The organism is Bacillus bruguierae, assembly GCF_037104725.1.
Taxonomy (GTDB): Bacteria; Bacillota; Bacilli; order Bacillales; family Bacillaceae_G; genus Bacillus_A; species Bacillus_A bruguierae.
In genome coordinates, this window is the sequence record NZ_JBAWSX010000019.1 from 1 (window position 1) to 57671 (window position 57671).

Here is a 57671-nt window from a genome sequence, read left to right on the forward strand (position 1 = left end):
CCTTCGCTGTCTACATACAATTCGCTTTGACTGTAATCTAGTCCAATTACTTCGTCAGCAGTCACTAATTCTACTTGTTTTTCATTTGGACAAAAATAATCAACAGAAAGAGAAACAACATATTTTGATCCTTCTCGCTTAATTGTTGCTTTTTTAATGATTCCATCAATCGGTAACTCTCGATGTAGATGAATAGAAATCCCTTCTTGAAACTTTGAAATACATAAAAAATAAGAACCATTTTCTTGTGTAACTTTTATGTTTCCGTTAGTTTGATTCGTAGTATAGCTTAATTTCCCCTGTTTTTTACTATGGAATTTAGGCATACCTTTTATGTCTTGCAACGTAGGAACATAACCGATTGTTTGCATCTTTTTACGAACCGACTTTTTATATTGAATAGGTTGTTTCGCGTAGGTTTCATTATATTTTTTAATGGCTGCCTGGAATCTCATTTTTGCGTCATTATAAACGAAAGAATCATTACTTTTATCTAAGTAATCATATTTGGCCGTGATCGTTGTATAATTTGGAACTTTATAACGAATACATCCACTTTCAAAACCGATAGATTCTAAATATTCATACAAACCAGAGACATATTCGTTATACACTTTTCGTTCACATCCAAACGATTTTTCTAATTTCGTTACTTGTTCAGGTGTGGGAAAAATAGCGTATCGAAATGCATAGGTAGACCATCCATCCGGTAACGACTTTTTTGTTCCTTTTATATGCACACCCTCTTTTGTGGTTGCCATATACCTTCTCCTTTCTTTCGTATTTTCATATTTATTATATCGCATAGTCTCAAAAGTACATACAAAGAACATATATAGGCTGTCGCCTATCGAAAATTCATCCCCCACCTACTCGCTGGGCTACGCCCTTCTCGCTCCTTGAGGAAGGGGACTTCTTTTCGGTAAATATGTTAAAAGAAAAAACCGCCTGTTTTAACAGGCGGTTTCTCTTCACGTAATGGAGCTCAACTCTTCTTACAACTTTCCATTTCCTCAAAAATTCACTTAATATCCGCAATATAATTATATTGAATCACTTCAAAGAAAGGAGTTCAACCCATAACCTTGTTTAGACCGGATATCCGCCTGTTGGCGGTGGCCAAGCACTAAATAATCTACGAATCAGTACGATTTCTCCTAAATGGTAGGAATTGTGAGATGCAATATTGCGTAGCACACCGCCCGGGGTTTCACCAGGCCAGCTCTCCAATGGTTTGTCCAATTGAACATTTTGGGCAACCGTGCATGCCTGTTCAATCCCCTGAAGAAAATACTGAATAGTCTGTTTCCACTCTTCCTCACTGCCAGGGCATTCTTCTTCAGGCCAGCTCTCTCTCACATGGACAGGCAGTACAGGTTTTTCGTCCTGAGCGGCTAATAAGAGAAAATCTTGCCAGTAGGTCATGTGTTTCACTAATTGATAAATAGAATAAGGCAGTTCCTCTCTGCGTTTCCCTGCAAGAGCCACGTCTATATCCGACAAAGCATTCTTGATGGGAAGATGTCCTCGTTCTCCTTTTAACGATTTTACTAATGCCTCGCTAAACGCTGTATTTGATTGCTCCATAATAACCGACTCCCATGCTGTTTTATTTTTTTAATTTGCGGATTTTATTGTTCCGCTCCCTTTATTCGCGCTAAATATATTATTATAGAAGATTTATGACCATTACGGGAAAATAAAACGAGAAAAAAATAACAAGAATCATCGACTTCTTAACGTACAATTTTCTTGTTTTGTTCGGATCAAGACTATATTTTAAATTATTCTACTATTTGAAATGGCTTTGTTTGAGTTACTTTCATCATTTTCATACGAGCAAATCTCTCATCTAAATTATTTTCAAGTACCCATTCATGATGCGTTTCTGCGACCATCGGCTTATTATCAACAGAAATACCTTCCCATTCAAAATCTACGGAAACACTTATTGTATTATCTGCATTTTCTGTAACTGAGAGATTTTTCGGATAATGTCCGCTTTCCTTCACTTGACTCGGAGCGGTTGATAACCATTCGTTAAATCCTTTTAATGTATCGATTTTAGAAGCTGTACTTAAATTCAATTCAAATGGTTCTGCTAGTAGTTCTTTGAATTTGTCACCGTTCACAGATGCTGTTTCCATTAAATATAACCAATAATGCATAAATGATTTTGCTCTATTGTCTGCATAGGCAGGTGTAAATTCTGGATTTTCTACAGTACCGATTGGCTCTAAATGGACCTTTGTAAAAAGAGGCAAGTCGTTCTCTCTAAGTTTCAGGATTGTTGAATAATGAATTCTATAGCTGTATCTACTATCATCTGGGCGTATATTTTGATAAAGAATATCTGCTTCTAATGAAAGCTCCTCATCGTTCAACTGTTTGATTGATGCGTTTTCAACATGATGCGCATTTTGCCATCCTTCAAACATTCTTAATCTATCTGCTAAACCCATTTTACCTTTCGTCGTTCCAGCTTGCGATGAAATTTCGACTTCATCCGCTAAAATATCTAACTGATTATCAATACGTGCTTTGTTAAATGGGACTTCATATACTTGATACCAACGATAGTATTGTATTAATGCTAAATGATTATTTTGAATGTCTGTAAATTTCCCCATGTTTTTTACGCTCCTTTAGGATTTAAATTGATTATGATTTAAAACTTCAAATTGGGTACACTAAATTATTTTCTTATTCTTGTCACATGCGGAAAAATCGGGTCTCTTAATTGAAACTCGTACGTTTCTCCATTCACAATACCAATAATCTTGTCGCTATCATAAAGTTCTAACATAAATCCAGCCATTTCTTTTACAGTATGAAATTTAGGAATTACACCTTCATATTGGAATTCATCTGCACCCAAAGAACGTTTAGCAAATCCCGTTTCATACCCAATTCCTGAACTAGCACACGGAATAACTGTATATTTCATATAAATCCCTCCTAGATTCTATTTAATTGACTTTATTGTGAAAGAACTATGAATTGATAATCAATCTTAATATCGATTACCAATCGTACTACCAATTGGCGCAATTGTATTTAAATATGCTAGTTCTTCTTTTGTTAAAGTAATTTCAAGAGCTGCCACATTTTGTTCCAAATACTTCACTCGCTTTGTACCTGGAATTGGTACGATTCCTTCGCCTTGTGCAACAACCCAAGCAAGTGCTAATTGTGCAGGCGTGCATTCTTTCTTTAGCGCAAGCCGTTTAATTCCTTCGACAATTTTCATATTAGAAGCAAACGCTTCTTCTGAAAAACGCGGATTATAATATCTCCAATCATCAGGTGTTAATTGATCACGACTTGTTATATTGCCCGTTAAAAACCCACGACCAAGTGGACTATACGGAACAAATCCAACGCCTAATTCACGACAAGCCTGCAAAATACCTTTCTCTGGTTCGCGAGACCAAAGGGAATATTCTGTTTGAACAGCGGAAATTGGATGAATTGTATGAGCTGTTTTTAATTGTTCAACCGTTACTTCAGATAGTCCAATATAACGCACTTTTCCTTCTTGCACTAACTCTGCCATCGCCCCTACAGTTTCTTCAATTGGTGTATTTGGATCAACGCGATGTAAATAATATAAGTCAATGTAGTTTGTTCCTAATCTTCTTAAACTTGCTTCACATGCTTCCTTCACATATTGAGGAGAACCGTTGTATCCTAGTGATTTTGTTTCATTTCGCAGCGCTCCAAACTTCGTTGCAATGGTCACATCATGCCGAACTCCTTGTAACGCTTTCCCTACTAGTTTTTCATTTGTTCCCATTCCCTCTTCATCATATCCATAAATGTCCGCTGTATCGAACATTGTAATTCCAAATTCAAGAGCGCGATGAATTGTTTTTGTCGCCTCTATCTCATCTGTTTGACCATAAAATTCAGACATCCCCATACAACCTAATCCGATTTCCGCTACTTCTAAACCTTGTGAACCTAGTTGCTTCTTTTTCATAAATTCGCCTTCTTTCAAAAAGTTGGTGTAAAAAGAGAGTAACACACGCCTAAAAATAAGTAAACTATTTTAGTGTTTTTAGTTCAATTGGTTTAAGAGGTTTAATGAGTTTAATTTGTGTAAATTCATAAATTAATTTATAATAAAATGAATCGCAAGGAGGGTTGTTATGTTAAATAACAATATTGATAATCAAACAGAAATGAGAAAAAAGCTCATTTTTAAATTATTACCGATTGTAAAAAAACAAGGTATAAGCCTATTACGAACAGATGATATTGCTCGTTACATGGATATTAGCAAAGCAACTATGTACAAATATTTCTCATCAAAAGATGAGATTATCCAATACATCGTCAAGGTTTATGCCGAATATATTACTAGTATTGATCAAACCATTTTTGAAGAATCTGTCCCGTTCGGAGAGCGTTTTCAAAAAACATTTGAGCAGTCATTACTCATTGCCTTTTATATATCTGATACTTTTATATTAGATTTAAAACATAATGCTCCTGTGCTATATGAGCAAATCATACAAGCCCAAAACGAACGAAATAATAAATTAAAAAAATTCTATGAAGAACATATAAAAAAAGAAGTGTTCAACGCTATAAACCCTGCACTCATCCTTATCCAAGATAATGTACTACTGCGGAAGCTCTTTGAACCTACAATTTTAATTCAAAACAATATGACTTTATATCAAGCACTTTTTGATTATTACATTCTTAAAAAGCAACAAGTCATTCATCATAAATATAAGGACGAGATAGATGATTCGAAAATGGAATCCACAATACAGTATATTGTTCAAAAAGTATCGAATTATATATAGACAGAATGCCAACTAACACTTTTTTTACATCCATTTCTTTCAACATTTAAAGACCTTATAGGGAACTATCAAGCTAATACAACAAATTACCCCCTAAAATGAAAAATGCGCTATTCTTTCTATAAGAATCATAAGAAAGGATAGCGTTTTTGTATGGGAGGAACTATATGAAATTTGGATATATGCGAGTATCTACAGTTGACCAAAATGTAGATCGCCAAGAACAACAGTTAAACGAAACCGCCCCGAGTTAAATCGTATGACGATCGAAGAAATGATGGGTTATGAGCACTTTATCCCGCTATTCGTGGGCAGTAATACTCCCACCTCAAAATTCAGCGAAAGCATTGTCCAGCTCCAGTGGCTAGAATGTTCGGTGGGAGATAAACTGCTGGCATGCGCCCGATTGGTGAGGGCTAATAATCAGTGGGGGATGAAGAAAACCCCCACTGATTAAAGTTTCACTTTATTTTATTACTTTGTTACGTTATATGTATGCTTAAACCATATATGATAAAAGTTAATCCAGCCCTGGGAGTTAATTGCTACATTTTGTATAGTCTCATGCGTATGTATCGTCATATAATTTCGATACAAAGGAATGATATGAATATTCTCTAGCAGCTCCTGTTCTGTTTCCCCTAACAATTGCATACGCACACTCCGGTTCTGTTCCTTAAATACACGTTTCAACTTTTCATTTAAATTGAAAGAACTATGCTGATGAAGAAAACTATTGGTCGTTAGTAGTAAATATAGATAACTTAATTCAGCGTGCTCGCTTATTGTAGCACTATCATGAATCAAATCAGCTTCTTGTATTGTTCGAAATGTAAGAAGTTCGTGTGCATCTAAAAAAGATAATTCTATTTTAATTCCATACTTAGCACATTCCCTTTGAATCCAATGTGAATCCTCAACATGATCTTGCTCTTGAAAGGTACATAAATATAATGTTTCTCCGTTATATCCACTATTTCCTAATAACTCTTTGATTGAACTTTCTTTACTTATTTCATTGGTTTTTCCTAATAACAGATTCGTCGCTGCTTCTTTGCGTTCACCTTTTAAATCGTTTAATATTTGCATGCCATTGATAATCTGTTTTAATGCTTGTCGAAAAACCATATGTTGCATAGGACCTTGTTTTTTTGTATTGAGTGTTATATATGTTACGTTTGCTTCTAATTGAGACATTTCTTTTTGAACGTTCTTTCTATCATGCTGTAAGGGATCTAATAAAACTTCATAGCCGCTATGACTACTTATATCTTGTGAATACCAAAGCTCAATACGATCAAGAAATGGGCGCTCACGAAAATACAAAGGATTTACTTCTAAAATAAGTAGTGCATCATTATTTTTAACGAGTTTGAATGGACCTGTTCCATTTAATATGTATTGATTATTCTCCTTTGCATGCGATTCGGAAATAATAGAACAATGTTCTCCACCTAAAATATGTAAAAATAATTCGTTTTCTCTTTGTAAATGAATTTCAATCGTATATTCATCTACAATATGTATTCTTTCAATATCTTGTAGCATCCAACGATAAGGATTGTCTTTTGTACTTAAAAAACGAGTGAAAGTATACTTGACATCGCGAGCAGTAAACAATTTTTGATTATGAAAATGAACGCCTTTGCGGAGATAAAATGTCCATATTTTATGTGTATGATTGTATTCCCAATAAAAAGCGAGGCGCGGTTCAACTTCATTCGTTATTTCATTATAATGAACAAGCGTATCACAAACATGCTTAACAATGTGACACTCAGAACGAAGAGTTACATACATAGGATCTAGACATGTAATTGGTTGTATGCGCATGTTTAAACGTAAAACATCGATTCTTCCTTGCGGTGAATGTTCAATGTGGTATCCAAAAAGTGTATCAATCCAAATTTGAAATTGTTCTATTATGTAGGGAAAATGCTCTGCATATGTTTGAATGAAATTTTTTCCACTTTTAATTTCGCCTTGCTTTACAAGTTCTTTTCCTTTTTCAAAAATAAGCGTTGCCGGATCTTGTAAAAAAGCGATTTTCGAGCGATTTCCTCTTCCGCGTCCTGGAAACCAACTAATCCATTGTATTTCTTCTAGTTTTTTTATTGTGAATTTGCTATTTCGATCTGTACAATATAATGATTTTGAAATGTCTTGCAGCGATATTTCTATGTTTTCACTAAGTTCTTTCCCCTTTGCATAATGCAACCAAAGTTGTATGTAATGGTCCAAAATGATCATGCATATCCCCCTAAAAGATGAAAAATTTCTTTGCTTCATTCTACTCTTTTTCCTCTTTCCTTTCCATCATAAAATTTCCATATAGAAAGGAGAGAATGAAATGATGACATTTGCAAAACGTTACAGTAAACCTATATGGATCCGGTTATTTGGAGAGCTATTAACAAGTATAACAGGAGCAATGCTCGCACTAATTTTTATCATATATGTAAACAAAGCATTAAATGGAAACGCCTTGTTTACAATGTTACTTTTTGGGCTGCAACCGCTTAGTGAAATTATCTTTACACTTTTTGGCGGTAGCATTACAGATCGATATGGACGAAAAAAAATTATTCTAACTGGACTATTATTACAAGCATGCGCTATGACTGGTTTTATTTTTGCCGAATCCGTTATACTATTTGCTCTCTTTTACATTATGAATGGTCTAGGGCGTTCTCTTTATATTCCTGCACAACGAGCACAAATTGCTGATGTAACAGAGAAAGAAAAGCAAGCCGAAGTATTTGCTCTCATTCAAACAGTTGGAGCAGTCGGAGCAATCATTGGTCCTGCACTTGGATATCTATTCTACAATGATAATCCAATTATTCTTTTTATCTTAGAAGCTACTGCTTTATTTCTCTATTCTATTCTTGTGTGGGCACAACTTCCAGAAACTGCTCCCCTATTACAACATGATGAACAAAAAACTACACCTACGAATTGGAGAAATTTTTTATCACAACATTTTAGTGTGTTTGGACTTATGATCTTTATGTTGCCAATTAGTTTTTTCTACGCTCAAATAGAAACAAACTATCGAATATATGCCGAAAAAGAATTATTCACAAATTTTATGTTTGTTTTTACTTTCATGGCTTCATGTAAAGGAATCATGGAAATTGTTTTGCAAGTAGGAGTCGTAAAATGGGCAGAGAAATTTTCTATGCAAAAAATTATTGTTATCTCTTATGTTTGTTATACGATTGCTGCGATAGGCTACGGCTACTCTCATACATTATGGTTACTATTTTTCACAATACTTATTTTAACAATTGGAGAAAGTATAGCTTTAAATCATCTGTTACGTTTCGTTTCCGAATTAGCCCCGGAACATATGCGAGGGATTTATTTCTCTATTTACGGTACGCACTGGGATATTTCACGAATGCTTGGTCCAGCAGCTGGAGCGTTATTATTACAACACTTTAGCGGGAGTTTCTTATTTAATATTTGTGCCGTTTTTCTTATTATTGGCGGCACCTGCCAATATCTCTTTATAACTTATATTCTTAAACAAGACAAAGCAAAAAGGCTGTCCGCATAAGGAGCAGCCTTTCTTATGTAATTAATCTTCAATCTCTTTACCGTCTTCTACGATGTGATATTATATGGAGAACGAATTAACTATTTAACATTCGTTTTATCTATTTGTAATATCACATTTTTATCAATGACATATCAGTAAGAACGCATATGATCCATCCAATAATCCTCTCCTCTAATTATTTATAAAAAACACTTCCGATAATGTTATGTTAACTTTACATGTATACAATATGCAAAAAGAAAACATCATAAGGATCGAAATTCTCCCTGATGTGAAATCATTCCCTTACTTACTTTCCACTAGTAACATATTCATAATGATAAAAAATGATTGACCTTATAACATCTCCCCTCTTTTACACCAAAATAGACTCCTACCTCTGGGGATTTATCCGTTACCAACATTCGCCTGTCTGAATTAACTATAATGTAAAAATAAAAACAAGGGAGACCCATGTATGGAATCAGAGGATTCGATGGTTCCCTAGAAAGGATGAATGCATCTTGTCTTTTCCAAATATCCCTAATATTACACCTACCATTTCTATTTCTACTGCACAGACGATTCCATTGCTTTTAAGCTCCATTGCCCTAGAAGAATTAGCTTTGGCTCACATTATCAATGCGGAGGCTGAGAAGCTTCAATTTGTTTTAGGAACATTACCACCGGGAAGAACTACACTTTCTCCTCCAGTAGTTACGATATCTAATCTTCTTACTGTCAACTCAAGTGTACAAAGAACCCTTCGCGATGTCATCAAAAAGGAAATGCTGCTTGAGTTCAAATTTGAAAATGTTCTGGATCTATTAGCAACTGTATCTCCTCTCCCTCCTCCATCCACAACAACGATTACCCTGAACGCTAATCCAACTACTATTAATATAATAGCGCCTATTCCCTCAACTCTTTCTGGTCAAGTGTTGGTGAATGGAAGTCCTCCTCCAACAGGTACACCGGTTTCCTTTACAGTAAGTGATCCTATTCTTGGTACTATATCTTCTAACCCTGCTCTTACAGATCCATCTGGCTTTTTTACGGCAACTTTCTCATCTAGTTTTTTACCTGGGACAGTAAACATTACCGCTTCTGCTTTGGGAGGAGTCAGTGCCCCCGTCACTATTACTATTTCTTGATGAATGCTTACAACTCTTTCTAGTCAAGTGTTAATTGATGGAAGCGTCCCTATTGTCAGTATTCCTGTTGCTACTACTGCTGCTTCAGGTAATTTTACCGCTACTTTTATAGTCATTGACGGGCCTGAATTAGTAATTGTTACTGCTATACTTCTTACCTTAGGAACAAGGACCATTAATATCAGCATTACCATTATTGACTGCGATTAACTATTATTTTATCTACTGCTGGATATGTAGTGAATGATTCCATAAAAGAATTTAATACTACTTTTTCTAGACGGGCATTGATTGATGATAGAAACAAAAACGAGCTGAATGAATATTAGCTCGTTTTTATATATATAACAGAGATTTTACTAGCAAGATACATATTTTATATGTTAAAAAGATGACAGAATCTTGAACCTTGTTTGAACGCGACTTCATTTGGATAACTAATGTTTGCAAATACCATAAAATGCGGTTTCCAAAATGTTAGAAACCGCATTTTATCAAGGTTTTAAGCTTCAATCTCTTTACCATCTTCTACGATGTGATAAAGTAAATGAGCTAAATGATGAATTGGACCATATTCTTCCTCTTCTTCATCAGTTTCACCTTGGAATTCAAGATCATTTAAATACAGGGCTACAAATTGATAAAATAGTTTTAAATCAAAACCGTAGCACGCGCTTGGTTCTTCTTGATCCCCTTCATATTGAAGCATTAAATATTGCTCATTACCTTCAGCATCTTCTGCATCAAAGAAGACAAAAAACCCTACATTTGTATCTAAATCAAACAGATGACGTGTACCGCCTTCTGTTGCTTTATTAAAGTCATCTTCATTTAATTTATAAACAGTCGTTGCTTTTGCGTTATCTTCTTGATGAAAATTAACTGTAAAATTTTTCATGTTGACACCTCCAAATGTTATGTCACTAGCATAACAGATTTATCAATATAACACAAAATGAAAAAAGGACTGTTTACTCAAGTAAACAGTCCTCATACTTTACTTTTTCATCATGCGAAGCAAAAAGCTAACAATAAAAATAAGAATAACGGAACCAATTAAAGCTGGGACAATAGAAAAACCACCAATCACAGGGCCGAATTTGCCAAGAAGTGATGTACCTATCCAAGATCCAATAATCCCCGCAATAATATTACCAATTACACCACCAGGAACATCTTTTCCAATAATCAAGCTAGCAAACCATCCTAAAATGCCGCCAATAATTAATGACCATAAAAATGCCATGCGCTGTTTCCTCCTTAAAATTGTAAACATATCAAACGTGTAATTACTTATCTTTAGTTATGCTACATTTTTATGGAAAAATACGCTAAAATGTTCATATAATATTGTTATTTTTTAAAATTAATAACAATGTCTTCTAAAACAAAATTCTTCTCTTCACCAGATTTTTCTGGCACTGAAATCTTCTTTTCTTTCCCTCCTGCCATTTCTACTCCACCATGATTACTAGGGGTGTGAATTCGCAAATTAACATGGGGCGTTATAATTAGTTTTGTTGCATTTTTATCAAGCTTTTGAAAAGTTTTACTCCAGCTAATATTATATGGATCTTTCCCTGTCCCTCCGTTTCCTTCCCCCGAATATTGATTTCCTAAGTCATCTTTAATTTCTAACTCTACATCCACATCATCCCATTTCTTTCTAACTTCCTTAGTAACCTCTTGGTTGTAGTAAACAATGAATGACATTGGTGTTATTGCTAACTTTTCCATATTTACTTTCACACCATCTTTTTCTGTACTACCACTAATTGATTTTTCATTACTATCGATTGCTTTTAAATGAAAAGCGAAATTCCAGTTGCCTTTAATTTCTTTCTTTTGATCCGGAATTGTTATGCCTTCTACATTCCATCTTACATTTATAGAATCCTTTTTATTTGGATTATGATGAGTAGTTGTCATTAAGCCTACATACTTATTTTCGCCAACTTTTGAAATTTGAGAACTTCCTGTCATTCCGTTTGCATCCATTAAATCCAAATTACCTAATACATTAGGTTTATCTCCTAAGTCTTGCTCACTTTCAATAGAATACGTTACTGTTGTTGTTTTTCCATCAAAAATCGCATCATTAATCGTAACTTTAATGCCTTTACTTTCTTTTGTCATATTCATTTCAGTGGAAAACTCTTTATAACGATCATAAAGACCTGTTCTCCCATTATCTAAAAATCGAAAAATGTCACCTATTATAGGTAAACTCCCCGCATAAGTAGGAAACGCTAATCCGAAAGTAGTAGCTGATAAACCAACAATAACTGTAGCTGCAGCGATTTTTACTTTCCAACTTTTTGTATGTTTCTTCCTATGTATGGATTGTTTTAAAGTACGTTTCATGTTTGCCTTTTCAAATTCTGTTGCTTCCATCTCCTCAAACTCTGTTTCGTCTATATTTATATCATTTAATAATTCATAAATATCCTTCATACCACACTACCTCCCAAATTAAGATTTGTAGCAGTTTTATGGAGCTTCTTTTTCCCCCGATAAATCCGATTATCTACAGCTGCTCTAGTTAAACCAAATTTTTGTGCTATATCTTCCGTCTTTAAACCTAGAAGAAACTTCATAATAAAAATCTCTCTATCCATCGGTTCTAACTGATTCATTAACTTTATGAGTTCATTTCGATCTTCTACTAAAATTAGTTCATCTTCTGGTGACTTTTCGCCATTTAAATCCATATAATTTTGAGGAAGTTCTATATTTTTAGCAGCCTTTCGGTAATAATCAATTGCTTTAAACTTCGCAATCGCACAAATCCATTTCTTAAAATCGGTTTGATCTCCATGAAACTTTTTCGAATTGTTCCATATGGACAAAAAAACATCATTTATACATTCTTCTATGACACCTTTGTTTTCAAGTGGAGCAAGAATTTTATAAGTAATTCCTTTTATTAGTGGCAAATACATATCGACTATGAATTCGAGCGCGTCTTCTTTTTGTCGCTGTAATCGCCGAATAAAATTTGTATGAGTAGACTTCATGTGACAACTCTCCTTACATTTTTGTAAAAGCTTTTACACTCTATATAACGTGTGAAAAAATTTTTTCTCTCACAATAACTGTAAAAAATCCCTTTTATTTCGGATGTGAATTTTGTAGCTTATCAATTTCAGATACTTCTTTTTTCATTTTGATTATAAATTTAAAGGAAACTATAAAAAAATATGTGGAAGAAAAGAATACGGTATTTTGTTGTTGTTGATTTTTTTTCGTAAAATGTATGATTAAAGAAAAAGACCGCTTACAATAAATGTTAAGCGGTCTCTGTATATTTTTCACATTGTACAAAGGAGTACATGGCGATTATTTATTAAAAAATATCTCTCTTTCCCCAGAAATCCAAGGTTGTAAATTTTCCTTACTTTCTTGCATCAATCGATTCACTAATACATCATGCCATATGTAATTTTCTAATAGAGACACATGTACAGGATCATCTGTATAAAAGGTATTTCCATTTTGTTCTACAGGATGGCCATAAATCATTTCCTTGCCGTCAATAGATATAATAAACCACTTCTTTTCTCCGATGTTATCTACGTAATCGGTTTTACGATGAATAACTAAATTTGGTAATGGATTCTCAACTTGAAAAACAATGCCCTTTAGACTACAAGTTTTTTGCATCTTTTGTAAATCTTCTTCAAGTTTTTCATACATCATATCCCACATAGAAATTATAATTCTGCTTTGAGCACGGCGAAGGAGAATACGACAAAATGAAAGTATTGTTTCTTCTCCCTTTATAGTAGTAACACGCGGATCAGCTTTTGGCCTTTGATTCTCAACTGCTTTTAATTCTTGTTGTACAGATGTATATGTATCTTCCCATTTTTGTTTAATTGATTCTAGAAATACCTCAACAGGCAGAGGAGAATATTGTGCAGCCTCATTTACTTCTTCTTTCATCACTACACCCATTTTTTCCAGTCCTTCTAACACTTCATATATCCGAGCGCGAGGAACACCAGATTGTTTACTTACTTGATAAGCGCTTGATGCTCCTAAATATACGAGGGCTACATACGCTTTCGCTTCGTATTGATTAAAACCTAGCGACTGAATTTTTTGTAAGATTTTTTCCATAATAACCTTCCTATATAAGCGTTTAAAATAACAGTAAACATTTAGCTACTAAAACTAATAGTATCGTTAAACAACCGTTTAGTAAATGATTTCTATGGTGTTATCAATTATATTCATACAAGTTGAAACACTGACATAAAAACCTTTTCTTTTAAGATGGGCGAGAGCATCTGGCCATGCATAGGAGCAGTCAGTGCCTTTTCCTGTTCCTGCCACGGGCAAAGGTTAAAACAAAGGGGGAAAGCAAGTGCAGAGCACTTGTTTTCTCCCTGCCAGCGACTTATATGTTAAAAAATCAAGATGGGTTTAAATAATTTAATTCATCAACTTTCCTCATCAGTCATTATTTTTAAATTTTTCATTCACAAATACTTATGATTTTGCTAACATATATTTAGTCACTACTTCAATAGTGACTAAATATCAAATCCTTTCGCTAAAAACAAATTTATATTATAGGGAGTAGTTATTATGGAAGATATAAACTTATACACATTAGCTTTTTTAGTACTATCTGGTTTTTTAGCTGCATTCATTGATTCAGTAGTTGGAGGCGGTGGTTTGATTTCTATCCCGGCCTTACTGTTTACAGGATTGCCACCTTCAACAGCAATTGCTACAAATAAATTGGCAAGTTCAATGGGAGCTTTAACAAGCACTATATCGTTTATGAAATCAGGAAAAGTAAATTTTCGACTTGTATCTAAATTATTCCCTTTGACTGTTCTTGGCTCGTTTTTTGGTGCATATGTGGTAAAACATATTTCCTCACAAGTATTAAAACCGTTAGTGTTAGTATTATTAATTGCAGTTGCTATCTATACAATTCTAAAAAAGGATTGGGGAAAAGATTCCAAATATGAAGGAATGAGCCGGAAAAGAGGAGCGGTCTTTGCGATAGCAGTATTTATGATTGGATTTTATGATGGATTCTTTGGAGCTGGAACTGGTTCGTTTTTGCTATTTTCCTTTTTAATGATTGGCTTTGATTTTATTCAATCAGCCGGCAATGCAAAAGTTCTTAATTTTGGTAGTAACATTGCCGCTCTCATCATGTTTTTATACTTAGATATCGTGAATTTTTCATATGGAATTCCGATGGGGATTGCGATGATTTTAGGAGCTCTTGTAGGCTCCAACTTCGCGATTAAAAAAGGTGTATCGTATGTCAGAATATTATTTATCGCAGTAACTCTCTTTTTAATTGGAAAAAACATTTTAGATTATCTACATCTTATTTAATTCATGAAACAATAAAAGTCACTCTCTCTTTAAAATAGAAATAGCGACTTTTATTGTTGCATTTAAAATCCTTTCGCGTACTTCTTGTGCTGAGCAATATTGTTCTTTATCAGCTCCATACGATCTTGTCCAAACTGTTCTACTAATGCATCAGCAGCTCCCAAGCTACAACAGCTTCCGCTACTACACTTGCTGCTAATACAGCGCAGCTATTTGAACGTTCAATACTTGCTTGAAACATTTCCTTCCATTGCTTTTTGCTGCATCAATTGCTTCCATCATCGCTCTTTCTGCTTCTCAATCTAAACAACGAACGGGCGAATGTTCTGTAATGATTTGTATCTCTGCTAATGATACATTCAAAACTTGTTTCGCATTTACATAATTTTCGTTAGAGGAAGTGAAATGAGCTTACACATCCAAACTGTTGATGATAGCTAATATTTGATGATCTGTCCATTTACCATTAATCTTTACATTTTCTTTAGCTATACCTTCTTTTTTAAACCCTACTTTTTCTAATACACGAATAGATGCTATATTGTCAGGCATAGCTCCTGCTTCAATTCTATGTAGTTTTAATTCTCTAAAAGCAAAGTCTACAACAAGTTGAAGAGCTTCTGTTGTATAGCCCTTTGTATTATGCTCCTTATCTAAAGTAAATCCCGTATAACAGCTTTGGACATCTCCCCTAGCAATTTGAGTTAATGAAATGTCTCCGATAAGTTTATCAGTTACTTTTAAAAAGATTCCAAAAGCATATATTTGCCCTTCATCTTTCTTTTTTAATGACCGTTCAATGCGTATTTTTTGGTGTTCTTCTGTATAAAAGACTTCTGGGAGTAATGGGCAAACTCGTTGAAAAAATTCGCGATTTCTAGTATGTAACTTAGCTAACTCGCTGGCGTCAGAAATCTTGTAAAGTCGAAGATATATTTGTTGTCCTACTAGTTTCATAAAACCCCTCCGATATCCCTTTCATACAATTTTATCATGGTTCATGAAAGGAAAAATTGATAAATATCGTATTCATTTCAAGTTACCATAACATATTATTATTGGTAGCCCCCAAAAAGACTCACTCCTTATATAAAAATAGATAAGGAGTGAATCTTTTTTTATTATTAAATTCTAATTTATTTACCAAATAGACGACTCCAAAGTGATTTCTTCTGTTCTGAAGCTGCTATTAGGCGCTTACTATCTTGTATTTCTCTTAATACTTGCATTAATTGAATATCTCTTTGTTCTTCTCTTATTATTCTTTGAGCATCACTTTCCTGTAAAAGTTTACTTTGTTGGTCCAATCTTTGAATTAACTCTAAATTAAGTTGTTCTAATCGTTCTATACGTTCTGTTAATGCTTTTATGTGTTCTGTATCTGCTACGCTATCTGTAGCAACAGTTGCTATCTCATTTTTCCCAACACTTGTCATTGCTAGATTTATAGCCTGTTCTAGTGTTACGTTCTTTTTGTTCATAGCTGTTACTAATCGTTCTATAGTTGCTACGTTTTTATGATAAACGCAGAGAAGGGATAGCTTAATCGCTATCCCTTCATCTTAATTTCACTATCTAATCCCATTGGTTGAAGAAAGTTGTTGTCTGTTTTTATTGAGTGTCTTCGTCGCTTTTGTACTCCAAAATATCACCTGGTTGACAATCCAAAGTCTTACATATCGCTTCTAATGTTGAAAAACGAACCGCTTTTGCTTTCCCATTTTTCAGAATGGAAAGATTCGCCATCGTAATCCCAACCCTCTCCGAAAGCTCCGTTACGCTCATTTTTCGTTTTGCTAACATCACATCAATATTAATAATAATTGCCATATCCTCCACCTCAGACCGTTAAATCATTTTCTGATTTTATATTAATAGCTTCTTGTAAAAGTCTTTGGAGAACAGCAGCAAAAACGGCGATCACCATAGAGGCGAAAATAATGACCAATCCGATTGGTATGATACTTGGAGGGTCAACTTTTTCCGCCATGAGATAGTAGAGTGGCATACCTAGCAAGTACAAGGTACTGATCGTGATGGCACAGTATTTTATATTCTTTAAAGCCTTTACCGATAATTCCGAGAACGCTCGGTTCTTATCAATATAGCTTAAAAGTTTAAAAGCTTGATACAGAGCAAAGTAAAAAGGTATCGCTGCCGCATACATATCGATTAAAACGAGAGATTTCATATAAGCAATATCTGGATACAATTCTCCAGCAAAATTCCCGATCTTAGGCACCAAAAATATGCACAATGCAAGAACTGGGATTCCTATAAAAATAACAGCTAGCTTTAAAAAGAGTGTCGTAACTTGTTTCATAAAAAGCACCTCGCTTATTTAATGACAACATGATCTTATCATATTATTTATCGTTTTACAATAAATTTGTATTGTTTTTTATTATATTATTATTGTTATTGAAATATCCTTTTAATTTTGACAAAAATAAAAAGCATTTCTCATTACAAAGAACTGCTCTTACTTTAAATTGAATCAATCGATAAAGTCTATAAGAAATTTATTGAAGAATTTAAGGCGATTCCTGAAAAGTTGAGAGATAAACATATCTCCGAAGTGGACAAATCTCCTTCTGAAATACTTTCTTATCAATTGAGGGGGATTAATTTGTTGTTATCATGGGAAAAAGACGAACAAGGTGGACTTTATCAATCTTTTTATGAGCAATACGAGATTTTAACCTTAAAACAACAGGAGGAAGAATTGACAAAGTTAGTCCGAATACACCTCTTTTATAAAGTGAAACTTTAATCAGTGGGGGTTTTCTTCATCCCCCACTGATTATCAGCCCTCACCAATCGGGCGCATGCCAGCAGTTTATCTCCCACCTAACTTCTTAAGAAAAGCGGAAGTGGCTCGTTCAGAATGTGAGGGGGATGGAGCTTCTGACGTAGAAGTTTTTTTACCTCGTAGGAAGAAGCGAAGCCACCGAACATTCTAGCCACTGGAGCTGGACAATGCTTTCACTGAATTTTGAAATGGGAGTATTACTGCTCACGAATAGCGGGATAAGTAATGAAATAATAGTTACCCGAACCAACTTATTCTAGTAGGATACAGTCATGTTCGGCTTTTTATCTAAAAGTCGCTTTGCATGAAACTGTCTAATTTCTTTTACCTCTTTACTTAGTATAGAAAGAGCTGCGACATAATTGGCTTCTGGATACAAATCTATCATAGAAGTAATTTCCACAAGTTCTGGTTTGTTCTTAAATAAAAGTAACTGAGGAGAAGAGGCTGGACTAGACACACTAAGATTAGAAGGCTGAATACTAAGCCCCTCTCCTGTTGCTTTTAAAAGTGACTCTTTCCTTGTCCAATATGTTAAAAAACCTTTTACTTGCTCTTCTGTTGTTAATTTTTTAATCTGAGCAAATTCTTGATCCGTTAGTACTCCTTCAGACATTGTCATCACGTCAATCTTTGGTCTCAATTGTTCCACATCAATCCCCACAGGTGTTGACGCAGTAAATGCAACTCCTACTATTTCGCCTGAATGCGATACAGAAAAATGCGGCATTCCATTAGGTAATTGTGGCCGTCCATGTGGTAGTTTGCAATTAGAACAGGTACGGTCTATTGGGACTTGATAAGGAAACATCTTAAGCTGCCCACCTAATACTAATCTACTAATCACACATCCAATAATAAACCTTGCTTGATCGTGGGAATGATGAAATACATTTGCTCTTTCTCGTTCTGTTTCATTTAGTAAGTCATAATGCCATGGTTGTATGTCTGTAATTCGCGCCCACCATATTTGACAACTATCTCTAGTAAGTAGTGGTACGGAATCAACAACCTCCCAATCTTTCATAAAAAATCACTCACTTTCACATTCTCTATATTTTATAAAGGAAACTTCCGTATTATTTTCTCGTACAACACTTGAGTGGAAATATTACCAGATTTTCCGTTTAGTCTAGGTAATATTTTTTTACAATGCAATTCATTGTTACTTCCCTGATGGAGTGCATGCAAGCGAGCGAAGATGATTTGGCTGCATATCATTCCAATGTAATTCAATATATGCTAGACAAGCTTGTCTACTATCTTGTTCGTGAACAACATCCCAACCAGATGGTACATCAAGAAAGGATGGCCAGACAGAATACTGGCCTTCCCCATTTACTAGCACTTTATACATGAAATTATCATTTTCAAATGGATTCGTCATACTTTACTTACCCCTCTCATTCCTTGTAATCTACTAGCTAATACTTGTCCAATTTCTGTAAGCGGTCCTGGCTGACATAAATCTTTATGCCGACAATCAATTTCATACAATTCAATCTCTCCATCTATATAACTATGCCATGTGTCTGGAGAAATTGGATCAAACCATTCTGGTATGATTGTTGATCTAAAGAATAAAAGGTTACCATAAAATGTTTTAGGAACGTACTTCCCTAAAAGACCGACAGAATTTACATATGTTTCTTTTAAATTCAAAATCGTCTCCTCTTCAAGACTAGCTAGCGCACTTCCATCCCTGCGAAGTATATCGATAGCGTTCGCCATATCAAGAGGTTTTCCATCCATGTTATCTGGGTCATATCCACCTAATGCCAGCAATGCAATGAGCGCTTCTGCCTCACTAGGTGCATCTGTATTCGGTAAGAAGTGACCTGGATAAGAATCAAGCATAACAAGCAGTTCAACTTCTTCTCCCTGATTTTGTAATTGGGTCGCCATCGCGTGAACAACATTCCCTCCGAGAGACCAACCTAATAATCGATACGGACCGTACGGCTGAACCTCACGAACATGTTCAATATAATCTGCAGCCATCTCTTCTAATGTTTTTGGTAGTTCTTCATTTTTTGCAATACCACGCGCTTGCACACCATAAATTGGATAATTCGTTCCTAAAGACTTCATTAACCCTGCATAACACCAGCTTAGTCCACCTGCTGGATGCACGCAGAACATAGGTAATTGTTCTCCACTTGTTCTTAATGGCAAAATTACATCTAGCGCACTTTGGCTTGTTCCCATCTTAAGTCTTTCGGTAAGCCCAGCAACTGTTGGTGCTGTAAACAAGGTCCCAATACTCAACTCTACTCCAAGTGCTGCCCTAATTCGGCTCATTAACTGAACAGCAAGTAATGAATGACCACCAATATCAAAGAAACCATCATCAATACCAATTCGCGGTAAATTCAGAATGTCTGTAAATAAATCACATAAAATTTCCTCTTGTGGTGTTCGTGGTCCTCTACTTATTGTAGATATAGTGAACTCTGGTGCCGGTAATGCTTTGCGATCTAACTTACCATTTGGAGTTAGAGGTAATTCACTGATCATAACAAAAGCGTATGGAATCATATAATCAGGTAAACTATATCCTACATACTGGCGCATTGCAGTTGTATCAAGAACATGATGTTCTGAAGAAACAATATAGGCCACTAAACGCTTATCACCAGGTTGATCTTCACGTACAATAACAGCCACTTGTTCAACATGAGGGTGCTGCATAATAACTGTTTCAATTTCACCTAGTTCAATTCGGAAACCCCTAATTTTAATTTGATGGTCTGCACGTCCTATATAATCTAATGTTCCATCTTGATGCCAACGTGCCAAATCTCCTGTACGGTACATGCGGGTACCCGGTTTTCCATATGGATCTGCTATAAATCGTTCGGCAGTTAATCCTGCACGTCCTAAATAACCACGGGCAAGCCCTGCTCCTGCAACATACATTTCTCCTACTACTCCTGGTGGTACCGGCTGTAAATAGTTATCTAATACATACACTTTAAGATCTGGTATACTACATCCAATTAAACTATTTGCTCGTAAAGATACAATATTTTGATTGAGTTCAATATAACTCACATGTACAGTTGTTTCTGTAATACCATACATATTGATAAGTTTAGGTGAATTTTCTGGATGACGACTATACCAATCTTCTAAACGACTAAGTTCCAGTGCCTCACCGCCAAAGATAATATAGCGTAAAGAAAGTTTTTGCCCCGCTTCAATATTTTCACGATCTGCTTGCATAAGTTGATAAAATGCTGATGGTGTCTGATTTAAAACTGTTACCTTTTCACAAACAAGTAGATTTAAAAATTCTTTAGGTGAACGGGTCACACTGTGTGGTACAACAACAAGACGTCCCCCATACAATAGTGGTCCCCAAATCTCCCAAACCGAGAAATCAAAAGCATAAGAATGGAACATTGTCCAAACATCTTCTGAATTAAATTGGAACCAATGATTTGTTGCTTCAAATAGTCTAAAGACATTTTGATGAGGAATCATTACACCTTTTGGTCTACCTGTCGAACCTGATGTGTAAATAACATAGGCGATATGTAAAGGTGATAGCGGTTGTATTCGTTCTATATCTCCTATATTCTCTTCGCTATGCTTACTTAATTCTCCAATTATTTCCGAATCATCAACTACAATTTTGGGTGTCTTGCCACAATCAATTACTACTTGTGTATTTGTAATGACACAAGTAGGTTTTGCATCATTTAGCATAAACGCGATGCGATCGGATGGATAGTCAGGATCTAACGGTAAATATCCACCTCCAGCTTTCAGAACTGCTAATAAGCTGACAACCATTTCTAACGATCTTGGCATTGCTAAAGCAACCATTTTTTCTGGTCCAACACCTTTCGCAATCAATAGGCGTGCGAGCTGATTTGCTTTCTTATTTAGCTCTGCATAACTTATTGTAGTATTTTCAAATACTACTGCAGTAGCTTCTGGAGTACATTGAACCTGCTTTTCGAATAATTCTGGTAAAGTCATTTCAGATATAAGCTGAACATCACTATTCCATTTTTGTAGTACTGTTTGACGCTCTTCTTGTGTTAAGATCTCTAAATGTCCAATCGGTTGATCTGGATTTTCCACAGCATTTTCTAATAATCGCAATAGACGTGCAGCGAGTTTTTCTATTGTTTCGCGTTTAAATAAATCTGTACTGTATTCAACTAAGCCGTGTAAGCCATTTGGTGTGCCTTCAGCAGTGTTACGTTCACTTAATTCAATAGTAAGATCAAATTTTGATGACCCAACACTTTCAATCTCAATGCTTGCTTCTAAATTTGGCACATCTAGTGTAGCTTCTGGTGTATTTTGAAAAGCTAACATAATTTGAAATAGTGGATGACTATTTCTCGAACGGATGGGATTCAATACTTCAACAAGTCTTTCAAATGGGACATCTTGATGTTCATATGCTGCAAGATTGACCTTACGCACACGACTTAAAAGTTCACTAAAGTTAGGATCTCCAGATGTATCTGTACGTAAAACGAGTGTATTTACGAACAATCCAACAATATCTCCGAGAGCATCATCATTACGTCCGGCAATTGGACTTCCTATCGGAATATCAGTTCCGGCGCCTAACCGTGTAAGTAATGCTACAAGGCCAGATTGTAAGACCATAAATAAGCTAACACTATTTTTACGAGCAAGCTCTAATAATCGTTCATGTAACTCAGAATTCACATGGAAATGTATCGTTTCTCCGCGGTAACTCGTTTCCGCTGGGCGCTGAAAATCTGTAGGTAATTCCAGTTGCTCTGGCAAATCTTTCAACTCTTCTTTCCAAAAATCAATTTGTTGTGAAATGAGCCCACCTTGTGTACTCTCACTTCCTAACAACTCTTGCTGCCAAAGAGCGTAATCCGCATACTGCACCGGAAGTGACTTCCACTGAACTGATTCACCTTGACAACGTGCCCGATAAGCAGCAGCAAGATCTCTTAATAACGGATTTAAAGACCAGCCATCGCCAACAATATGATGTAATAATACAAGTAGTACATGCTCATTTGGCTTTATTTCAAAAAGTTGGATTCGAATAGCGGACTCTTCTGCCAGTTTAAAGCTATATCGTACCGTTTCAGCAAGTAACTCAGGTAATTCTGATTCAGTTGTATGTGTGATTATTAGATTCGGTATAGCATCAGTAGTCTCCAAAATCTGCTGGTGTGATGTACCAAACGCATCTGGAAAAATTGTTCGCAGCGTCTCATGCCGATTGATAACATCATAGAATGCACCTTGCAAAGCCTCATGATTTAATTCTCCGGACATCCGAATCACTACCGGAATATTGTAAGTTGGGCTTGGACCTTCTAAGCAGTTTAAGAACCATAAACGACGCTGCGCAAAAGAAAGTGGTACTTCCTTGGAACGTTCCATTTTTTGAACGGCTGGTCTTGCACTTTGAGCACTATCTAGCTGTTTAGCGAGTTTAGCAACAGTTGGCGATTCAAATAGTTTTCCAATTCTTAATTCCACACCTAATGTTTCACGAATACGGCTCATTAAACGAGCAGCTAATAAAGAATGACCACCTACTTCAAAGAAGTTATCATCTATTCCAACCCTCGCTAGGTTTAGTACTTCTGCAAACAAATCGCATAGAATTTCTTCTTTTGGATTTCTAGCTACGCGTTCACTAACAAATAAATTAAAATTAGGTGCCGGCAGTGCTTGACGATTAATTTTTCCGTTCAGTGTTAACGGCAATTCAGATAAAATCATAATCGCAGATGGTATCATATAACTTGGCAAGCTTTCTGCTGCATATGTCCGAAACCCTGCAGAGTCAAAGCTTCCTTCAGCATGAGGTACAATATAAGCAACTAAGCGCTTCTCACCAGGTTGATCTTCACGAACAATTACAACGACTTGTTCCACATGAGGATGCTTTTGTAATACAGCTTCCACTTCAGCTAACTCAATGCGGAATCCATGAATCTTAATTTGATGATCTGCACGACTAACATAATCTAGCGAACCATCTATGTGCCATTTGACAAGGTCACCTGTACGGTACATGCGTGTACCAGGTGATCCATATGGGTTAGCAACAAAGCGTTCAGCTGTTAATTCAGGTCTTCCTAAATATCCATTTGCCAGTCCAGTACCAGCAATATACAATTCACCAATTACTCCAGGTGGAACAGGTTGTAGACCTGCACCTAGTACAAATACTTGCGTATTCCAAATCGGTCTTCCAATAGAAGGTGTACTGTTCTCCTCTTCATCCATATTCATTAAAGTTGACCAAATGGTTGTTTCAGTTGGTCCATAAAGGTTGGTAACATGACAATTTAATTCTTTTAACTTACATGCTAGATTAGAAGGAAGCGCTTCACCACCAACAAGAACTTTAAGCCCTCTTAACCTTTCTGGATAATCCGTTACAAGCGCATGCCAAAGTGTCGGTGTAGCCTGCATAATTGTGATATTTTCTTTTTGAATAATCTCTGTTAATACAGTCGAATCTTGGACTGCTTCTTTCTGAGCAATTCGAACACTCGATCCACTAATAAGTGGTAAATAGATTTCTAAAGCGGAAATATCAAACGCAAAAGTTGTAACTGCTAACAAACAATCATTTGCACGTAGTGAGAATTCATCTTGCATTGCCAATAAAAAGTTGCTTAAGCTTTGCATTGGCACAACTACACCTTTTGGCTTACCTGTTGACCCCGAAGTATAAATTGTATATGCAGGATTTAAAAGTGATACGCTATCAAATGAATCTAGATTTCTTTTCGGATATCCTCTTAACTCCTCTTTTGTATCCTTGTTATCAAGTACAACTATTGTTGTGTGACTCTCATTCGGTAAATTAGCCAAAACAGAAGAATGTGTTAGGGTACAAGCAGGCTGAGCATCGCTTAGTATATACGTAATTCTATCCTCTGGATATTCTGGGTCGATTGGTAAATACGCTGCACCTGTCTTAAGAACTGCTAGCATCCCGATAACCATCTCTACAGATCTTGGAAATGCTAACGCTACGAATTGTTTAGATTGAACGCCCTGTTCTAGCAAGAAATGAGCAAGTTGATTTGCCTGTTCATTTAATTCTTTATAGGTAAGCTCCATCCCATTACATACTACAGCAGTAGAATCAGGAGATTTACTTACTTGTTTTTCAATGAGAGCAGGTACACTTACGAATGAATCTTCCTTCGTATTTTGATTCCATTCGACCAAAACTTGCTTACGTTCTTCATGAAGTAAGAGTTCTAGTTTTCCAATCGGTGAATTTACTTGAAGATTCGAGATGTTTTCCAGAAGATTCACAAATCTTTTTTTATGAGTTAGTAGCTCTTCCACGTTATACACCTCAGGATTTGCATCAAAATGAATCTTCAAACCATTTCCACCAAACTCATTTGACACATTTATTGAAAGATCATCAACTGGTCCTGCTGAAAGGTTATGTTTCATTCCACGATTTCCTGCAAAGTTTAGACCATACTCAAATGGCATTATATTAATCATTGGACCAAATAATCTTTGATTTTCTCCTAATAATTTCAGATCTCGTCGTAATTCCTCATGACGATACTTATGATGAAGGCGTATATTACGGATCTCATGAGAAACATTTTGAACAACCTCAGCAAAACTCAAATCGGAGCTTATAGATAAGCGGAACGGGACTACATTCATAACCATACCAGGAACATTAATAGATGCAGATCCTAATCGTCCCATTATCGGTAAACCTAGAATTACATCCTTTGCACTTGTTAGTTTGTAAATATAGATGGCAGTTGCGGCTATAACAAGCTCTGGCCAACTTGCACTGCACTTATGTGCAACCTTTTGCAAAGATTCTGTACTTAAACGAGACAAATGAGCTGTTTGACGCAGAAATGATTTTGATGTTCTAGAAGCACGTTCTGCCAGGCTTACTACTTCTGGTTGATCTTGGAAGCGTTCTAACCAAAAATTACGATCTTTCTCAAATTGTTCTGATGCACGATATGTTGCGTCCTCCTCTAACATAGTATGTAAGAGTCCAAATGAACGCTCATCATACGATTGATTACCCATTAATGCCGTATACACTTTTGCTACTCGCTCTGCAAGTAACGAAAAACCGTAGCCATCCATCACAATGTGGTGGATGCGCTGATACCAAAAGAAACGATTAGAAGCAACTTTAAAGAGCGCCTCTGTATACAGCTTGTCCTTTTTCAAGTTAATCGGCTTAGATAAATCTAATTTCATCCAAGCTTCAGCGGCTTTTGTCGGATTCTCCTCTGCACTAACATCGATAATATGCATATAAAATTCAGGAGAATTATCAATAACTTGCCATGGTCCGTTTTCATCTTCTTCAAAATAGACATGTAAAGATTCGGTTTCCGTTACAACTTTACGCACTGCTAACTCAAATATTTTTGCATCTACTACACCATGTATTTCTATATATTCGCCAGTATTATAAATTGGATTTTCTGGATCAAGTTGCTGCGCAAACCACATACCTATTTGCGCACCTGACAATGAATAGCGAACCTCTTGATAATTAGACATTCATATTTACTCCTTTATCATGTTATCCGTATTTGACAGCACCTTTTCTGTTTGGGAGGACAACAAATTAAACCATTCAGAAATTGTTGGACGTTCAGCTAAATCTGCGAATGTAACTTCTACCCCCACCTGGCGCCACTTCTCTACTAAATTCATAATTCTAACTGAATCCATTCCTCTATTTAATAAATCTTCATCCTCTCCAATAGCAGATGGTGATTCACGAAGCAATTCCGCTACTTGCTCACGTACTCGTTGTAATGTGAACCTTGAATCTCCCTCTATTGAAGAAGCGTCATTCAAATTCTGTAAATCTTTTAATAATAAATTTGTTGTTAAAGTTACTGCACAACGATCAGATGCGTACTGCACAGCTTGTTTATGATGTTCTTGTGAAAAATCAGCAACTGCATCAGCAATGAAAAATGGCTGAATCCCATCCATAAATGCCTCACACGCCGTTAAAAGACATCCAATATGCGCATAAACCCCACAAATAATAAGCTGATCACGTTCTTGTTTGTGTAAAATTTCTAGAAGATTTGTTTTCTTGAAAGCACTATATCTCCATTTTGTAAGGAAAATATCATCCTCATCCGGAGCAAGTTCATCTACAATCTTTTTCTTATGAGGCCCATCAGGAATGCCAGCTCCCCAAAAATCTTGCAATAATCCTCTTTGTTCTATTGTTTGTCCACCTGGCTGCGCTGTATAAATAACAGGAATGCTAAGTCCTTTACATGCTTTTCTGATTGATTGAATATTTGAAATAAGTTCTACTCTCGGTGATTCTGCTGCATGATATGCATCCAAAAAATACTCTTGCATATCATGAATGAGAAGAACTGCACGTTTAGGATCTGGCTTCCACATTACTTTATTATTTGGTAAATCTGCCTCTACTGGCATTGTGTATACTGAGATAGCCGGAATAGCCATCTAATCACTTCCTTCCGAGTATTATTAAAATTTTTTATAGACAATCTATGACTGCACTGTAGAATTAAGTTTTTCAGCAATAACTTTACGCAATTCTTTCTTGCTTACTTTCCCTACACCCGTTTGTGGGAAGGATTTAATAAACTCGATGCGATCTGGAATTTTATATGCTGCAATCCCACGATTTCTTAAGAACCTTTTCAAATCACTTACAGTTGGTGCTTGTCCGCGTGCTATTACGAAGGCACAAGTACGTTCACCTAAATAATCATCTGGCATGGATACAATTGCTACATCATGTACAGCTGAATGAGCTAGAAGATGATTTTCAACTTCTTCAGCTGCAACTTTCTCGCCGCCGCGATTAATTTGATCCTTATCGCGACCTTCCACTATTAGATAACCTTGCTCATTCACTTTGACAAGATCGCCAGTGCGATAAAATCCATCAGAAGTAAATGATTTAGCGTTATGTTCTTCAGCTTTATAATAACCACGGATTGTATAAGGTCCACGAGTTAACAACCCCCCTACTTGTCCCGGCCCCACATCATGATCCTTCTCATCAACGACACGAATTTCATCAAACTCGGACATCGGTCTTCCTTGCGTATGAATAATGATTTCTTCTGAATCATCCAATCTCGTATAATTCACTAATCCCTCAGCCATACCAAAAACTTGTTGTAATGTACAATTAAATGTCGGGCGTATACGCTTAGCAACTTCAGCACTAAATTTCGCACCACCCACCTGCAAAACTTGAAGGCTCGATAAATCATTATTTCGAGACGCTACTGCATCAAGCCATACCATCGCAAGTGGTGGTACAAGTGCTGTTATTGTAACGCGTTCCTTTTCGATAAGAGAAAAGGCTTCATCAGGACTTCCTCCAGAAGCAAGCACTATCCTTCCTCCGGCATATAATGTTCCAAGAACTCCTGGTGAGCTAAGTGGATAGTTATGCGCAACAGGAAGTACAGCTAGATACACACTATCTTTATCCAACTTACAAATTTCAGCACTTGTTCGTAAGCTATAAATATAGTCATCATGCGTTCGTGGAATTAATTTAGATAACCCCGTTGTTCCGCCAGATAATTGTAGAAACGCTACATCATTAGATTGTATTTGGGGCTGATTGACAGGATTCATATAGAGGTCATGTATTCCTATAAATTCCTCTTCCTCTCCTACAACTATGACATGTTGTAACGTTGGTACTTTCTCTTTTACTTTTCTAGCAAGCTTGCGATAATCAAATCCAAGCTGTTTATCAGAGATAATATAAGCCGTTGCTTCAGCAAATTCACAGAAATAACTTATCTCACTACTTCGATGTGATGGCAATGCAAAGACTGGAAGTGCACCGATCCTAAAAAGCGCAAAACATACTTCAAAAAATTCCACAACATTAGGTAATTGAAGAACAACTCGATCTTCTTGCTTTATTCCTAAACTTCGAAGACCTGCAGCTAAACGATCTACTTTGTTATCAAGTACAGCATAACTTACATACGTGTCTCCACTTGTAAGTGCAATTCGATCACCATGCTTTTCTGCACGTTCTCGTAGCATTTCTCCAAACGTCTCTCCGCGCCAGCAACCTTTCTCTCTATATCGTTCTGCAAATTCCTTCGGCCACTCGCAGCATCCTGTTAACATCATTTATCCCTCCAGTAATTCATTATTTAATCCCATGGCACGTAGCATCGTACGAAACTTAGCGGATGTTTCGGCTAATTCTTCCACAGGTTTTGACTCTGCAACAATCCCCGCTCCTGCGAATAAACGAAGTGAATTTTCTTCAATTTCTGCACATCGAATGGTAACAATCCATTCCCCATCACCATTTAAATCACTCCAGCCGAGCATCCCAGTGAAAAATCTTCGGTCAAACGGTTCAATTTCTTTAATAGCTTCCCGAGCTTTTTCAGTTGGAGTCCCGCAAACAGCCGGTGTAGGATGCAGCGCAAGCGCAAGTTCTAATGAAGAAACGGATGTATCAAATAATTCTCCTTTTACTTCTGTAGATAAATGCCACATCGTTTCACTATTTATTAATGACGGTTTTTCCGGAACATGTAATATACGACAGTACGGACGTAATGCAGCAGCTACCGCTTCAACAACAACAGCGTGTTCATGTAAATCTTTAGCTGAAGAAAGTAGTTCCTCTGCTCGTCTCTTATCTTCTGCAGGGTCTTCACTTCGAGGCCTAGATCCTGCAAGTGGATTAGAAACGACCTGCATTCCATTACGTGAAACAAGCAGTTCTGGACTAGCTCCTATAAGTGTGCGACTGCGTTGTGGTGCAGTATCACTATTCTTTTCCTCTTCACTCTTCGGTAAATCTACCGCAAACGTATACCCGTGTTTATTGTGCTTTGCTAAATCACGAAGTATCTTTTGAATATTAACCTTTTCTGGAGAATTCAAATCTAGTGATCTAGATAGGACAATTTTCTTTAAGTCACCTGCTTTTATTTTTTCTACTCCTTGTTCTACACCACGCATATATTCTGAAGGTGATGGAACAGGTTTCATTTCATATGTAAGTGTAGAAAACAACTGGACTTGATCTTGAGCATCGAATTGTAAACAATCAGCAATTCTGCTCTCCTGTGGTACAACAAGCTGTACAGGTCGTTGTCTGTCAAAAGGTAACGCACCTACAACAATGGGATTATGATGGCCCGCTTGCTTTGCGTTATTTAGTACAGCATGAACAAGCTCTGAAAAACTTTCTACTTGATTATGCTTCACTGTAGCAAACACTCCTTCCGCTAGTATGGTTCGATAAGGTGAAGCAAAAAAGAAAGAAGACCCAGCTTTATAGTCATCTAACAGCTTTGTCGCTAATTCCCTTAAAGCAGTTGTATGATTCATCATTTTACAGCCTCCTATATTTATTTAGACTCCTAAAGTAGCACCGCCATCAATACATAAATTATGCATTGTAATATGGCTTGCTTTATCTGAAACTAAAAACAGAACTACTTCAGCAATTTCTGAAGGAGTTGCTATTTTGTTTAATGGAATTCCTAATCTGTATGTATCTTGCGAACCTGCAATCATTTTTTTAACTCCGTTTTCATCAGTCCAAAGTTGCCGCTGCATTTCAGTATCTGTTGAACCTGGAGAAACTAAGTTACACCGAACGTTATATTTAGCCATCTCTAAACCAAGACATTTTGTAAACATTGTTGCCGCTGCTTTAGACGCTGCATAGGCGGACATATGCATTCGTGGTACAGATGCAGCATTTGAGCCCACCGTTACAATCGAACCAGACTTGCGAGACATCATACGTCGGCTCACTGAACGAGATACATAAAAAACACCATTGGAATTAACTGAAAAGACCTCATTCCACTCTTCGTCGCTCAACGAATCAATAGGACTCATACGAAGTATGCCAGCAACATTAACTAAAATTTCAATTGGCCCCATTTCATTTTCAATTTGATTGACAACATCTTCAACACATACGCTGTCACGAACATCTGCGACAAATGCTTTAATAAAAATACCTTTAGCTGTTAGATCAAAAACAAGTTTATCGAGTGCAGTTATATTTTTATCTACAGCAACAACTTGTACACCATACTCACCAAGCATGCGTACTACTGCTTCCCCAATACCTTGGGCAGCACCTGTAACGAGTGCCACTTTTCCTGTAAGATTCATATAGCCACTTCCCTTCCTTAAAATGTATGTAATTGACAAACTAAAATACAAATTACTTTTTTGTAAAACAAGTAGATTTTATATAGTTTGTCAATTAAGAGATAAATTTTAGGGTTTCATTTATCTATCATCAATTTATTGATAATGATTATCACTATCAATATAACAATTAAAATGATAATACTTCTCAATTAAACAGTCAATATATTTTGTATTTTATTGGTTGAAAAACATAAAAATTAACATTCTGTATTCGTCGTATTTCCATATAAACCTCATTAACTACTCATTAAGGCTATAAATATAGTCCTTCTCTATCTTATACAAAATAAAATAACCAACCCTAAATAGGATCGGTTATTTTATTATCTGTTATTTTATTTGTTTTTTTGCTTATATGTGAGATATGCTAAAACACTCTTGCTATTTGTATACTTCGGATTATTTCCCTTTCGCGGTTCACGTGAATATGTTCTTTCATATCCAGGCACCTCAGGCATATCTTTTAAAAATTGCATAACTTCAGTTTCTGTTCCTTCAATACGTACACGAATCATTGTTATTGCTCCCTGCTAAATATATTCCACTCTATCAAGTATATCGATTACTATAAATCTCACAAGATAGAAAATATGTCATATTCTCAATCATTGATCACTATATTTTCTCATTAGTAATTCAATCGGGCCTCTTGTAAGACGGGATCGCCAAATATAGGACATAATAATTACAATTATAAAGAAGACAATAGACCACATAAGCGAAATATATAGAGTTTGACTTCCTAACAAATTTCCAGCTGCTAAAACAAATAAAAAGAGGACGTGACCAATATAATGTGTTAATGCCATTTGTCCTGTTAGAATAAGAGATTTTGTAATTACATTTTTAGTGAAAATTTCTGTGACATATATACATAAGATAATCACGATAATAGCCGTGCTTGAACTAGATAAAATATAAAATAGATTTGGAGGCATAGGCTTTGTGGAAAAAATATATATTGCAATGTCTCTGCCTATATAGGGGCTTATTGTTTTAATTAAAAAAAATGAAAGACCTTCTAATACAATACATGCAAAAGAGGAATACCATAATAATTTTTTTCTTATATCATTTCGCGTAAAATCTAACCTTCCTAGCCACATACCGAGTAATAAGAAGCAAAGCCAAGGAAAAATAGGATGAAATCCATTGAATAAGAGATTACGTAAAAAACCTGCTAGCGTCCAAAATGCAGGATATTCATGGAAAGATGCATCCCAGCCTTTCGTATAATCAAATATAAGTTGAAAAATTTGCGCTGTAGTTAAAATTCCGATGAAAGAATATAGAAGAGTACGATTTGATGCGACAATATAAAAAGAGGATAGAAACATATAAAATGCATAATAGTGTAATATATCAGCACTCCAGCCGACTATATATAAGAATATTCCCAGTATGAATAAAAAGATTGCCCTTCTCCAAGTTGTATGCTTGCTCTTTTTTATAAGAGTAGGGTCTTTCGTTATACGTGCTCGTTTGGTCATAAGAGAGATACCAATTCCAGCTAAAATAACAAATATTGCAGACGCTCTTCCTTCAAAAAGGCCTGTGAAATTAATAATCCACGCTGCCCCATTACCATCTGCTCCCATTGCTAGTTTATAATTCACAATGACCATTCCAAATATCGCAAGTGCCCTAGCGAAATCGAAACCTGTTATTCTTTTTGATTTTTCAACCATAGTATTACTCCCCTTTATAAAATACTCTTTACCGTTAGACTCCAAATTTCTTCAACATGGAGATTGAATGAACTTCCTACATATTTATCTAACCCCTCTACAACTAAAGTAAGCAATTGTGCCTTCGCTTCAATTTTTTCATTTTTTAGTACTCCTAGCTCAACTCCAAAGTGTAAAATTTCAATAAACCCTTCTAAATAATCCTGTAATATTTCCTGTAACCAGTCTCCATACTTTTCTTCGCGCATGCTCAACACAACGTATTCATTTAATATCTTGGAGTAATAAACGTCTTTTTTTTGAACTTGTATCATACGAATTCCGTCATGAATAAGCTGTGTTTCGAAATTTTCTTTACTATATTTACAAATTGAAAAAAATTTAGAGAAATTAATTTCTTTTACAATTACTTTAAACAATTCTTTAATTAATTCTTCTTTTGAAGAAAAGTAATAATAAATGGCAGGTTTAGTCACACCTACTTCTTTTGCAATCATAGATAAACTGGTTTTTTCAAATCCATTTTCGGCAAATAGTTTATATGCAGCTTCTAATATTTGTTCATATTTGATTGACATGGTTTTTAATCTCCTTTTTATTTACTTACCGGTAGGTAAATTGTAAAGGAAATTATTTCTATTTTCAATAGACGAAATGCAATTTATTTTGAATGGAATAATGCGTTGATAAAGTTTCACTTTATGAAATCCGTTATTATGTTTAGTGGTTTATTAGCTGGAGTTCTTGTTGGTTCCATGGCTGGAAGATTCATTGATCAATATTCCAAGAAAAACGTACTTTTATATGCAGGGTTTGGCCGTTATATTCAAATATTTATGATATAATTTATATGATTCTGTTTTTTAGAGAGGGGATTCGTTTGTTTCATCTTTTTATTATTACAAGTTTATTTTTTTATATAAGCGCAGCTTTACTTGTTTCTCGAAATAATTTATTAGCAGGCATACTTGCACTTTTGGGTGTTGGAACAACCCTTTTTACACTATTTACATACAAAAGAAAAAAACATAAAAAGAAAGATAGTTGTTTTGATGTAGGCGATTTATTCGGTGGGTGCTGTGAGTGCAGCTTAGATTCTTGTGATGGAGATTGTAATGGTTAACAAGTATATAGAAAAAGTACTTTACATAGTTCCATGCCATCGAAAGCCGTCCCGTTGTTTTCATATGAACGGAACACCTTTACCTATCTGCGCGAGATGTACAGGTATTTTAATCGGCTATCTTTTTATCCCATTTTTATTATTTATAACCTATACTGTGCCAATTTCAATCGGTATATTAGCGCAAATTCCAATGTTTGTTGATGGATATACACAATTGAAAAAGTGGCGCGAGAGTAATAATTTGTTACGTATTTTGACGGGACTGCTTAGTGGATTCGGCTTATCAGTGTTAGTTGTGTCTGGAGCTAGGTTATTTGTTACATATGTACAAATCGTCTTTATTGTTACTACCAAATACTGACCTTTTCATATATAGACAGTGGAAAGCGCGATGAGCCAAACTCATCGCGCTTTTTCTTGTTATCTTTCGCATAAAAAAATTTAGTAGTATAACGCGTAAATATTTATTACTATTCCCTATAAATTTTCAAGTCAAAAAAATTGAAATTCCTCTTTTGAACCCGTAATATATACTCTGACTCAAAAAGTTCGAAGATAAAATAAAAAGGAGGACTTTTATACGATTTTCATTTTAACAAAAGATTGAGAGGTTATTCTATGTGGCATAATAAAAATGTATGGGTTGTTCTAACAGGTGAATTTATTGCTGGGATCGGTTTATGGCTTGGAATTTTAGGTAATTTAGAATTCATGCAAAAGCATGTTCCCTCTGATTTTATGAAATCCGTTATTATGTTTATTGGTTTATTAGCTGGAGTTCTCGTTGGTCCCATGGCTGGAAGATTTATTGACCAATATTCCAAGAAAAACGTACTTTTATATGCAGGATTTGGCCGTGTAGTAAGTGTTATTTTTATGTTTTTCGCTATTCACTACGAAAGTATATCATTTATGATTTTATTTATGATCGCCATTCAAATTTCTGCTGCTTTTTATTTCCCTGCCTTGCAATCTGTTATCCCACTTATTGTTCAGGAGCATGAACTATTACAAATGAACGGAATTCACATGAATATCGGAACAATCGCTCGTATTGTTGGTACTTCGCTCGGCGGTGTTCTTCTCCTTGTAATGAGTTTGAAATATATGTATGCTTTTTCGATGGCTGCATACGCATTTTTATTCTTTTCTACTTTTTTATTGAACTTTGAAGATACAAAAACAAATATTACAAATGAAAAGAAACGTCAAAATACAAGTTTTATGGAAGTATTTCGCATTTTAAAAGAAATCCCAATTGCGTTTCGCGCTTTAATTTTAAGTATTATTCCACTATTATTTATTGGTGGTTTTAATTTAATGGTCATAAATATTAGTGAAATGCAGCATGATACAACAATTAAAGGGTTTATTTATACAATTGAAGGTTTAGCTTTTATGCTTGGTGCGTTTGTCATTAAACGTTTATCCGAACGTGTTTCATCATATAAGTTACTGTATATCTTTTCATTTTGTATTGCTTTCTCCCACTTATCTCTCTTTTTCAGCGATATAAAATGGATGACACTTGTCTCTTTTGGTATGTTTGGTTTTAGTGTTGGCTGCTTCTTTCCTGTTATGTCAACAATCTTCCAAACGAAAATTGACAAAAGTTACCATGGACGTATATTCTCATTCCGTAATATGTTTGATCGTGTAATGTTCCAAATTGTCTTACTTGGAACTGGTTTTTTCTTGGATACAATCGGATTGCAATATATGGTACTTATCTTTGGTGTTATTTCTTTATTTATTATTTTCATTTCAGTTTTACATCAAAAACAAGTAAGCAAAAATACTCCTCAAGCACCAAATATGTAGGAGCCATCTCATTTTTGAGATGGCTTCCCTTATTATAAAATCAGTTCACCGAAATCTCCTGTTTTTATGTTTCCACTGTTTGCTTCATCAGTATCAATGTGCATGTCTAAAGCGTATGTATCCTTCACTCGGACTAACACTTGATTAAAAGTTAATCCTCTATCACCTTTAACTTTAACACTCACATATTGTCCATCACTCACTTGAAACTGAGCTGCATCTTGTGGTGTCATATGAATGTGCCGCTCAGCAACAATTACCCCTTTATTAATTTGAATTTCACCATTTGGACCAATTAAGGTAATACCAGGTGTTCCATCAATGTTTCCTGATGAGCGAAGCGGAGCATTTATACCAAGATTACGTGCATCTGTTTTCGAAATCTCTACTTGTGTAAATTTGCGAACAGGTCCAAGAATTCGTACTTTCACAATTTCTGCTTTATCTGTTTTGATTGTAAGTGTTTCTTCTGCTGCGAATTCTCCTGGCTGAGAAAGCCCTTTTGCTACCGTTAACTCATAACCATTTCCAAAAAGCTTTTCTAAGTCTTCCTTTGTCACATGAATATGACGATTTGATACACCAATAGGAATTTGTTTCATTATTTATTTCTCCTTTTGTCGATATACACTCTCTATTATTTCCTGCTTTTTAAAAATTAGTTATAAAAATAGCAGATAATCTAACAGTTTGAGTTTTATATATATATGTATTATTTTTATTATGAAAAATACGGTAAAGGAAATTTTATTATCATCGCTATTTTTATATTCCCGCCAAAAATGGTAAAATGAATTTATGTGTGTTTTCAGAAAAACAAAATAATACGAATACCAAGATAAATTTTAATAACAACAATAGTATTTTAGGGGGCGTTATTCATGAGTTACACGCTATCAACTCGAATGAAAGCATTTCAATCATCAATTTTTAGTGAACTAGCAGCATATAAAAAAAAGAAACTGGCAGAAGGTCATGAAATTATTGATTTAAGTATTGGAAATCCAGATATGCCACCAGCTGATATTGTAATAGAAACACTAGTAAGCGCGGCAAATGAAAGAAATAATTACGGATATACATTAACAGGTACACAAGAATTTCATGAAGCTGTAACAGAATATTATGAGATGAATCACCGTGTTACTTTAAATGCTGATAATGAAATCTTATTATTAATGGGATCACAAGACGGGCTTGTTCATTTACCAATGGTTTTTGCTGATTCAGATGATATTATTCTTGTTCCAGATCCTGGTTACACAGCATACGCAACAGGACTTGCAATGGCAGGGGCAACGCCGTATTTTATGCCATTACAAAAAGAAAATAATTTTCTCCCTGATTTACATACAATTCCAAAAGAAGTTGCTCTAAAAGCAAAAATGATGATTTTAAACTTTCCTGGTAATCCAGTACCAGCAATGGCAACGGAATCATTTTTTACTGATGTGATTGCTTTTGCAAAAGAATATAATATTATTGTCGTTCATGACTTCGCTTATTCTGAATTTTATTATGATAATCAAAAGCCTATTAGCTTTCTCTCGGTTCCTGGAGCAAAAGACGTCGGTGTGGAAATCAACTCTTTATCTAAAAGCTATAGCTTAGCTGGCAGTCGTATTGGCTATATAATCGGAAATAAAGAAATTGTCGGAGCGCTCAAGCAATTTAAATCAAATACAGACTATGGCGTCTTTCTTCCCATTCAAAAAGCAGCAACTGTTGCTCTAAAAGAGGGTGCTTCATATTGCGCAGCAAACCGGTCAATCTATCAAAAACGAAGAGATACATTTATTGATGGCCTGACAGAAATAGGTTGGTATGTCGAAAAACCAGCTGGGAGCATGTTTATATGGGCAGAAATTCCAAAAGGCTATACTTCTTTAGAATTTGCATATTCATTAATTGATCGTGCTAATGTCGTTGTTACACCAGGTCATGCGTTTGGTCCACATGGAGAAGGCTTTGTTCGCATTGCCCTTGTTCAAAATGAAGAAAAATTAAAACAAGTAGTTAACAACATTAAAAATAGTGGCATTTTTTCTAATGAGAGTGCTTTAATCAAAAATTAAATACAAATTAAAAAAACAACATAAAAACCCTCTTTCTTTTTAGGCGAGCGAGAGCATCTGGCCATGCATAGAAGCGGTCAGATCCTTTTTCTGTCACATGCAAGGTTTAAAACAAAAGGAGAACGCAAGTAGCGGTCATGTTGTTCTACATAGCAGCGACTTAGATAGCAAAAAATTAAAATGGATTTATATAGTAACTGCACAATGCACAATAGTATATAATCAAGGAGGTAATGCATGAGTAAAATTAACATTCAAAGCATTCTGCCGCATAGGTACCCATTTTTAATGATCGATGGTATTGTTGAAATGGAATCCGGCAAGTGGGTAAAAGGGTATAAAAATATAAGTTGCAATGAATGGTTTATAACAGAATCACAAATGACGATGCCACACATGTTAATTGTTGAAGCAATTGCACAGCTCGGAGCATTTGTGAACGAGGAAAATAGTGATGGATTGGGATTTCTCTCATCATTAGAAGGAGTAGATTTTTCAGGATCCGTTCAGCCTGGTGATCGATTAGACCTATATTATGAAGTTATTCGCAATAAACGTGGATTCGTTCTCGGAAAAGGTCATGCCTCTGTAAATGAGAAAACCATTGTCAGTGTAGATAAATTATTAGTGTATATGAAATCTGAATAACAATGAGGCCAAAGTCAGGTTTACAAAAATTAGAACAGTGATACTTTAACTCACTGTTCTTTTCTCTTTCTAAAAACGATCACTTTTAAGATCCTTTTGCTCCATAACCTTTGATGTTTATTTTTACACTATATTTGATTGGAACTTTACTAAATGTTTTATCCCAATCTTTTTTGACCTTTTCCCATTCTTTTGGATATTTAATTCTTAATCTGTTTCCAAAACCGGCAACATCGACCTGGTACTCTTTTTGAATTTTTTTTAATGTATGGCTCACTAACCGATTCACTTCTTTTTTAGCAGCTTTTTCAGCTCTTGTTAGAAATTTATTTTTAAAAGGAGTTTCCGAAGTAACCCAATTTTCAGATATCCGCCCCTCTGATTCGATATTTACATCAAAAGAAATTTTGTTTCCTTTAACGTGTGGAGTGATTGTACTTTTCATAGACGCCACCTCATACATAATCGGTTGTCCTGTCTCTTTATCAACACCTTTTACTAAACCACCTTTTCCCTTCCCTGTTATCCAGGTTAAGCCTTCCAATTCCTTTTCAGACAAAAAACCATGCAGTTTTTTTGTCTTTCCTTTTATGATAGCAGCTCCCGAAAATTTTACTTCCCCTTTTGCTGATACCACATTTTGTAAAAGAAAACTGGACTCTGATTGCATCTTACCTGGTAATTTAGCAAGAGGAACAGGAGGTAAAATCCTTGATGTTCTATATTGATTATCTGCAATTCCATACAGACGAAGCGCCGGAATTTCTCCGGTTTCCTTCATTTCTAACGTCTTACTAGCTCGCTCTTTGCTAATTAACATGAGGCAGCTTGGTCGAATCTCATTATCACGAAGAAACACATCTAGTAACTTTTTCAAACTATACGTACGAGCGAGATTTGCACTAATAACCATCACTTTCGTATGGTGGAAAATTACGGGGCGATCTCTTCTTAATGAAACTTCACGAATCATTTGATGAAGAGAATCTCCCGTTTCAGAAACATTCGTATAGGCTTTTTCTTGCGATGCCCCGCCCTTCCCCCCACTGGATGATTGCGGTTTAACAAATTGATAGGTAGTGGTTATAAGGTTTTTTTTTGAATATCCGCCGCCTTCTTCTTCTAGTGCTTTTTCAATAGTCGCCTCCTTGCCCTTATCAAATGCTAAACCTACTTCAAAACCAAGCTCTTCAATTTCATGACTACTCCAGCATCCTGTAAGAGAAAAAAGGAAAAGTACTGATGGTAAAATTAGGAGGAATCTTATATTATTGAGATTTCGTTTCATTCTTTCCCTTCCTCCATCTCACAATCATAAGGAAAAAAATTGGCAATACACCGAATAAAAACAAAGCAGCATTTCCAATCATATCTCCCAGTATGAATAAGTCGTTAGTATTCTTTGGGATTAAAGCAATGATGTAAACAACTGGTAATAACCCATACATAAATGAATGAATATTCTTTTTAAAAAGTTGAGCTAATCCAAAAGCAGCAGCATAGTAACAGATTGTATAAGTTGAAAAGATTTGCATAATCCATATTACAAGTAATAAAGATTCAAACCGTTCAAATATTAAACCAGGAATTTCAAAACTTCTCATGAGATCAAACGTTGGCCATGTTCTCGTTACTACTCCATCGATAGAAAACGCTCCAATTACCATCACAACTGTAATTACATAAAAAATCAAAGGAATAGCAATTCCAACTAATACAACTTTTACACCTTTGTCCGGCTTCTTCATAAACACTAAAAGGAGCAACATGATTTCAGCACCTGAATAAGCGAGAGTTGTTGTTTTGATCCCTTTTAGTACTGGCATAACACCCAATCCTAATACGGGACGGAGATTATCTATCTCAAATATCCCAATACTCATAAAGGCAGTCAGCAAAAAAAGAAAGACTGTAATTGGGAATATAATCCCAAACATACGAGCCATTGGATTTATGCCGCCTATCATCAAATAGAGACTTACCCACATAAATGTCATAATAATAGCCCAGCCAGGGGTTCCTTCCAGTAAAAAGAAACTTGTTACTTCCTCCAATATTCTTACTTCAAATGAGGAAAGGGTACAAAAATAAACGATAATAGATAGACTAAGTAACCCACCTATCCATTTTCCTACAATGTCTTGGCTGAATTGATAAAATGTTTTTCCAGGAAATTGCTGGCTTAATTTTACAATGATTACCCCCATAATCATCGCTATCAACCCGCCTAAAATAACAGTTATCCAAACATCTGGTGTTTTCACTTTCTCTGCAGCTGTTCTAGGTAAGGTGAGAATACCTGCTGCAAGTACATAATTGATAAGAATGACAGCTGCTTGTGAAGTCTCAATTCGATCTTTAGGGTTGGTAATCATCGCTGGTCACTTCCTTTTCAAAGTTAGCTATCCTTTTCGTATTGGATCTTTCGTATTTAGCATCTTTGGACGACGTTTCATCATCTGAAATGGAGCCCGAACTATAAAGTCTTTCCAATCACTTGATCGATAAGGAACAGCTGGACTAACATAGGGCACGCCAAAACTCTTCAGCTTTACCAAATGACCGCATAAGAAGAGAAAAAACAGAACGAGCCCGTACAATCCAAACAAGGCCGCGCAAAACATTCCTACAAAGCGAAGGATGCGAAGTGGAATCGCTGTGCTATAATGTGAGAGCGCAAATGATGAAATGGCCGTTGCGGCTACTACGATAACCATAATAGGACTAACAATTCCAGCTTCTACCGCAGCCTGCCCAATGATCAGTCCGCCAACGATCCCCATGGCCGAGCCAATTGGTTTTGGCAACCGCAGTCCGGCTTCCCGTAAAATTTCGATAGCTACTTCCATAAGCAGTGCTTCTATAATCGCGGGAAAAGGAACACCTATCCGTCCTCCTATGATAGAAATAGCTAACTTAGTCGGAATTAATCCAGGGTGAAACGAGATAAACGAAATATACAAAGCAGGTGTATAAAGAGCAATCATAGCTGCTCCAAAACGTAACAGACGGATAAGCGTGCCAGAAATCCAACGTTCATAATAATCTTCTGGCGATTGCATCATCATGCTAAATGTAACTGGGGCGATTAATGCAAAAGGTGTTCCGTCTAATAAAATTGCAACCCGCCCTTCCATCAATGCAGCAATGACGCGATCAGGACGCTCTGTACTCTGTACTTGTGCAAAAAGACTGAAGTAATTATCTTCAATGAGCTGCTCTACATATCCTGATTCCGGTACATTATCAATGTCAATTTTCTGAATTCTCCTCTTAACTTCTTCTACTAACTCCGAATCAGCAATCTCTTTCATATAAGCAACGACAAGGTCTTTTTTTGCCCGCTTCCCTACTTGGAATTTTACTAATGATAAGCCTGCATTTTCACCATGCCGTCGTAAAAGAGCGGTATTATCGCTTAAAATTTCTGTGAAACCTATCCGCGGACCTCTGACTGACACCTCTGAGATAGGCTCTTCTACGTTCCGGGTTCTCCCTTTCGTTGTACTAAGAATTAATACATCTGGTGAGCCATCAATCAACAGTGCCGTTGAACCTGTCAATACTTTTGACATCAAATCTTTTATATCATAAACTTCTTTTACTTCACTAATGGAAAGGACTTGCTCTTTAATAAACTCTTTTGAAACTGTACCTTTCATGTAAGACGAGTCATGTTTATATTCTTCATAAAAATTACTCATTAATGATTTCATAATGTGTGTGTCGATGAGCTCTTTATCTGACAATCCTTCCACAAAAATGATTGCCGCTTGAATACCAGTACGCCCAATGTTAAACTCCCGAAAGTGCACATCTGAGTGTTCACTAATTTCTTGCTTTACAAGTTCCAAGTCCAAAGTGAAATCGCCTATAAACTTTTCTTTTGGATCTGAAATAGAACTAACTTTCTGCTCTCTCATTCTTATCACTCTTTCTCTTAAAAAGCTTAGTGTGCATCCAAATTAAGTGGTAGCCTAATACCATATTAACTTCAGTGGCAATCAAAAGATTTTCATTAGTATTGCAGCAAATGGTTTCTAGACTGAGAGGATATTGATAAAGTTATTCTTCTGTGGTTGACCTCAAAATAAATACAGTTGATCATTTATTCTTTTATTTCCCTTCTAATTTATGAATCCAACTAAAAATTTTTGAAATCATATACGGGATGAACAATACAATAAAAGCTTGCCCAAAAACTTTCCACTCCGGAAGGTAGGAAACAATCGTTTTCCACATTTTAACCATCCTAAATCATCAAAATTTCTTACGCATTATTATGTGTGATGCGCGGAAATTTAATCCAACAAAATACGCTTTGCTACCATATAAAAATGTAAACGAAACAGAGGTCACGCTATGAAGCGTGACCTCTGTTTCGTTTATTTATCTTGCATATAAGCATTTACCTCTACTGTTGATAAAAACGGACTTAATTCGTTTTTATAATAAATATATAACTCGTGCATAGCACGTGTGCAAGCCGTATAAAAAAGCTTACGTTCGCTTTCTTTTCTATATTGTTGGTTTGAAGCATTATAAATAATAACAGCGTCAAACTCTACACCTTTCGCTAAATAGGAAGGTATAATAAGTACTCCCGAATCAAACGAAGCTGTTTCTTTTTCGATAAGGTGAAGTTGTACATGTTGCTGTAGTATGTCATATGCCGCTTTGCTTTCCTCGGCAGTTTTACAAATAATCGCTATCGTTTTATGATTATTTTTTTTCAAATATTTAATTCGATTTATAATTCTTTGATGTAATTCTTCATCTGTTTCTACTGCTGTTATAACGGGTTTTCTCCCCTCGCGCTCAAATGGTTCAATACAGTTACCTTCTGAAATAAGTTGCCGTGTGAATTCAATAATTTGTTTCGTTGAACGATAACTACGTGTAAGTTCAATCCTCTTACTCTTTTCCTCTCCATACAAAGCACACAATTGCGAAAAACCATTTTCAGTCGCATGTGCATGTATCGTTTGATTAAAGTCACCAAGTACTGTCATGTTACTATGTGGAAATAATCGCTTCAAAAAGGTAAATTGAAAAACAGAATAATCTTGTGCTTCATCAATAAATATATGCCTTGCAGATGTATTTCGTTGTAAATCTTCGAGCTGATCTTTTATATATAAATAAGGCGTCGCATCCTCATAAGCCATCTGAAAGTGCTGTATGCGTTCTACTGTTTCTTGGCATATTTCTTTCCAATATAGCGGTAATTCATTCTTGCTCGTAAATCTCTCTGCAAACAACGGATTTGCAAACAACTGTACATAAACCGCAGGTACATTCATGAATTGAAGACCTTTCACTCGTTTACGAAGTGGCTTAAAATGCTTTTTCACAATCATTGCAGCTAACATTTGTTGTTCACGTTCAAAATCATCAAATGTATTAGCATCATATTGTTTCTCTTGTTGAAGTTTTTTATGAATTTTAGCATACGCTTCTTTATCTAATAGCTGTATCTCTTCTTCCACCCAAAGTTCTTTTCGTTCTAGCAGCTCTCTTTTCTTTAATTCTTTTAGTAGCCACTCAGAAATTAATTTTATTCGATTAGGAATCCTCATCGACAGAGGAAAAGAATAAAATTTCTCTTTTATTTCCTCTTTTGATATTAATAAATTTCCGCGGAACTTCACATCTTTAAAAAGCATTCCACCTTGTCTCAAATACGTCACATAGTTATCTACAATTTTCAAAAAAGACGCACTTGCTTTATATTGGATACCTTGCATGCGTACTAAGTATTTTGAGTCTTCTTTCCCCGCAAGTACATATTCCATTTGCGTAAACGGATCTTCTACATGAAAGTTTTTTTCTATATGCTCCTCTACATAGTCTTGAAATGTTGTTTGCTTCATATTCTCTTCTCCTAATTCAGGAAGAACAGTCGATATATAACTATTAAACATTGGATTAGGAGAAAAAAGAATGATTTGATCTGCATGTAATGTATCTCGATATCGGTATAGTAAATAGGCCACACGCTGCAATGCAGCCGATGTTTTTCCGCTTCCTGCTGCTCCTTGCACAATGAGTAAACGACTCGTTTCATTACGAATAATTTGATTTTGTTCTTTCTGAATCGTAGCAACGATACTTTTCATTTGTGTGTTCGCATTCTTCCCTAACACCTCTTGTAATAATGCATCACCAATTGTTACTCCCGTATCAAACATACTTTCCATTTGACCGTTACGAATGATAAATTGTCTCTTTAAAGTTATTTCTCCTGTAATCATTTCATTTTGCGCCTTATACACGACCGATCCCAACGAATAATCATAATACAGACTAGATATTGGTGCTCTCCAATCATAAACAAGAAATTGTTCTGTACTTTCGTCAAAAAAGGAATGAATGCCAAGATAAATTTGATCAGGACTTCTTTCACTTTCTTCTAAAAAATCAATTCTCCCAAAATACGGAGATTGCTCTAGTCGTTTTAACATGGTAAGCTGCTTATCTGCATGATAGTGACTACGTTCTCTTTCCGCTAACAACTCTGCTTGTTGCTTTATACTTGCTGCTGTTTCAATAGCCTCTTCAGCATTATCAAAGTTAACTGTTACATCGTCCCAAAAGTTTTTTCGAATATGAACTACCTCTTTTTGCCCGCTACTTACATATTGTTGGAGACTCTCCACACGCTCTTGAATTTTTTTTACAACTTCCTCTATTCGATGCTGTTCTCTCTTCTGCTCTCGTTCATACTGCTCCATATTGTCACTCCTTATCGACAAAAAAATTTGACCAAAAGTTTGACAAACACAGGTGTTTTTGATAAAATAAAATTGGGTAATTATAGAATGAAAGAAAATATTTTCTAGTGGTCATTTTTTCATTTTAACATATACATCTTTCTTAGTTCAATGAAAATAGATACCGTTATCAAACAATTCCACTCTGTATGAGGGCGTTCATTAAAATTCCAGACTTTTTACATATTAAATAAAAAAATCGATTCCTTAATAAGGAATCGATTTTTCATTTGGCGTATTCAATTACTTCTTATCCTTTCACTTCATTGAATTTCGATCACTCTACTATTTCCATTCTTCGCAATTTGGACTTTTGCATACATCCTTTCCCCTTTCACAAGGGCAACAGGAACTTCACGTGTACTTCCAATCGTAACATATCCATAGTTTATATATCCTTTTATCCAGATTCCTTTTTCTTTCGGGTAGTCACCGAGCTTTATTTGATCTATGCGATAATTCTTTCCTTGTTCTTTCTTCAATTTTATAAACACAGGTGTTTTTGTTTCTTTTTTTGTTTCACGATTCAACATCATTTCGTTTGCTTCCGCTTCTATTTTGAGAGAAAACCAGACTTTTTTCATATCTTCTAATTCTTTCACTGGATTTTCCAATTCTAGTAATACAATATTACTGTTATAATAGTTCCATTCTTGTTGTGTAACAGTACCTAGTAAAATAAAAGCAGAAAGTATACTTACTAACCATACGTGTGTTTTCTTGTATGTTCTGTTATATTTTATAACGCCCTCTTGTTTTTGCTGCTTTTTTGTTTGTAACAATACAACACCTGCCAGAAACAGCATCCAGCTTAATCCATAATTTCCAATGTAATTTGTCTCATACATAATAAGATTCGTAAACAAATAGATAACGATACCAATTCTCTTTATTACAGTATCCCTTACATATAACATGCCTAGTACAAGAAATAATATATATCCGCCATGAGCACTTACAATAAACCAAGGATCTGCACCTTCGTATTTTCCTAACAAATAGAAAAATGCATATATCATTCCAAATCCAACACTATTTCGTAATAAAAATTTATTTTTCCGTACAATCGCAAAAATGAGAAAGCCAATATGGATGAGTACGAGATACCCCATACCCGCTATATATTCCGCATTTCTTATACATTCACTTATGATGACTCCTTCTAATAACCACCATAAACTATATTGTTCTGCCTTATATTTTGCAAATAACCAATACCCAAATACGCAACTACCATACAACACTCCCCATATGTAATGGTGACTTGTTACAAGCGTTGTAATTCCTGCTGTGATAGCAAAAACAAATAAAAAAATTCGCAAAAATTTTGCTGTTATTTTTTTGTATCCCCAAATCCCAAGCACACTTAGCGTGGCGCCTACAATCATCATTATGCTGCTTTCTCTTACTGTTTCCCATAAAATGAAGTAAAGACTCGCAAGGAAAAGAACACTTCCTATTGAACTCACTAAAACATATAGCACATATTCTCCTATTTGCCGAGGGTTTGTGTTCGTTTGTTTCTTTTTTTCTTGCCAAGTGAAAAATACCTGCGAAATAACAACAAACAAACCGACAAGTCCCATCAATATATAAGAGATATTCATAGTTAAATTTACAAAGAGATTCGTTATGTCTATCAATGCATACAATGACCAAGACGTTAAGATTGCACCAGTTGTTATTTTATATAAATGTCCTTCTTTTATTTTTTTGAATATGATCAAGTATGTGACTGTCATGAATATTGCACACACGACTTTTACCCAGTAGCTAGGCTCTCCTCCCTCATATAAACATGCAAGATATACCATCCATAATCCTAATAGGCTAGCTGTATAAAATAAATAGCGACCCGGTATTTTTCGTTCTAGGCGGTACCAAATAACTAAGGCAATCGTTATAATAATAGATTGCCATTTGTGCGAAACAACAAACCACGTCGTTTCATCTATATTTGATAAAAAGAAAAGCAATGCTCCGCCGCCAAGTACATACCACTCTGGTTTTTTGTCAGTAAAATAAAGATATAATACTGGAAGTAGCCAACTAATAGAAAGCCAAATTTTCTCAGTTTCAATACCGTAAATATTTCGAAGCATCCAACATGACCACGCATAAGCGAGATATATGGTTACACGCATCCCTCTTATAAACAACACATTTGCAAACAGTACATTTCTTATCGCAAAATACCATGCGATTGCAATGATGGGTACTCCTAATACCGTTAAACTTTGATACAACGTTAACCATGAATAACGCATCGACATTGTTAAAACGATATAAGCACCAAGTAAAGACCATACTCCAAGTATTCTAAAAATATCATCTTTCCAGTCCTTCATTCCCACCCCTCCTTCTACAAGTGTATTCTTTTTATTCATATTTTTCACTTACAATTTATATATTTTCCCATTTTTTGATTTTCATTACGCAATCTATGAAAAAAAGAAAGCTCGATGTTTCTCTTTTTTTATAGAAACATTGAGCCTCTGAGACAATCTATTCTATCTTTAATAATTCTGTTATGGCTTTTATCACGACCTCTGGATTCTCCAATTGAATCGAATGACCGTTCTCTGTTTGAATATGCTTCGTACAGTTCGTTAATCCACATAACAACTGCTGCTGCTCTTTCCATATTGGATCTGCATTATTAGAACTAATTACAACTACTGGTAAGTTTTCTCGTAAATTCTCTGCTTGTTTTACTTGTTTCGCTGATTCTTCACTGTACAACATTTCCTTATACACTGCTTCATATGCTCCAGGAGTATACCCTACATGCTTTACATGATTTTGAACTGGCGTCGGAAGACTCCTCCCTCCTACTGGTATTTTTAATAAGCGCGGTAAACCAACCGAAGAGGTGATATATCCTAATCTCATCTGCTTTAAGCTTTTTACGTATTGTTGTGACCTACCTGTGTCCATTTCCTCTTTCAAGTATCGATTTTCATGGACCGCATCAATGAATACAATTCCCGCTACTTCATCAGGATATTGACTTGCAAATAAGCGCATATTTAGTCCTGCAAATGAATGTCCTACTAAAATATAAGGGAGAGAAATTTTCATTTTGTCTAAAGTCATTTTCAAATCATTCACTACTTCTTGACTCGTCGATAAACCACTTCTCGTATCGCTCCAGCCATATCCAGCCCGGTCAAAAGAAACCACTCTTGTAAATTTTGATAATTCAGGCTGGACAAGACACCAAGCTAAACAATTTCCGCTTAATCCGGCATCTAAAATAACAGTAGGATTTCGATTTTCTTCACCAGAAACAATAGCATGAACGTTGCGATCATCGACTTTCACGATACTTCCAGGTTCTTTCGTTTCATTCTTTTTTCTTATGTACAGATTTGCCGCTGTAAACGGAAATAGTACTGTGCTAATTGCTGTTTTTAAATGATAATCAGTTTGAAAAGCCATGACAATAATCGTACCCCCATTCAACTTTTTTTAAAAATTTATGTTCTCGTTTTTAAATAGATTAATTCCATCATTTCTTCACAGTGTTCCTTCAACAACTGTCTTTCCCCAAAAATGTATTCCTCTAAAAATGAGCAATTTTAATTTATCCCGCATTAACGGGCAGTAATACTGCCACCTCAAAATTCAGCGAAAGCAAAGAAGTAAGGTAGGAGATAAACTGCCCGTAAAAGCCCGATTGGTTCAACTAATAATCAGTGGGAGATGAAGAAAACCCCCACTGATTAAAGTTTCACTTTATTCCTCTCCTCACTAGTTGTTCGCCGTTCATTGTGAAATCTCTCTTAAAAATTGTATATTTTCATCAAAATTCAAAAATTTTATCCTATTTTTAAATTTTGGGGTTTACAAAGATTACCTAATTGTATATACTTACATACGTAAGAAAAAATTCCCAAAGGAGGTCGAATGATATGATGAAAGTAACTGTATATGCAGCACCTGTTTCACAATTAAATAAATGTTCGACCACCCATATGGAGAATTAAAAATCGCATTTACTATGATTTTAATTATTCTGCCACAGGAGGTCGAATGCCGTCCTGTGGCTTTTTCATGCCTTGCCGCAGGAGCACTCTGTCTTCCTGTGGCTTTTTTGTGCGATTTTCACATTCTTACAATTTTATACATTTGAGAGGAGTTAAAAATATATGACATTTCATGTATTCTTTTTAACGATTACGATTCAAAAAGCTCGTCTATCCAAAGAAGAACTTGAACATGAACAACGTGTTCAACAAATCATGGACAAAGTAAAAGATCGTCAAATATCGTTTTATAACCACCTATAATTATGAATACCAAATAGCGATGAAAGGAGATGTTTAGGATGAGTTTATCAAAGCGGAAAATTATGATTTGGATTGTAGAGGTAGACTCCGCATAACAAAACTATATAAAGTGAAACTTTAATCAGTGGGGGTTTTCTTCATCCCCCACTGATTATCAGCCCTCACCAATCGGGCTTTTCCCGGATAAAATTTGACATGCAACCTTGTTCTCAATTCTTATTTATTACTTTTTTAAAAGTCTAATGCATTTACTTTACCCTTTACTGTATTCACCTTCTGAGGTTGATGAGAAAGTTGAGTGCATTCGCGAAATGCAAAGTGTTTACAGTCTATACATTTTTTTGTATCCAAATGTTCTAAAGCATAGGTAATTGCATCCCCTGTATGTTCAAAGAAATTCTGTTCCCCAATTTCAACATACAGCCCATTTCTAACTAAAGTTGTTTCGAGTTCAGATTGAATTCCTGAGACTAGAAGTATACCACCTTGTTGTTTAAAAGAATGAACAATACTTCTAAAATAGGACTCTCCTGTAGTATCAATAAAAGGAACTTTTCCCATTCTTAAAATTAAAACTTTGGGTTTATAATGAATAGTTGCTAAAATGTTTTGTTCAAATGTTTGAGCAGCGCCAAAGAATAAAGGTCCTTCTATTGTATAAATACTAATTTGCGGACAATCATGAGTTTTATTCACCACATGTGGTAATAATTTTTCATTCTTTCTTGTATGATCTGGAAGCACTTTAGATATGACGAGCATGTTGCTCATACGTTTTGTAAATAAAATAATAGCTAAAATAAGGCCGATTTCTACAGCTGTTGTTAAACTCGTAAATACAGTAAACAAAAATGTTACAAGTAATACAAGCGAATCTCCACTCTTCATTTTAAGAATGTGAGCAAAATGTTTTTGTTCACTCATGTTCCAAGCTACCACCATTAAAATGGGAGCCATACTAGCAAGTGGAATATGCGAAGCATACGGAGCGAATAATATAAGTATTAATAAAACAAAGATTCCATGAATAACACCTGATATCGGTGAAGTAGCTCCGCTCTTAATATTAGTTGCTGTTCGAGCAATTGCTCCAGTTGCTGGAATACCTCCAAATAATGGTGTCACAATATTAGCAATTCCTTGACCAATAAGTTCTTTGTTGCTGTTGTGCTTACTATTTGTCATACCATCTGCCACTACAGCGGATAAAAGCGATTCAATACCACCGAGCATTGCAATTACAAATGCCGGACCCATTAGCTGTTTGATGCGATCGAACGTAATTTCTGGTACATGAAACTGCGGAAGTGTATTAGGTATCGTACCATATGCTGTACCGATAGTCGGTACATGGCCTGAGAAAAATACCGTTGCAATTAAAGTTGAAATTACAATAGCTACTAATGAACCAGGCACTTTTGGAAAGATTTTTGGTGTTACGAGTATAACAATAAGGCAAATGAAAGCTGTTATAATACTATAAAAATTGATGGTATTAATATGAATAAAGATTTCGTTCAGATTTGCTATAAATGCCTCATGCTTTTTTATACCTGTTAAACCTAAAAAGCTAGCAATTTGTCCCGTAAAAATAGTAACAGCAATACCTGATGTAAAACCAACTGTTACAGGACGGGGGATAAACTTAATTAAAGATCCCAATTTAAAAATTCCCATTAAACATAAAAGAATTCCAGCTAATAAACCCGCCAGTAATAAATTTTCATATCCATAGGTAATTACAATACTTAAAAGAATCGGAACAAAAGCACCTGTCGGCCCTCCTATTTGATATCTTGAACCACCAAATAGCGCAGTAAGAATTCCTGCAATACATGTGGTATAAATCCCATACTCTGGTTTAACCCCAGAAGCTATGGCAAAAGACATAGCAAGTGGAATCGCAACAACTCCGACAATCGTTCCTGAAAGAAGATCCTTTTGAAAGTGCCCCAACGAGTATCCTTCAAATCTTCCTGTAAATAACCCTTTCATTATAAACCCTTCTTTTCCATTTTTAATAAATTCAAATTGTAAATACATTTTTCATGCTCTTATACAGGGAAATCATTAGCTTAATATTTACTATACGTTTTGCTCAAATGACATTCTAATTCACCTATATCTCCACCCTCTTGCACATAGGTTTTCAGCCTTTCTGCTAGAAGTTCTCCCTCTCTGCTATCTAATTTCTCTGTATCTATAAATGATTTAATCCATACCTTATCTGGCGTACTATCTCTACGAAACATTTGACCTGGAATTTCACTCCAAAAACGATTCCATTCATTCAATAATCCTATTTGATCAAATAAAAAGCTTTGAATCCCACATAACCAAGCTGTACAAGCCGTATTTCTCTTTTGACACCCAACTTCATCTTGTAGATGCTGGCATGAAAAACAACAAGAATTTCCACTCTTTATACAAATATCACAAACGTGATGAGCTCCTACAGAGTGAAATATTTCAACGCCATGTTGAATAATAACTTCTTTCTTAACTTCGATACTCAACTTCCTCCTTAACTATAGTTTTATCATCTTCTTCATCTAGTTCTTCCAACATTGAAATCGTATCAATTAAATGGTTATTAAAGATCGATCGTGCAACTTCCAGTAAATTCATAATCATAGGATCCCGAAGAGAATACAAAACTCGTTTCCCGTCCTTGGTACCAACAACAATATTTTTTGCACGTAGTACACTTAGTTGTTGCGAAACTGCCGAACCTTCCTTATTAAGAATACTTTGAAGTTCATTTACACTTTTTTCACCCTCTGACAACAATTCAAGAATACGTATCCGTAAGGGATGTGATAAGGCTTTAAAAAAGTCAGCCTTAAACTGTTGCATTTCGTTTCCCATTCAAACGCCTCCATAACTTACTTTTACTTTTAAAGACTTTAGCAGTATTCTATACATCTTCAAATGTTTGAATATGTATAGAATACTGCTATACTCAATAATTTTCAATACAAATTTTTAAGTATAGGTAACGAATGAAAATCAAATAACCCATACGTATATTTTAATTATTCGTATTATATTTATACTTAGAACGAAAAAAGACCAGTTACAATCTGAACTGGTCTTCTTTCTATTTCTTATTTCTTTTCAATTTAAAAAGCCTTACTATGTTTGAAATAATCGTCTTCATTACGGCATAGGTTGGTACCGCTAAAATCATTCCAATAATTCCAGCAAAATTTCCGACACCAAGAATTAAGATGATAATTGTTAAAGGATGAATATTTAGTTTTTCACTCATAATTCGTGGTGATAAAATATTACTCTCAAATTGCTGAACAATCGTTACCACAACAATAACCCATACCGCCTGCATCGGCGATACAAATAGCCCAACAATAACCGCTGGTGCTGCTCCAATAAACGGACCTAAATTTGGAATAATATTCGTAAATGCTGCCACAATCCCTAAAATAAAAGCATAAGGCAACCCAATGATTAAATAACCAACAAACGTGAAAGCTCCGACAAATAAACAAACAAGTGCTTGGCCTTGAATGTACGCCGCAAGGGTTTCATTCGTTTCTTTAAAAACACGAAGCCCTTCTTCACGGTATGATTCCGGTAAAAAACGAACTGCTGCTCCAGGGAATTTATGACCATCTTTAAACATATAAAACAAAATAAATGGAACTGTGAAAACAACTAATGCAACGTTTGTAATAATTCCAAATAATGCAGTTGCACTCGCTGTAAGTGTATTGGGTATTTCTTTCAAATACGTAAGAGCATTCTTTTCTAATGTCTCTAACGAAACATAATCCTGTGTTGTAAGCCATTGAAATAGCCTATGATTCGATAAATCTGTTATGTATTCTCTCCCTACTTTAATATACGTTGGCATGTTCGTTACTAAATCCATCAGCTGATGAGATACAGTTGGAACTACAACACCGACCGCAACAGCTATTAATGTAATAATAAATACATACAGTAACAAAATGGATAAATTACGCGGTACTTTTTTGTTCTCTAAAAAAAGCAGCACGGGATTAAACATAAAATACAAAAATGCCGCAATTAAAATAGGGAAAAATAAAGTGGATATAAAAATACCGATTGGTTGAAATAAAAACGAAATTTTTGTACAGATAAAAATAATCGCTACAACCATCAATACTTCTAATGTCCAAAAATGAACTTTTGATTTCAAAAAAAGTGCCTCCTTTTAAATTTCTTTTATAATTGTAACAAATTGAAGTAAAAATTTATATGTTATTTCCTCGTTCTTTATTCCAAAACATAAATAAATACACTACAATAAAGACATATATAGTAAAACTTTTGGCAGTGGAGTTTTCATTCCCTGCTGATTATTAACCAATCGGACTTTTACGGGCAGTTATCCCCTGCTTATCTCCTTTGTATTTCTCAAAGTCGTGAAATGGGATTTTATTGCCCGCAAATAATAAGATAAAAATTTGCAACTAAAAGGTGATGACTATGTCAATATGCAATATATGTAGAGATGATAAACCATGTATAGAACAATATGTAATTCCAGAAGTGTTATGTGGATATTACTATATCAACACAGTGTGTGAAACATGCTATGAAAACGTAATAGCAAGTGTAGATCGTCTATTAATTAGCCATAAGTTAATACAGTATAAAATAGATCAGCTTAAACATCAAATCGACTCTCCTCTTCTTCTAGATATATATGATGAAGAAGAATATACAAATAAAGAAACGGATAGTGATGAGTTCCAATTCTCAAATTCTCTCATTATGAAACTATGCAAAAGACACGATATATCACTTCATAATGAAATATGGAAAGAAGAACGAGTAACAAAAGTTGCTGGTTCTATTCAACGTGAATTACTCCTTGATAACCGCAAATATAAGATGAGCTTATTGAAAATGGCTTATTTATTTGCTGTACATACAATAGATGGTTATTTCCATGATCCCGATGCAATTGTTATTTCTAACATCTTATCTAACATAGATTTCATTGAATTAAAAGATAGAAATATTGTACGAGACTTAAGCAAAAGTTCATTATGGAATACATTAAATACCGATTGTGAAAACCATTATTTCATTTTATTAAGCGGAAAAGACGGATTATTTTGCTTTATTCGTCTCTTTGATGTGTTTGATGTCGTTGTTCATCTATCTAAAAAAAGTTACAATCTTCCGTCACCAATTGTTGGTGTAAACGATGCAATCAACCAAGTATTTTATAAAAAAAGCTTAAAAGAATATATGAATGGATTATTCAAGCCAACAAACGGAATTCAATCTTAAGATTTGCTTCCAAAAAGAAGAACGTACGCTCTCCTTTTTTACATAAACAGGATTGTGCTATAATAACAATGAAAAGAACGATACAATCACATAAATAAGTGATTAGCATATAAGTAAAAAAAGACTAGTGTGCGGCAACACACTAGTCCCATATAACTCAGCAGAGTGGATTATTCATTATCCTATTTGTTTCTCATGAATTAAACAACCCACCTTCTATTGGCGTAGAGTGGGTTGTTATTTTTTGAGCTTGTCGATTAATAACACGACGAACGTTAGCAATGCAACGAGAAAAAGACCGCCTTGCAAAAGCAACGTAAGTTCACTCAAATTATCACCTCCCAACACTTAGAGAAGTGATAATAGAACAACCACTCTGACCATGAGTTACTCTTTCATTTTATCATAATTTCTATTTCTTGACGATGAAAACCGGCAAGCTTTGTACTTGCCGGTTATTTTATTGTGTTGAGAAATATGATCCTTTTTTATCACTCATGACTGCTTCTCTCTTGAACTTTCTTCATAATGGCATCATAAAACGCTCTCTCATCATCCACATTGATATGAACTTTTGTGACTGTTTTTTGAAACCCATAAAGCATAGTTGCTTTCATCGGCTCTGTCAATACGATTTCAAGTTTCGCAGGTTCTTTTATAAACTCGTTTACTGCTGCATCAAAAATTTGTTTTTGTTCCATTTTAGAAGGTAATAATCCTTTATAATGATGTATGCTTTCAATATTATAAAATGGTACGATAAGCTGTTTCGTCAAACCAACTTGTAAAATAAGTTCTTTATCAGTTACAACATATGGACATAAACGAATTGCTTGTATTTCTGCTAAGAAAAAGAGTGTAGCGTAAATATTTAAGATGAGCAGAATCCATGCTACAATCGGATTCCATTGATGAAGAAAATAATGAAAACCGATTGATTCAATTAAAGTTGCATGTATGAGCATAATATAAAATGCAATGGAACCTGTTTTTTTGTGATACGTAAACATATCTGAACCTGCATATACTTTTTTACGCCAAGAGAATAACGCGTAGTATAACAACTTACACTCTGATAACAATACATTCGCAACAACATTTTCGGAAACGGAATCGTATACTGCCTTTTCGCTCGCATATGAAAAAGATGAATATGCGAGCCTATATTTCTTATAAGAGCGAATAATCGCAGGTAGTTTTCTTGCTATTTTGTAAAAAAGATAAAGCTCTAAGCAAAGAAATGCAATTTCCCCAGCTACTAATATATATGTGATAAACGAAAAAGATTCAAAATACGGATTAGGAATAATAAATCTTGCAGCAACGTATCCTGCAAGTATTACAGGAAAGATGTATTTTAGTGAATATCGTTTTCTAATAATAAGTATGTATGTGACGATTGGAATAGTAAGTATAAAATCAAATAGCGAACCAAGTGCTACTCTATTTGGTAAAGGCGACATGATTGGTAGTGCATAAACAAGAATATTCGAAAGGATAATCAAGCTCGTAATAGCAAACCAGATTATCCATCGTTTCTGAGTTATAGCATGATTCATGTAATCATTCCTTTTTATTTAAAAATTTCATTTAAATGATCTTTGTAAAATGTAATCGATTTTTTTAATAAATTTTCCATCTTCTCACCCTACAATATGTATTCTTTCTTAACTCTCATTAATGAAAAACAACTTGTTCTTTTTCAAAATGGATCAGTGCAAGTTTATTGATAAGACTTTTGGCTGTATTTGCTTTATCGGAACATATCTGAACTTCACCATCTTTAGAAATAATATAGTGATTCGTTTCAGAGGTATATAGGGCATGAGAAGCATTTGCAACTATGAAATCTGCTTGTGCACCTTCCATTCGGATTTGTGCTCTCGTTATTAATTCTTGTTGACTTGTACCGCTCTCTAACTTAAATCCGACTAACACAACACCCGGATCCCATTGTTTAATTTGTGCTAGTACTTTTGGGGCTTTCTTAAAATGAATAACCGGCGGCATATCGCTTGATAACTTTCCTAATTGATCCATTATATTTCCTTCTTGATCGACAATTTTATCAACTATCCAATCCGATCCAGCTGCCGCCATAATGACAATATCTACTTTTTCACTTGTAATAATTTGTTTCATTTTCTCTTGTAAATCGATAATTCCTTCAAAAGAATGAGAAGAAAGATTATGAGTCCCTTCAGGTTTTTCTGCAAAATAACCATGTAAATATATAACTGAAGCCCCGCTCTTCAGCGCTTCTTCTGCTAGAAGCTTTCCCATTCTTCCTGTCGATAAATTCGTATGCCCACGTACTTCATCCCATTTTTCTAAACAACCGCCACTTGTTATGAGTACCTTTTTCCCTTTCATGTTCCCCATCCTTTAATTACATATTTGCTTCGTTTGTTTTTGAGTTAAAAACCATTCTGTTCCAAAATCAACGACTTCTCGTTGCTTCATTAATTTACATGATGCGTTCCCTATTTTCCCTAATATAACCAACCCGGTTTTATCAAATGCTTTTCCTAATGGCTTAAAATCATCAGAATCATAGTCAAATTCCTCATACTCTTTCCATTTGCGAACTCCATTCTCAATAATCGGTGCTCCAATTTGGACCTTTTCTCGATATTGCGAACGAACTTCAGATAAATGAAGTGATGTATTCGAATCATGATCTACTCCGATTAATAATATATATCCATCTAAATCATACATTTTCCCCAAAGGTGACTGTTCTCCAAAACTAGGAGAAAGGATGTGTCCATCAATAATTTGCTTTGCGTGTTTCCCCCACGCTGCAAAGCTATGTAAAGGATGATTACTTCTTTTTGTATTCGGATATGTCCGAAAACACTCTACTACTTTTCCCATACTTCGCGTTGGTGTTGTTTCAGGATGAAACGGTGGTACATTATCACGAATAATTTCCCACCAACTTTCTGGAACAGGTGGCATTTGCCAATTTTTCGGATCAGATAAATCACTCGTTTGAGTCGGCATAATAATTGTTCCTTCTTCTGTAACTACTTCCATTAAAGCTTCTACTACAGCCA

At 35.2% G+C, this 57671-nt stretch carries 50 protein-coding genes and 7 pseudogenes (1 of these 57 running past the window's edge); 15 read left to right on the plus strand and 42 right to left on the minus strand.

The window, feature by feature from the left end; translation table 11 throughout:
* From WAZ07_RS22180 to WAZ07_RS22200, 5 genes and pseudogenes are all read right to left on the minus strand, one after another.
* Window positions 1-761: helix-turn-helix domain-containing protein (locus WAZ07_RS22180; protein WP_336474184.1), on the minus strand; the 761-nt coding region annotated here is incomplete at its 3' end.
* 328 nt (window positions 762-1089) lie between these two features.
* Window positions 1090-1587, minus strand: a complete 498-nt coding sequence (locus WAZ07_RS22185) for a DinB family protein (protein WP_336474185.1) — start codon at window positions 1585-1587, stop codon at window positions 1090-1092.
* Window positions 1588-1784: 197 nt separating this feature from the next.
* Window positions 1785-2630: a hypothetical protein gene (locus tag WAZ07_RS22190; RefSeq protein WP_336474186.1), complete on the minus strand. Its 846-nt coding sequence runs from the start codon at window positions 2628-2630 to the stop codon at window positions 1785-1787.
* Between the two features lie 65 nt (window positions 2631-2695).
* Window positions 2696-2902, minus strand: a pseudogene (locus WAZ07_RS22195) (SDR family NAD(P)-dependent oxidoreductase); the annotation flags it as partial.
* Window positions 2903-3013: 111 nt separating this feature from the next.
* Window positions 3014-3982, minus strand: coding sequence for an aldo/keto reductase (locus WAZ07_RS22200; RefSeq protein ID WP_336474187.1), 969 nt, complete (start codon window positions 3980-3982; stop codon window positions 3014-3016).
* Window positions 3983-4151: 169 nt separating this feature from the next.
* Between WAZ07_RS22200 and WAZ07_RS22205 the strand changes: the two genes are divergently transcribed.
* The 3 genes and pseudogenes from WAZ07_RS22205 to WAZ07_RS22210 all read left to right on the plus strand — a co-directional run bounded on the left by WAZ07_RS22205 (window position 4152) and on the right by WAZ07_RS22210 (window position 5274).
* The gene (locus WAZ07_RS22205; RefSeq protein WP_336474188.1) at window positions 4152-4817 is read left to right on the plus strand and encodes a TetR/AcrR family transcriptional regulator; all 666 of its coding nucleotides are present in this window, start codon (window positions 4152-4154) and stop codon (window positions 4815-4817) included.
* A 167-nt stretch (window positions 4818-4984) separates the two neighbouring features.
* Window positions 4985-5056, plus strand: a pseudogene (locus WAZ07_RS26340) (recombinase family protein); the annotation flags it as partial.
* A 20-nt stretch (window positions 5057-5076) separates the two neighbouring features.
* The gene (locus tag WAZ07_RS22210) at window positions 5077-5274 is read left to right on the plus strand and encodes a hypothetical protein (protein ID WP_336474189.1); all 198 of its coding nucleotides are present in this window, start codon (window positions 5077-5079) and stop codon (window positions 5272-5274) included.
* A 17-nt stretch (window positions 5275-5291) separates the two neighbouring features.
* Here WAZ07_RS22210 and WAZ07_RS22215 read toward each other — a convergent pair whose 3' ends face one another.
* Window positions 5292-7067 (minus strand): SgrR family transcriptional regulator, encoded by a 1776-nt coding sequence (locus tag WAZ07_RS22215; protein ID WP_336474190.1) that lies wholly within the window; start codon window positions 7065-7067, stop codon window positions 5292-5294.
* Window positions 7068-7167: 100 nt separating this feature from the next.
* Between WAZ07_RS22215 and WAZ07_RS22220 the strand changes: the two genes are divergently transcribed.
* A complete protein-coding gene (locus tag WAZ07_RS22220; protein WP_336474191.1) occupies window positions 7168-8379 on the plus strand; it encodes an MDR family MFS transporter in 1212 nt (403 codons plus the stop codon).
* A 506-nt stretch (window positions 8380-8885) separates the two neighbouring features.
* Window positions 8886-9203: pseudogene (locus WAZ07_RS22225) on the plus strand (hypothetical protein); the annotation flags it as partial.
* Between the two features lie 814 nt (window positions 9204-10017).
* On the opposite strand, the gene WAZ07_RS22230 reads toward WAZ07_RS22225, so the two are convergent.
* The 5 genes from WAZ07_RS22230 to WAZ07_RS22250 all read right to left on the minus strand — a co-directional run bounded on the left by WAZ07_RS22230 (window position 10018) and on the right by WAZ07_RS22250 (window position 13637).
* Window positions 10018-10413: a cytosolic protein gene (locus tag WAZ07_RS22230; RefSeq protein WP_336474192.1), complete on the minus strand. Its 396-nt coding sequence runs from the start codon at window positions 10411-10413 to the stop codon at window positions 10018-10020.
* A gap of 99 nt (window positions 10414-10512) precedes the next feature.
* Window positions 10513-10761, minus strand: coding sequence for a GlsB/YeaQ/YmgE family stress response membrane protein (locus WAZ07_RS22235; protein WP_090914817.1), 249 nt, complete (start codon window positions 10759-10761; stop codon window positions 10513-10515).
* A 107-nt stretch (window positions 10762-10868) separates the two neighbouring features.
* Complete coding sequence (locus tag WAZ07_RS22240; RefSeq protein WP_336474193.1) at window positions 10869-11969, minus strand: DUF4179 domain-containing protein; 1101 nt, start codon at window positions 11967-11969, stop codon at window positions 10869-10871.
* Window positions 11966-12532: a sigma-70 family RNA polymerase sigma factor gene (locus tag WAZ07_RS22245; RefSeq protein WP_336474194.1), complete on the minus strand. Its 567-nt coding sequence runs from the start codon at window positions 12530-12532 to the stop codon at window positions 11966-11968. Before WAZ07_RS22245 ends, WAZ07_RS22240 begins: the two co-directional genes overlap by 4 nt.
* Before the next feature lie 322 nt (window positions 12533-12854).
* Entirely contained in the window at window positions 12855-13637 is a 783-nt protein-coding gene (locus WAZ07_RS22250; protein WP_336474195.1) for a TrmB family transcriptional regulator, read from the minus strand.
* A gap of 471 nt (window positions 13638-14108) precedes the next feature.
* Here WAZ07_RS22250 and WAZ07_RS22255 point away from each other — a divergent pair, with 471 nt between their 5' ends.
* Complete coding sequence (locus tag WAZ07_RS22255; RefSeq protein WP_336474196.1) at window positions 14109-14879, plus strand: sulfite exporter TauE/SafE family protein; 771 nt, start codon at window positions 14109-14111, stop codon at window positions 14877-14879.
* Window positions 14880-14941: 62 nt separating this feature from the next.
* Here WAZ07_RS22255 and WAZ07_RS26345 read toward each other — a convergent pair.
* The 5 genes and pseudogenes from WAZ07_RS26345 to WAZ07_RS22280 form a co-directional block, all read right to left on the minus strand.
* Window positions 14942-15126: pseudogene (locus WAZ07_RS26345) on the minus strand (chorismate synthase); the annotation flags it as partial.
* A 164-nt stretch (window positions 15127-15290) separates the two neighbouring features.
* Window positions 15291-15836 carry a GNAT family N-acetyltransferase gene (locus tag WAZ07_RS22265; RefSeq protein WP_336474197.1) on the minus strand — a complete coding sequence of 182 codons (546 nt, stop codon included), beginning with the start codon at window positions 15834-15836 and terminating at the stop codon, window positions 15291-15293.
* A 179-nt stretch (window positions 15837-16015) separates the two neighbouring features.
* Window positions 16016-16402, minus strand: a pseudogene (locus tag WAZ07_RS22270) (DUF3967 domain-containing protein); the annotation flags it as partial.
* An 88-nt stretch (window positions 16403-16490) separates the two neighbouring features.
* A complete protein-coding gene (locus WAZ07_RS22275; protein WP_004434885.1) occupies window positions 16491-16709 on the minus strand; it encodes a helix-turn-helix domain-containing protein in 219 nt (72 codons plus the stop codon).
* Between the two features lie 10 nt (window positions 16710-16719).
* Window positions 16720-17202 (minus strand): DUF2975 domain-containing protein, encoded by a 483-nt coding sequence (locus tag WAZ07_RS22280; RefSeq protein WP_336474198.1) that lies wholly within the window; start codon window positions 17200-17202, stop codon window positions 16720-16722.
* Between the two features lie 168 nt (window positions 17203-17370).
* Between WAZ07_RS22280 and WAZ07_RS22285 the strand changes: the two are divergent.
* Window positions 17371-17625 (plus strand): annotated as a pseudogene (locus tag WAZ07_RS22285) (ClbS/DfsB family four-helix bundle protein); the annotation flags it as partial.
* A gap of 322 nt (window positions 17626-17947) precedes the next feature.
* On the opposite strand, the gene WAZ07_RS22290 reads toward WAZ07_RS22285, so the two are convergent.
* The 10 genes from WAZ07_RS22290 to WAZ07_RS22335 all read right to left on the minus strand — a co-directional run bounded on the left by WAZ07_RS22290 (window position 17948) and on the right by WAZ07_RS22335 (window position 33169).
* Window positions 17948-18718, minus strand: a complete 771-nt coding sequence (locus WAZ07_RS22290) for a 4'-phosphopantetheinyl transferase family protein (protein WP_336474199.1) — start codon at window positions 18716-18718, stop codon at window positions 17948-17950.
* A 138-nt stretch (window positions 18719-18856) separates the two neighbouring features.
* Window positions 18857-19078: an MbtH family protein gene (locus tag WAZ07_RS22295; RefSeq protein ID WP_336474200.1), complete on the minus strand. Its 222-nt coding sequence runs from the start codon at window positions 19076-19078 to the stop codon at window positions 18857-18859.
* Window positions 19075-26232: an amino acid adenylation domain-containing protein gene (locus tag WAZ07_RS22300; RefSeq protein WP_336474201.1), complete on the minus strand. Its 7158-nt coding sequence runs from the start codon at window positions 26230-26232 to the stop codon at window positions 19075-19077. Before WAZ07_RS22300 ends, WAZ07_RS22295 begins: the two co-directional genes overlap by 4 nt.
* Window positions 26233-26238: 6 nt before the next feature.
* On the minus strand, window positions 26239-27171 hold the full coding sequence (locus WAZ07_RS22305) for an isochorismatase family protein (RefSeq protein ID WP_336474202.1): 933 nt from the start codon (window positions 27169-27171) through the stop codon (window positions 26239-26241).
* A gap of 45 nt (window positions 27172-27216) precedes the next feature.
* Complete coding sequence (locus tag WAZ07_RS22310) at window positions 27217-28836, minus strand: (2,3-dihydroxybenzoyl)adenylate synthase (RefSeq protein ID WP_336474244.1); 1620 nt, start codon at window positions 28834-28836, stop codon at window positions 27217-27219.
* Window positions 28837-28839: 3 nt separating this feature from the next.
* Window positions 28840-30060 (minus strand): isochorismate synthase DhbC, encoded by a 1221-nt coding sequence (gene dhbC / locus WAZ07_RS22315; RefSeq protein WP_336474245.1) that lies wholly within the window; start codon window positions 30058-30060, stop codon window positions 28840-28842.
* A 24-nt stretch (window positions 30061-30084) separates the two neighbouring features.
* Window positions 30085-30861: a 2,3-dihydro-2,3-dihydroxybenzoate dehydrogenase gene (locus WAZ07_RS22320; protein ID WP_336474203.1), complete on the minus strand. Its 777-nt coding sequence runs from the start codon at window positions 30859-30861 to the stop codon at window positions 30085-30087.
* Window positions 30862-31238: 377 nt separating this feature from the next.
* On the minus strand, window positions 31239-31418 hold the full coding sequence (locus WAZ07_RS22325) for a DUF3970 family protein (RefSeq protein WP_090914844.1): 180 nt from the start codon (window positions 31416-31418) through the stop codon (window positions 31239-31241).
* A 90-nt stretch (window positions 31419-31508) separates the two neighbouring features.
* A complete protein-coding gene (locus tag WAZ07_RS22330) occupies window positions 31509-32591 on the minus strand; it encodes a DUF418 domain-containing protein (RefSeq protein ID WP_336474204.1) in 1083 nt (360 codons plus the stop codon).
* Window positions 32592-32605: 14 nt separating this feature from the next.
* The gene (locus WAZ07_RS22335; RefSeq protein WP_336474205.1) at window positions 32606-33169 is read right to left on the minus strand and encodes a TetR/AcrR family transcriptional regulator; all 564 of its coding nucleotides are present in this window, start codon (window positions 33167-33169) and stop codon (window positions 32606-32608) included.
* A gap of 117 nt (window positions 33170-33286) precedes the next feature.
* On the opposite strand from WAZ07_RS22335, the pseudogene WAZ07_RS22340 reads away from it, so the two are divergent.
* The 4 genes and pseudogenes from WAZ07_RS22340 to WAZ07_RS22355 all read left to right on the plus strand — a co-directional run.
* Window positions 33287-33433: pseudogene (locus WAZ07_RS22340) on the plus strand (MFS transporter); the annotation flags it as partial.
* A 38-nt stretch (window positions 33434-33471) separates the two neighbouring features.
* A complete protein-coding gene (locus WAZ07_RS22345; RefSeq protein WP_336474206.1) occupies window positions 33472-33714 on the plus strand; it encodes a hypothetical protein in 243 nt (80 codons plus the stop codon).
* Window positions 33707-34078 carry a DUF2085 domain-containing protein gene (locus tag WAZ07_RS22350; protein WP_336474207.1) on the plus strand — a complete coding sequence of 124 codons (372 nt, stop codon included), beginning with the start codon at window positions 33707-33709 and terminating at the stop codon, window positions 34076-34078. The genes WAZ07_RS22345 and WAZ07_RS22350 overlap by 8 nt, the downstream gene beginning before the upstream one ends.
* Window positions 34079-34335: 257 nt before the next feature.
* The gene (locus WAZ07_RS22355; protein ID WP_336474208.1) at window positions 34336-35538 is read left to right on the plus strand and encodes an MFS transporter; all 1203 of its coding nucleotides are present in this window, start codon (window positions 34336-34338) and stop codon (window positions 35536-35538) included.
* Window positions 35539-35570: 32 nt separating this feature from the next.
* On the opposite strand, the gene pduL is transcribed toward WAZ07_RS22355, so the two are convergent.
* On the minus strand, window positions 35571-36140 hold the full coding sequence (pduL, locus tag WAZ07_RS22360; protein WP_336474209.1) for a phosphate propanoyltransferase: 570 nt from the start codon (window positions 36138-36140) through the stop codon (window positions 35571-35573).
* Between the two features lie 279 nt (window positions 36141-36419).
* Between pduL and WAZ07_RS22365 the strand changes: the two genes are divergently transcribed.
* The gene (locus tag WAZ07_RS22365; protein ID WP_336474210.1) at window positions 36420-37613 is read left to right on the plus strand and encodes an LL-diaminopimelate aminotransferase; all 1194 of its coding nucleotides are present in this window, start codon (window positions 36420-36422) and stop codon (window positions 37611-37613) included.
* 237 nt (window positions 37614-37850) lie between these two features.
* Window positions 37851-38261, plus strand: a complete 411-nt coding sequence (locus WAZ07_RS22370; protein ID WP_336474211.1) for a 3-hydroxyacyl-ACP dehydratase FabZ family protein — start codon at window positions 37851-37853, stop codon at window positions 38259-38261.
* 85 nt (window positions 38262-38346) lie between these two features.
* Here the strand turns inward: WAZ07_RS22370 and WAZ07_RS22375 are convergent, their stop codons facing one another.
* The 7 genes from WAZ07_RS22375 to WAZ07_RS22405 form a co-directional block, all read right to left on the minus strand.
* A complete protein-coding gene (locus tag WAZ07_RS22375; protein ID WP_336474212.1) occupies window positions 38347-39549 on the minus strand; it encodes a Ger(x)C family spore germination protein in 1203 nt (400 codons plus the stop codon).
* Window positions 39530-40636 (minus strand): spore germination protein, encoded by a 1107-nt coding sequence (locus WAZ07_RS22380; RefSeq protein ID WP_336474213.1) that lies wholly within the window; start codon window positions 40634-40636, stop codon window positions 39530-39532. The genes WAZ07_RS22375 and WAZ07_RS22380 overlap by 20 nt, the downstream gene beginning before the upstream one ends.
* Before the next feature lie 27 nt (window positions 40637-40663).
* A complete protein-coding gene (locus tag WAZ07_RS22385; RefSeq protein WP_336474214.1) occupies window positions 40664-42184 on the minus strand; it encodes a spore germination protein in 1521 nt (506 codons plus the stop codon).
* 193 nt (window positions 42185-42377) lie between these two features.
* A complete protein-coding gene (locus WAZ07_RS22390) occupies window positions 42378-42503 on the minus strand; it encodes a hypothetical protein (protein WP_277928448.1) in 126 nt (41 codons plus the stop codon).
* Between the two features lie 143 nt (window positions 42504-42646).
* On the minus strand, window positions 42647-44995 hold the full coding sequence (gene helD / locus WAZ07_RS22395) for an RNA polymerase recycling motor HelD (RefSeq protein ID WP_336474215.1): 2349 nt from the start codon (window positions 44993-44995) through the stop codon (window positions 42647-42649).
* 302 nt (window positions 44996-45297) lie between these two features.
* On the minus strand, window positions 45298-47382 hold the full coding sequence (locus WAZ07_RS22400) for a V-type ATP synthase subunit I (protein ID WP_336474216.1): 2085 nt from the start codon (window positions 47380-47382) through the stop codon (window positions 45298-45300).
* A gap of 157 nt (window positions 47383-47539) precedes the next feature.
* The gene (locus WAZ07_RS22405) at window positions 47540-48475 is read right to left on the minus strand and encodes an alpha/beta fold hydrolase (RefSeq protein ID WP_336474217.1); all 936 of its coding nucleotides are present in this window, start codon (window positions 48473-48475) and stop codon (window positions 47540-47542) included.
* A 710-nt stretch (window positions 48476-49185) separates the two neighbouring features.
* Here WAZ07_RS22405 and WAZ07_RS22410 point away from each other — a divergent pair.
* Window positions 49186-49326: a YrzI family small protein gene (locus WAZ07_RS22410; protein ID WP_090914870.1), complete on the plus strand. Its 141-nt coding sequence runs from the start codon at window positions 49186-49188 to the stop codon at window positions 49324-49326.
* 231 nt (window positions 49327-49557) lie between these two features.
* Here the strand turns inward: WAZ07_RS22410 and WAZ07_RS22415 are convergent, their stop codons facing one another.
* The 4 genes from WAZ07_RS22415 to WAZ07_RS22430 all read right to left on the minus strand — a co-directional run bounded on the left by WAZ07_RS22415 (window position 49558) and on the right by WAZ07_RS22430 (window position 53509).
* Window positions 49558-51321 (minus strand): SulP family inorganic anion transporter, encoded by a 1764-nt coding sequence (locus WAZ07_RS22415; protein WP_336474246.1) that lies wholly within the window; start codon window positions 51319-51321, stop codon window positions 49558-49560.
* 80 nt (window positions 51322-51401) lie between these two features.
* The gene (locus tag WAZ07_RS22420; RefSeq protein WP_090914872.1) at window positions 51402-51842 is read right to left on the minus strand and encodes a DNA mismatch repair protein; all 441 of its coding nucleotides are present in this window, start codon (window positions 51840-51842) and stop codon (window positions 51402-51404) included.
* Complete coding sequence (locus tag WAZ07_RS22425) at window positions 51826-52194, minus strand: ArsR/SmtB family transcription factor (RefSeq protein WP_090914874.1); 369 nt, start codon at window positions 52192-52194, stop codon at window positions 51826-51828. The genes WAZ07_RS22420 and WAZ07_RS22425 overlap by 17 nt, the downstream gene beginning before the upstream one ends.
* Before the next feature lie 232 nt (window positions 52195-52426).
* Window positions 52427-53509, minus strand: a complete 1083-nt coding sequence (locus tag WAZ07_RS22430; protein ID WP_336474218.1) for an AI-2E family transporter — start codon at window positions 53507-53509, stop codon at window positions 52427-52429.
* 290 nt (window positions 53510-53799) lie between these two features.
* Between WAZ07_RS22430 and WAZ07_RS22435 the strand changes: the two genes are divergently transcribed.
* Entirely contained in the window at window positions 53800-54612 is an 813-nt protein-coding gene (locus tag WAZ07_RS22435; protein WP_336474219.1) for an HNH endonuclease, read from the plus strand.
* A 237-nt stretch (window positions 54613-54849) separates the two neighbouring features.
* On the opposite strand, the gene WAZ07_RS22440 is transcribed toward WAZ07_RS22435, so the two are convergent.
* From WAZ07_RS22440 to WAZ07_RS22455, 4 genes are all read right to left on the minus strand, one after another.
* A complete protein-coding gene (locus tag WAZ07_RS22440) occupies window positions 54850-54942 on the minus strand; it encodes a putative holin-like toxin (protein WP_090914879.1) in 93 nt (30 codons plus the stop codon).
* Between the two features lie 161 nt (window positions 54943-55103).
* Window positions 55104-56171, minus strand: a complete 1068-nt coding sequence (locus WAZ07_RS22445; RefSeq protein ID WP_336474220.1) for a hypothetical protein — start codon at window positions 56169-56171, stop codon at window positions 55104-55106.
* Window positions 56172-56289: 118 nt separating this feature from the next.
* Window positions 56290-56985: a phosphopantothenoylcysteine decarboxylase domain-containing protein gene (locus WAZ07_RS22450; protein WP_396550407.1), complete on the minus strand. Its 696-nt coding sequence runs from the start codon at window positions 56983-56985 to the stop codon at window positions 56290-56292.
* A 12-nt stretch (window positions 56986-56997) separates the two neighbouring features.
* Window positions 56998-57671: the 3' portion of an AAC(3) family N-acetyltransferase gene (locus WAZ07_RS22455; RefSeq protein WP_336474222.1), read on the minus strand. 151 nt of this gene lie beyond the right edge of the window; 674 of the gene's 825 nt are visible here — the last part of the coding sequence; the start codon falls outside the window, past its right edge; its stop codon occupies window positions 56998-57000.

Bases quoted from the DNA above. Each gene is read 5' to 3' on its own strand.
- WAZ07_RS22185 (WP_336474185.1), bottom strand. From the start codon at position 1,587: ATGGAGCAATCAAATACAGCGTTTAGCGAGGCATTAGTAAAATCGTTA.
- WAZ07_RS22190 (WP_336474186.1), bottom strand. From the start codon at position 2,630: ATGGGGAAATTTACAGACATTCAAAATAATCATTTAGCATTAATACAA.
- WAZ07_RS22200 (WP_336474187.1), bottom strand. From the start codon at position 3,982: ATGAAAAAGAAGCAACTAGGTTCACAAGGTTTAGAAGTAGCGGAAATC.
- WAZ07_RS22205 (WP_336474188.1), top strand. From the start codon at position 4,152: ATGTTAAATAACAATATTGATAATCAAACAGAAATGAGAAAAAAGCTC.
- WAZ07_RS22210 (WP_336474189.1), top strand. From the start codon at position 5,077: ATGACGATCGAAGAAATGATGGGTTATGAGCACTTTATCCCGCTATTC.
- WAZ07_RS22215 (WP_336474190.1), bottom strand. From the start codon at position 7,067: ATGATCATTTTGGACCATTACATACAACTTTGGTTGCATTATGCAAAG.
- WAZ07_RS22220 (WP_336474191.1), top strand. From the start codon at position 7,168: ATGATGACATTTGCAAAACGTTACAGTAAACCTATATGGATCCGGTTA.
- WAZ07_RS22230 (WP_336474192.1), bottom strand. From the start codon at position 10,413: ATGAAAAATTTTACAGTTAATTTTCATCAAGAAGATAACGCAAAAGCA.
- WAZ07_RS22235 (WP_090914817.1), bottom strand. From the start codon at position 10,761: ATGGCATTTTTATGGTCATTAATTATTGGCGGCATTTTAGGATGGTTT.
- WAZ07_RS22240 (WP_336474193.1), bottom strand. From the start codon at position 11,969: ATGAAGGATATTTATGAATTATTAAATGATATAAATATAGACGAAACA.
- WAZ07_RS22245 (WP_336474194.1), bottom strand. From the start codon at position 12,532: ATGAAGTCTACTCATACAAATTTTATTCGGCGATTACAGCGACAAAAA.
- WAZ07_RS22250 (WP_336474195.1), bottom strand. From the start codon at position 13,637: ATGGAAAAAATCTTACAAAAAATTCAGTCGCTAGGTTTTAATCAATAC.
- WAZ07_RS22255 (WP_336474196.1), top strand. From the start codon at position 14,109: ATGGAAGATATAAACTTATACACATTAGCTTTTTTAGTACTATCTGGT.
- WAZ07_RS22265 (WP_336474197.1), bottom strand. From the start codon at position 15,836: ATGAAACTAGTAGGACAACAAATATATCTTCGACTTTACAAGATTTCT.
- WAZ07_RS22275 (WP_004434885.1), bottom strand. From the start codon at position 16,709: ATGGCAATTATTATTAATATTGATGTGATGTTAGCAAAACGAAAAATG.
- WAZ07_RS22280 (WP_336474198.1), bottom strand. From the start codon at position 17,202: ATGAAACAAGTTACGACACTCTTTTTAAAGCTAGCTGTTATTTTTATA.
- WAZ07_RS22290 (WP_336474199.1), bottom strand. From the start codon at position 18,718: ATGAAAGATTGGGAGGTTGTTGATTCCGTACCACTACTTACTAGAGAT.
- WAZ07_RS22295 (WP_336474200.1), bottom strand. From the start codon at position 19,078: ATGACGAATCCATTTGAAAATGATAATTTCATGTATAAAGTGCTAGTA.
- WAZ07_RS22300 (WP_336474201.1), bottom strand. From the start codon at position 26,232: ATGTCTAATTATCAAGAGGTTCGCTATTCATTGTCAGGTGCGCAAATA.
- WAZ07_RS22305 (WP_336474202.1), bottom strand. From the start codon at position 27,171: ATGGCTATTCCGGCTATCTCAGTATACACAATGCCAGTAGAGGCAGAT.
- WAZ07_RS22310 (WP_336474244.1), bottom strand. From the start codon at position 28,836: ATGTTAACAGGATGCTGCGAGTGGCCGAAGGAATTTGCAGAACGATAT.
- dhbC (WP_336474245.1), bottom strand. From the start codon at position 30,060: ATGAATCATACAACTGCTTTAAGGGAATTAGCGACAAAGCTGTTAGAT.
- WAZ07_RS22320 (WP_336474203.1), bottom strand. From the start codon at position 30,861: ATGAATCTTACAGGAAAAGTGGCACTCGTTACAGGTGCTGCCCAAGGT.
- WAZ07_RS22325 (WP_090914844.1), bottom strand. From the start codon at position 31,418: ATGATTCGTGTACGTATTGAAGGAACAGAAACTGAAGTTATGCAATTT.
- WAZ07_RS22330 (WP_336474204.1), bottom strand. From the start codon at position 32,591: ATGGTTGAAAAATCAAAAAGAATAACAGGTTTCGATTTCGCTAGGGCA.
- WAZ07_RS22335 (WP_336474205.1), bottom strand. From the start codon at position 33,169: ATGTCAATCAAATATGAACAAATATTAGAAGCTGCATATAAACTATTT.
- WAZ07_RS22350 (WP_336474207.1), top strand. From the start codon at position 33,707: ATGGTTAACAAGTATATAGAAAAAGTACTTTACATAGTTCCATGCCAT.
- WAZ07_RS22355 (WP_336474208.1), top strand. From the start codon at position 34,336: ATGTGGCATAATAAAAATGTATGGGTTGTTCTAACAGGTGAATTTATT.
- pduL (WP_336474209.1), bottom strand. From the start codon at position 36,140: ATGAAACAAATTCCTATTGGTGTATCAAATCGTCATATTCATGTGACA.
- WAZ07_RS22365 (WP_336474210.1), top strand. From the start codon at position 36,420: ATGAGTTACACGCTATCAACTCGAATGAAAGCATTTCAATCATCAATT.
- WAZ07_RS22370 (WP_336474211.1), top strand. From the start codon at position 37,851: ATGAGTAAAATTAACATTCAAAGCATTCTGCCGCATAGGTACCCATTT.
- WAZ07_RS22375 (WP_336474212.1), bottom strand. From the start codon at position 39,549: ATGAAACGAAATCTCAATAATATAAGATTCCTCCTAATTTTACCATCA.
- WAZ07_RS22380 (WP_336474213.1), bottom strand. From the start codon at position 40,636: ATGATTACCAACCCTAAAGATCGAATTGAGACTTCACAAGCAGCTGTC.
- WAZ07_RS22385 (WP_336474214.1), bottom strand. From the start codon at position 42,184: ATGAGAGAGCAGAAAGTTAGTTCTATTTCAGATCCAAAAGAAAAGTTT.
- WAZ07_RS22390 (WP_277928448.1), bottom strand. From the start codon at position 42,503: ATGTGGAAAACGATTGTTTCCTACCTTCCGGAGTGGAAAGTTTTTGGG.
- helD (WP_336474215.1), bottom strand. From the start codon at position 44,995: ATGGAGCAGTATGAACGAGAGCAGAAGAGAGAACAGCATCGAATAGAG.
- WAZ07_RS22400 (WP_336474216.1), bottom strand. From the start codon at position 47,382: ATGAAGGACTGGAAAGATGATATTTTTAGAATACTTGGAGTATGGTCT.
- WAZ07_RS22405 (WP_336474217.1), bottom strand. From the start codon at position 48,475: ATGGCTTTTCAAACTGATTATCATTTAAAAACAGCAATTAGCACAGTA.
- WAZ07_RS22410 (WP_090914870.1), top strand. From the start codon at position 49,186: ATGACATTTCATGTATTCTTTTTAACGATTACGATTCAAAAAGCTCGT.
- WAZ07_RS22415 (WP_336474246.1), bottom strand. From the start codon at position 51,321: ATGAAAGGGTTATTTACAGGAAGATTTGAAGGATACTCGTTGGGGCAC.
- WAZ07_RS22425 (WP_090914874.1), bottom strand. From the start codon at position 52,194: ATGGGAAACGAAATGCAACAGTTTAAGGCTGACTTTTTTAAAGCCTTA.
- WAZ07_RS22435 (WP_336474219.1), top strand. From the start codon at position 53,800: ATGTCAATATGCAATATATGTAGAGATGATAAACCATGTATAGAACAA.
- WAZ07_RS22445 (WP_336474220.1), bottom strand. From the start codon at position 56,171: ATGAATCATGCTATAACTCAGAAACGATGGATAATCTGGTTTGCTATT.
- WAZ07_RS22450 (WP_396550407.1), bottom strand. From the start codon at position 56,985: ATGAAAGGGAAAAAGGTACTCATAACAAGTGGCGGTTGTTTAGAAAAA.